Genomic DNA, 55067 nt, shown 5'->3' on the forward strand with positions numbered 1-55067 from the left:
CTCCAGGACCTCGATCCGGTACCGGCCGCCGCCGGCCGTCGCCAGGCGGGCGGCGGCCGCGAGGCCTGCGGGTCCGCCGCCGACCACGAGCACGTCCACCGCGCGGTTCACCGTCGCGACCACCGTGGCTCCGCCTCCTCGAACATCGCACGGACCGCGGCCCCGCAGAAGAACCCCTGGCAGCGGCCGCCCCGTGCGCGCGTCCGCCGGCGCAGCCCGTCGAGGGAGCCCGGCGGGACCGCCGAGGCGAGCGCGTCCCGGATCTCTCCCCGGGTCACCCGCTCGCAGTGACAGACGATCGCCCCGAACTCCGGGTCACGGGCGATCAGTTCGGCATCTCGGTACGGTCGGGGAAAGGCCTCGCCCAGGTTCGGCATCCGGACCGGGGCGAGCGGCCGCTCCGCCCCCAGGTCGAGCCCGCTGTCCGCGAGCAGCTCCACCACGTGCGCGGCGATCGCCAGGGAGGCGGTGAGTCCGGTGGAGCGGATGCCGCCCACCGTGACGTACCGCAGGGCCCGATGAGCGCCGATCCTGTAGTCGTCGAACTCGGTGGCGGCCCGCAGGCCGGCGTAGACCGCGGTCACCTCCTCGTCGAGCAGAGCGGGCAGGATCCGCCGCCCCTGGGCGCGCAGCGCCGCAAGGCCCTCCGCCGTCGATCCGGTGGCCGTCCTGTCGTCCAGGTCTTCGGCCGTCGGTCCGAGCATCACGTTCCCGTACACCGTCGGCGCGACCAGGACACCCTTGCCGAGCGAACTGGGGACGGGAAGGAGGATGTGGCGGACCAGTCCTCGCGCGAACTTGTCGAAGACGATCAGCTGACCGCGCCGCGGTGTCACCGTGAAGTCCTGCCGGTCGAACAGCGCGTCGAACGCGTCCGCGTACAGCCCACAGGCGTTGACGACGTACCGGGCGCGCAGCACCCCCCGCGGGGTGACCAGCCGGTGCGGCGAGCCGGGATTCGCCTTCTCGACCCGGCAGTTGAGGTGCAGGTCGACTCCGGAGGCGACGGCCTGGGTGGCGTACGCGAGCGTGGTCGTCCAGGGGCAGATGATCGACTCGCCGGGCACCTCGAGGGCGGCGAGCGCTCCCGGCCCCAGGTGCGGTTCGCGCGCCCGCAGCTCCTCGGGGCCCAGGATCCGGGTGGTGCGGCAACCGTTGCGCACCGCCTTGTCCGCGAGGCGGGGCAGGGCGGCCGCCTGTTCCTCGTCCCAGGCGACGAGAAGCGCACCGAGCGGCTCGACCGGGATCCCCGCCTCCCGCGCGTACGAGGCGAGCAGGCCCTGCCCCTCCCGTACGAGCCGGGACTCCAGCGATCCGGGAACGGCGTCGAAACCCGTATGCAGGATCGCGGTGTTGGCCTTGGACGTGCCGTCGCCGACATCGTTGGACGCCTCGACGAGCGCGACGCGCGGGGAGTGGCGGGCGAGCTCCCGGGCGATGGCGCAGCCGACCACCCCGGCGCCGACCACCACGACGTCATACTCCGCCCCCGCCGACGAGGCGCCCGGCGGTGCGGTGTCCGCCGAGGAGGTGCTTGGCGGTTCGGTGTCCGCCGAGGAGGTTCCCGGCGGTGAAGGGTCCGACGGCCAGGTGTCCGGCAGCGTCCCCGCCCGAGTGACGACCCCGGCCGCCCGCGGCCCGGCCCCCGCCCGGCCCTTCGTCATGCGCGCGACCCTCCCGGAGCGCCGCCGAGGAGCGCGTCCACGGCGCTACGGAACCGGTCCAGGCGCTCTCCCGCCTCCGCGCCGCCGATGGAGGGCTCGTACACGGCCGACGGCTTCCACTCCGGTACGGCCTCGTGCACGGCGAGCCCGGGATCGAGACCGAGCCGGGCCACCGCCCCCACCCCCAGCGCGGTCGCGTCGGGCAACGCCGATACCTCCACGGGGAGTTGGAGGAGGTCCGCCTGGGTCTGCATCAGCAGCGCGGAGCGGGTGAGGCCGCCGTCCACACGGAGCGAGGTCAGCGGTGTGCCGAGGTCACCGGCCGCCGCCTTCGCCAGCTCCACCACCTGCGCGGCGATCCCCTCGCACAGCGCGCGGACCAAGTGCCCGCCGGTCGTGTCCAGACCCAGACCGTGCAGGGAGCCGCGCACGTCGCCGCGCCACCACGGCGCGGCGAGCCCGGCCAGCGCCGGTACGAAGGTGACCCCGGCGGAGTCCGGTACGGTCCCGCCCACGGCGTCGAGGTCCTCGGCGCCCGAGAGCACGCCGAGATCGGTCAGCCAGCGCACGGCGGAAGCGGCCGTGTACACCTGGCCGTCGAGGCAGTAACTCGTCCGTCCCGCCAGCCGCCAGGCCACACAGCTCACCAGCCCCGAGTCGCTCCGGCGGGGGAGCGAGCCGGTCTGGGCGAGGAGGAAGGCCCCGGTCCCGTAGGTGCACTTGGCGCTGCCGGGCTCGGTGACGCTCTGTGCGAGGAGGGCCGCCTGCTGGTCCACGAGGAGCCCGGTGAGCGGAAGCCGGGGGCCGAAGGCGGTCGTGGTGCCCACCCGGGTGTCCGCGTCGACCACCTGGGGCAGGCGTTCGGCGCTCAGGCCGAAGACGTCGAGGGCGGCCGCGGACCAGGCGGCCGAGTCCAGGTCGAGGAGCCCGGTCCGGCCCGCGGTCGCGGTGTCCGTGACGAACGCGCCCGTGAGGCGGTGCACCAGCCAGGAGTCGCTGGTGGTGACGGTGCCGGCGCCCGTGAGGTGGCGACGGATCCAGGCCATCTTGGGGGCGGCGAAGTAGGGGTCGAGCGGCAGACCGGTCCACTGCTTCAATGCGTCGGCGTGGGCGGCGAGTTCGGTGCACAGGCCAGCCGCCCGCCGGTCCTGCCAGACGAGCGCGTCGGTGAGCGGCTCGCCGGTCGCGGGGTCCCAGGCGAGGACGGTCTCGCCCTGATTGGCGAGGCCGACGGCGACGACCGGGGTGTCCGCGGCGGCCAGGGCCGCCCGGCCGGCGGTGACGACGGACTCGTACAGCTCCGCCGGGTCGACCTCGACCAGGCCCCCCGGCAGGTAGCGGGGCCGTACGGGTGCGGAGCCGGTGCCGATGACACCCCGCTCCGGGCAGACGACGAGCGCCTTCGTGCCCGAAGTGCCCTGGTCGACGGCGAGTACCGGGCCCGTCATCGTCGTCGTACTCCCGTCCTCGAATCCTTGATCGCCGAAGCGCAAAGACTCGTGCACGCGCACGGCCGCGTCAAGCGGATCGCGACGCGGACTTCGGATCCACACGGCGAACCGACGAGTAATCACATTCGGTCTGTGGCCGGATAGTTACGGTCAGAAGCGAAAGTGGACCGCTGTCGTCCAGAGACCTCTATAGTGATCGCCGATCAACGGCCGGGACGCCCGCCGGGGGCTGACCACCCCCTTCCCCAACCGAGGACCCATGTCTCCCACCGCACCGCCCGCTCCGTGATGGCCGGTCACGGCTTCCGGCCCGTCTACCATCCGGCCGGCCATGACCATGCCCTGCGCCACGCCGTCCAGGATCTGCGGACCGGCCGCTGGGTGTCCATGGCCCAATTGCTCGACGAGACCTCCCACTGGGACGGCTGGACCCGGCGCACGCAGGTTCTCGCCGCCGTCGCCGCCGGCACCGACGTCGTCCAGGCCTGGCGGACCGAGCAGCCGGACAGCCTCGCCGCGACGGTGATGCACGCCCGGGTCGCCGTGGAACGGGCCGTACGCTCCCATCGAACGGGCCACTCCCGCAGCCGCGAACTATGGCGGGAAGCCTGGGCCACCTGCCGTGAGACCGCCGACCAGGCACCCGACGACCCGGTTCCCTGGGTCTGCATGCTCGCCCTCGCCGCGCTCGACGAGAACCAGCGCAGGGAGGAGCACCGACACCGGCCGCCGGCGCCCATGCTGCCGGCCGGTCCCTGGGGCCTTCTCGCGGAGGCCGAGAAGCGCGACCCGTACAACCGCGAGGCGCACCACCGGATGCTGCAGTTCTTCTCCACACGCGGCTCGGGCTCGCTCTCCGAAGCCGTCAACTACGCCCAGTGGGCCGCGGCCTCGGCCCCGTCCGGGTCCGCCCTGCACGCGCTTCCGCTCTACGTCCGTGTCGAGCGCTACCGCCGCGAGCGCGGTCACGAACGCGCTCTCGACCTGCACTGGGTCGCCGAGGACGCCGTCCGTGACGCCCAGCGCGCGCTGGACATCTGGTTCCTCTTCTGCGACACCGCCGAGGCGTCCCTGCTCGACCTCAACCATCTCGCGCACGCCCTCTTCGGCGCCCTGCGCTTCGACGACGCGGCCCGGGTCTTCGAGTCCCTCGGGCCGTACTACACGGTGTTCCCCTGGGCGTACCGCACGGCCCGGCCGGACGACCGGGCGCTCGCCGAAGAGGTCTTCCTGCGCGCCCGGAGCCGCTGTCTCGACCACTGATCCGCCGCCCCGACCCCCGGTCTCCCCCCAACCCGTGATCCGCCGCTCCGACCCCTGATCCGCACGTGCCCCACCTCTCCCCGCCATTCCCCACCGTCCCCACCGTCCCCACCTTCCCCACAAGAACCGACCCCGCTCGCTCCTTCCCCCGGAGGTACCGGCAATGTCCCGCACCGTCCCCGTCGACGAGATACCGAGGCCCGCGGCGGCCCAGGACGAGGAGGCCCGGCTCAGAGAGCTCGGATACCAGCCCGTTCTCGCCCGCCGTATGGGCGGCTTCGGCAACTTCGCCATCAGCTTCTCCGTGATCTCCATCCTGTCCGGCTGCATGACCCTCTACGGCTTCGGCCTGGGCACCGGCGGCCCCGCCGTCATGATGTGGGGCTGGGCGGGCGTCGGGCTCTTCGTGCTCTGCGTCGGCCTCGCGCTCGCCGAGGTCACCAGCGCCTATCCCACCTCCGGCGCGCTCTACTACATGGCCGACCGGCTCGGTGGCCGCCGCTGGGGCTGGTACACCGGCTGGCTGAATCTGCTCGGTCTCCTCGGCGCCATCGCCGGCATCGACTACGGCGCGGCCCTCTTCACCGGAGCCTTCCTCAACCTCCAGTGGGGCATCGTGCCCACGGCCGGCTCGACCTTCCTGATCTTCCTCGCCATCCTGCTGCTGCACGCCGTGCTCAACCTCTTCGGCGTGCGCCTGGTCAGCGTCCTCAACTCCGTCAGCGTCTGGTGGCACCTCGCCGGTGTGGCCGTGATCGTCGGCGCCCTCGCGATCGTCCCCGACCGCCACCAGTCCGTCGAGTTCGTCTTCACCGAGTTCGTCAACGACACCGGCTGGGCCAACCCCTTCTACGTCGCCGCCGTCGGCCTGCTCCTCGCCCAGTACACCTTCTCCGGCTACGACGCCTCCGCCCACCTCTCCGAGGAGACCTCCAACGCCTCGGTCAGCGCGGCCAAGGGGATCGTCCGGGCGATCTGGGTCTCCTGGATCGCCGGCTTCGCCCTGCTCGCCGGGCTGACCTTCGCGATCCAGGACTACGCCGGCACACAGAACAGCGCCACCGGCGTCCCGCCCGCGCAGATCCTGCTGGACGCGCTCGGCTCCGGCGGCGCCACCGCCCTGCTGCTCGTGGTGATCGTGGCCCAGCTCTTCTGCGGCAACGCCGAGGTGGCCGCGGCGAGCCGGATGGTCTTCGCCTTCAGCCGCGACAACGCCCTGCCCGGCTCGGCGCTCTGGCGCAAGGTCAGCAGCCGTACGCAGACCCCCGTGCCCGCGGTCTGGCTCGCGGTCGGTGTCGCCGCCCTCCTCGCCGTGCCGTCGCTGTACTCCGCCACCGCGTACGGCGCCGTCACCGCCATCAACGTCATCGGCATCACCCCCGCCTACGCCATCCCGATCTACCTCCGGCTCCGGGCGGGCGACCGGTTCACCCCGGGCCCGTGGAACCTGGGCCGCTGGAGCCGGCCGATCGGCTGGACCGCCGTGGTCTGGGTGGCGGTCGTGACGGTCCTCTTCTGCCTGCCGCAGAAGTCCCCGGTGACCATCGACTCCATGAACTACGCGGTCATCGCGCTCGCCGTCGTCCTCGTGCTCTCCAGTATCTGGTGGTACGTGGCACGCCGCTCGTACGGCACGCCCTCGGCGTACGGAACCGCGCGCGAGGAGGCGGAGATCGCGGAGGGCATCGTCTGACCCCGGATTCGGGCTTCCGGATTTCGGCTTCCGGATTTCCGAAGACCGGCCCCGGGTCGTGGCCTGTGGGCCGCGGCCCGGGACCTTGTCGGGTCTCGCGGCCGTGATCAGTCGAGCGCGGTGCCCGTCTCCTCGGCCAACGTCCGCAGGAGACGGTCCTGGAACGCCTCGTCGTGGACCGCGCGGTGCGGCTGCAGCCGCCGGCGGTGGTACCAGTACCCGCCGGTGGTCAGGGCCTGGGGTTCGTCGCTGGAGGCGAGCCACTCCTGTGTCCGATGGCCGAGCTCCAGATCGTCCGGTGCGCCCGGTCCGCCCATCCTGGTCGGCACCCAGCCCGGATCCACGGCGTTGCTCAGCACCCCGGGGCGCAGGCGGGCCACCGCCGCAGCGAGCGTCGTGACGAACAGCTTGCTGTCGGAGTACGAGCCCGCGCTCTCGCCCCGCCAGTCGACTCCGGTGAGCGAAGGGCGCCCACCGAAGTGCGAGCCGCTGCTCAGGTACACCAGTCGGCGCGGCCCGTGGAGCAGGGCCGTGAGCAGGTACGGTGCGACGATGTTGACCGGCATGACCGCCGGTCCCTTCCACACCCCGGCATTGTGGATGACCGCGTCGAGCGGCTTCGCGTCGTTCAGTTCCGCGGCTACGCGCCGTACGGCGTCGCGCTCCGAGAAGTCGCCCACGACGATGCCCGCCCCACGGTCGACCAGCGCGCGGAGGCCCGCTGCGCGCTCCTGGTTCCGGGCGTGCACCACGACATCGTGCCCCGCGGACAACAGCGCATCCGCGGCGGCACGCCCGAGGCCGTCCCGGGAACCGGTCACCAGAATCCGGCTCACGACGGCACCGCCCCTCGGACAGCGTGCCTGACTGCTCCTCGCATCGAGGTGTCTCCTTCCGCTCGTGGGCGCGGTGGCCGCTGAAGGGCTTCAGCGTGTCGTGGATCGGCGCGTGGGCGACGGAGCCTCCCGGGTGGCCCAGGCACAGTGGTCCACACCTCGACGGTACGACCTGCACGCCGCCGCAGGGACGCGCGAGAGCCGATCAAGGTCTCCGTGCCTGAGCTGCACCAGGTCGAAGAGACGCAACAGCGCCGGCGACGAGGACCCGCCTCCGTCAGCCGCTGAACTCGTAGGTCCAGGCCGCTCCCCGGGCCGCGAAGTCGATGTCCGTGATCTCCAGCGCGTGCCCGTGCTGGTCGCTCACCACCCGGTGGACGACCAGGCGGGCCGCGCCGTCCCCGACCGCCGTCTCCTGATCCGGTGGTACGCCGATCGACTCACGGCGGGTGAGCCGGAGCCCGGCCTGGTGCATCCAGTGGTAGAGCAGCCGCAGGTCGGGCTGGAGCGCGGGTCCCTTGCCGCGTCGGTAGCGGCCCAGCTGGGGGATCTCGGCGAGGGCGGGCCGGGAGAACCATGACACCGACCGTTGCAGGGCCGTCCCGCCGGGGGAGAGGACGACATGCCGGTGGACGAGCGTGGGTTCACCGGGGACGAGCGCGAGCCGTCCGGTCAGCGCGGCCGGCGGTGCCTCCCAGTCGAGCGAGGCGCGGACCAGCGCGTCGGCCGCCTCCGCGCCGCCGGGAAAGAACTGCCTGCGGGCCGTCAGAGCGGGCGTGCGCGCCCCGTGTTCGGAGCCCGCGGCGAAGGTCCCGCGGCGGTCGGTGACGACGAGCCGTTCCTCGCGCAGGAGTTGGAGCGCGCTGCGGACCGTCTGCCGGTTGACGTGGTAGCGGTGCGCGAGGGAGCGCTCGGACGGTAGCCGGCTTCCGGGGGCGAGGCGCCGGTCGGTGAGGTCGCTCCGCAGTGCGGCGGCGACCTTGAGGTAGAGCGGGACCACCGCCGCCTGCTCGGGTTCGGGCTCAGCCATGTTCCAACCCTCTCTTTGCTCAGCGTGACCGCGTGGGTCGCGTGGGTGATCAATTCCTATCATTGGTCTAAACCATTTAGGAAGAGGGGTGGGTCACGAGTGGCTGAAACCGCCACCGCCCGGGGTGCGGGCGACAGTCGCTGACCTTGTAATGAATCTCAACCGGTAACGGGTGGTGGAAGAGGCGGGTGAGGCCGGATGGCGACACCGTCGGAGCGGGCCGAGGTCGGCCGAGCGGCCCGCAAGATCGTCCCGCGGTCCTCGCACGGCCGCTGGATACCCTCCTCGCAGCGCCCCGACCCGCTGACCGTCCTGGAGGACCAGGCCGTCGACCGGGTGCCCGAACTGGTCCCCGTCCGGTACGGCAGGATGGTCGTCTCGCCCTTCGCCTTCCTCCGCGGCGCCGCCGCCGTCATGGCCGCCGATCTCGCCGCCCAGCGTCACACCGGGCTCACCGTCCAGCTCTGCGGAGACGCCCATCTGCTCAATTTCGGCGTCTACGCATCACCCGAACGGGCGCTTCTCCTCGACGTCAACGACTTCGACGAGACGCTGCCCGGCCCCTTCGAATGGGACGTCAAGCGGCTCGCCGCCAGCGTGGCCGTCGCCGCCCTGCAGAACGGCACCACCAAGGCCAAGGCCCACCGAGCCGCCCTGGGCGCCACCGCCTCGTACCGCACCACCATGCGTCGCCTCGCCGGACTCGGCGAGCTCGCCGTCTGGTACGAGCGCATCGACGCGGACGACCTGGCTTCCCTGGTGCGCCGGGAGCGGCGCTCCCGGTTCGAGAGCCGCCTCGCCCGAGCCCGTCGGCGCACGAACCTCCAGGCGCTCGCCGACCTCACCGAGGAGGACGAGAACGGCGGCCGGCGCCTCGTCGACGACCCGCCGCTTCTTCAGCGCACCACGGACCTCGACCGGATCGCCCTCGGTAAGATCTTCAGCGACTACCGCAGCTCCCTCTCCGAGGACCACCGGCTGCTCCTCGACCGGCACCGCTTCGTCGACGCGGCCCGCAAGATCGTCGGCGTCGGCGGTGTCGGCACCCGCTGCTACGTCCTCCTGCTCGAAGGCCGCGACGCCGCCGACCCGCTGTTCCTCCAGATCAGGGAAGCCGGCCGCTCGGCCCTGGAGCCCTATCTGCCCCCGACCGCCTACGCCCACCAAGGGCAGCGGGTCGTCTGCGGGCAGCGCCTCGTCCAGGCCGATGGCGACATCTTCCTCGGCTGGATGACAGGGCCCGAGAGGCGCCACTTCTACTGGCGTCGACTGCCCGACATGAAAAGCCCGGCGGAGGTGGAGACCATGTCCCCGGCGATGCTGCGCGACTACGCCGCGCTCTGCGGCCGAGCCCTCGCCCGCGCCCATGCCCGCTCCGGCGACCGGATCGCCATCGCCGCCTACCTCGGCTCCTCGGAGGTCTTCGACCGGGCCGTCGCCGACTTCGCGATCCGGTACGCGGCGCAGAACGCCGACGACCACGCGGTGCTCGGCGCGGCCATCGCGGCGGGCGTGATCGCGGCGGCGCCGGGCGTGTGAGGGCGTACGCGGAGAGTCTCCGCGTACGCCCGCCGGATCACGCCTCGCGCCGCATCGGAGGCTCGGCCGGAGTCTCCGGGACCGGGCCGAAGAGCACGGCGCGGGCCACCGCGGGGGCGAACAGCGCGGTCATCGGGGCCGAGAGCGTCAGGACCGACCGGAAGGCCGCGCCGATCAACGGGTCGCCGGCGTACCGCTGTTGCAGACGACGGAGATACCAGCCCACCGGCTTGTCCGTCGCCCGCGCGGCGATTCCGTTGCCGGTCGCGCCCGGCATCTTCTTGTCCGCGCCCGCCGAGATGTCCCACGCCTGCTGCGAGGCGTCGAGCAGCGCCTTCTGGACCCTCCCCGTGGTCGGCGTCCGCCGCGGGTCGGCCAGGGCCCGGCGCAGGGCGACGGCGCTCATCGCGGCGACCGCCATGCCCTGTCCGTAGACCGGGTTGAAGGCGCACAACGCGTCGCCCGTGGCGAGGAATCCGGCCGGGCGGCGCCCCGGACGGTCGTACCTCCGGCGCACGTTGGCGGTCTTGCGGAAGCCGAAGACCGAGGACTCGGGCTCCGCCCTCGCCAGCCACTCGCTCACCAGGGGGTGGGGGAGCCGCTTCGCGTACTCCTCGAACCCCGCCTCGTCCGTCGGGGGCAGGTCGTCGCGCAGCCCCGACAGCGTCACGAGATGCCGGCCGCCCCCGAGCGGCACCACGACCCCTCCGTACACCTGGTCGGGATTGGGCACGATGTTGAAGCCGAGGGCGTCCGATTCACCGTCCTCCGCGGCCCGGTAGACACGCGTGGAGTAGCCGAGGCCCGTGTCGATGACCTCTTCGTGCGGCGCCTCCGCGCCGATCGCGGCGAGCCAGTCGGGAGCGTGCGAGCCGCGGCCCGACGCGTCCACCACCAGGTCGGCCTCCAGGGTGCGGGTCTCCTTCGCGGAGTCCGTGCCACGCTCGCGCAGCAGGACGCCGCGGACCCGCGAGGAGTCACCGATCAGTCCGACGGTCTCGGTGCCCTCGACCGTCTGGATCCGCGGGTCGGCGAGCACCCGCGTACGCACCAGCCACTCGAGCTGCGCGCGCGCACCCGTGTGGATGACGGTGGTCGCGGCCGTACGCCGGAACCACTGGCCGTTCTGCCACTGGACCATGTCCGCGGGCATGCCCACCTGGGGCGAGCCGAGCGCCGTGAGTTCGTCCATGAAGCCCGGCAGCAGCTCGTCGAGCGCCTTCTGGCCTCCCTCGATGAGTACGTGGGTGTGTCGGCCCTGCGGAACCCCCGGCCGTGCGTCCGGCCCTTCCGGGAAGCGGTCGCGTTCGACGACCGTCACCCTCTCGGCGTGCTCGCTGAGCACCCGCGCGGCCAGCAGGCCCGCGAGACTTCCCCCGATGACCACCGCATGACGTGCTCCGCGGTGCCCCAAGTCGTCGGCCATCCCCGCCCTTTCGACGTCGTGGATCTACGACTTCCCAGTATCCACGCTCTCTTGGGGTGCGTCGCGGGTGCCGAGACGCAGGTGCTCGATGTGGTAGACGGCCTCGTCGAGGAGTTGGGCCACGTGGTTGTCGTAGAGGCTGTACTCGATCCGGCGCCCCTGCCGGACTCCGGTGACCAGGCCCAGCGCGCGCAGCAGGCGCAACTGGTGGGAGACGGCCGACTGCTCCATGTCGACGGAGTCGGCGAGCTCGGTCACGCCGCAGGGGCCCTGGCGCAGCTTGGTGAGGATCATCAGCCGCGAAGGGGTGGCCAGCGCCTGGAGTGTGGCGGCGATGGTGGCCGCGGACTCCGCGTCCAGGTGGGTGGCTCTCGTCGCTCCGCCGTTCACTCCGTGTCCCATGCGCTCATCGTAGCGGCGGCGCATAGGTACAGATGAAGACCTCTTCATGTGTTCCGCTATGGTGGTCCCCTCGTGTTCCTCGCTCCCCCGAGACCAGAGGTGTTCTTCTCCATGGCTTCCCCGGTGCTCGACACCCAGGCCGCCCCGCCGCGGACGGCGCCCGCGCCCTCCCGCGGAACCCGTCTGTCCGCCCTGCCCGAGGTCCGCTGGGCGGCACTGTCCGCCGTCGCCTTCCTCCTCGCCCTGCCCCTGGACCTGTCCGGCGCCCCCGCCTGGGCCTGGGGTCCGCTCTACGCCGTCTGCTACGCGGCCGGCGGCTGGGAACCCGGCTGGGCCGGGCTCCAGGCACTGCGGGAGAAGTCCCTCGACGTGGACCTGCTCATGGTGGTCGCCGCGATCGGCGCCGCGGCGATCGGCCAGTACCTCGACGGCGGACTGCTGATCGTCATCTTCGCCGTCTCCGGGGCGCTGGAGGCCCTCGCCACCCGGCGTACCGCCGACTCCGTCCGCGGACTGCTCGACCTGGCGCCGGCGAAGGCGGTACGCCTCCCCGACGCCGCGGACGCGGTGAACGGGACGGACGGGGCGGCCGTGGTCGAGGAGTCGGTGCACGTGGCGGACCTCAGGGTCGGCGACATCGTGCTCGTACGGCCCGGGGAGCGGCTGCCCGCGGACGGAACCGTGCTCCACGGCACGAGCGACGTCGACCAGGCCACGATCACCGGGGAGTCGCTCCCCGCCGCCAAGTCGCCCGGCGACGAGGTCTTCGCCGGCACCCTCAACGGCACCGGAGCGCTGCGCGTCCGCGTCGACAAGGACGCGGGTGACTCCGTCATCGCCCGGATCGTCGCCCTCGTCGAGGAGGCCAGTGCCACCAAGGCGCCCACCCAGCTCTTCATCGAGAAGGTCGAACAGCGCTACTCCGTCGGCGTCGTCGTCGCCACCCTCGCCCTCTTCGCCGTACCGCTCGCCCTCGGCGCCGACTTCACCGAGACGCTGCTCCGCGCCATGACCTTCATGATCGTGGCCTCGCCCTGCGCGGTCGTCCTCGCCACCATGCCGCCGCTCCTGTCGGCGATCGCCACCGCCGGACGCCATGGCGTCCTGGTCAAGTCCGCCGTGGTGATGGAGCGCCTCGGCATGGTCGACCGGGTCGCGCTCGACAAGACCGGCACCCTGACCGAGGGCGCGCCGCGCGTGACCGAGGTACAGGGCGACGAGGAGGCCCTCGCCCTCGCCGCCGCGGCCGAACTGCCCAGCGAACACCCCTTGGCGCGCGCTGTCGTCGCCGCGGCGCGCGCACGAGGGCTGAGCATCCCCGAGGCGAGCGACTTCTCCTCCGTCCCCGGTGAGGGCGTACGCGCGATCGTCGAAGGGCGCGAGGTGCGGGTGCGCCGCGCCGAGGGCGAGCACGCCGACACGGCGGTCGAGGTCGTCGTCGACGGCGCCCGCGTCGCGGTCCTGGCGCTCGCCGACCGGCTCCGCGACGGCGCCCCCGAGGCGGTCGCCGCCCTGACCCGGCTCACCGGCACCACCCCCACCCTGCTGACCGGCGACAACGCGGCCGCGGCGAGCCGGGTCGCCGACCGGACCGGTATCACCGACGTACGCCCCGGGTTGCTGCCGCAGGAGAAGGTCGCGGTGGTACGGGAGTGGGAGCGGGCCGGGGCACGGGTCCTGGTGGTCGGCGACGGCGTCAACGACGCCCCCGCCCTGGCCGCCGCCCACAGCGGCATCGCCATGGGCCGGGCCGGCTCGGACCTGGCACTGGAGACCGCCGACGCCGTCGTCGTACGGGACGAACTGGCCACGGTCCCGGCGGTCGTGGCGCTCTCCCGGCGCGCCCGCCGCCTGGTCGTCCAGAACCTGGTGATCGCCGGCGTCTGCATCGGCGCCCTGGTGGTGTGGGACCTGGTGGGCCACCTTCCACTGCCGCTGGGCGTGGCGGGTCACGAGGGCTCGACGGTCCTGGTGGGCCTGAATGGGCTGCGCCTGCTGCGCGACGCGGCATGGCGCAAGGCGGCGGCGGGGGAGTGAGCGGGTCGTCGGCCGGGGAGTGAGTCGGGCGTCGGGTGGCGTGACCGGAGGCCGACCGGGGTGACCGGCGTGACCGGAGGCCGACCGGGGTGGACGAGGCGCTGGTCGACGTGACCGGGGGCAGGCCGGGGTGGACCGGGCGCCGGGCGGGGTGACCAGGCGCCGGGCAGGGTGAAGAGGCGGCGGCCGGGGAGTGAGTCGGGCGCCGGGCGGGGTGACCGACCCCCGTCTCGACCGCCAGGTGACCGTATGGTGCGGGTCGGGGGCTACCGCTCCAGCTCGCTCAGCGCCTGGGTCAGCCACTCCACCCAGAACCGCTCCAGATCGATCCCGCCGCGCAGGACCAGGTGGCGCAGCCGGTCCGGCTCGCTCTCCCGGCGCTCCGGCGGGAAGTCCCGTACCTCGATCGCCCGGTACTCGTCCAACTGCCGCTGGTGCAGGCCGAGATGGTGCCGCAGTTCCTCCCGCATGCCCGGCGCGCCGACGACCGCCGCCGCCCGCATGCGCAGCAGCAGTGCCGAGCGCAGCGGTTTGGGGTCCTCGCTCCTCGCCACCCACTCGGTCAGCTCGGCGCGGCCCGCGGGCAGGACTTCGTACTCCTTCTTCTGCCCACGGGCCGGTGTCGGGGCGGGCAGGGCACGGATGTGCCCCGCCTGCTCCAGCTTGCCCAGCTCGCGATAGATCTGCTGATGCGTGGCCGACCAGAAGTAACCGATCGACCTGTCGAAACGGCGCGTCAGCTCAAGGCCCGATGAAGGCTTCTCGAGCAGCGCGGTCAGGATCGCGTGCGGGAGGGACATGCGCGCAATCCTAGATTCCGCCCGCGTGGCTCACAGAGCCGCCGCCAGACGGGTGCCCTGGTCGATGGCGCGCTTGGCGTCCAGCTCCGCGGCCACGTCGGCGCCGCCGATCAGGTGCGCGGTGCGACCCGCGGCGATCAGCTCCTCGTAGAGGCCGCGGCGCGGCTCCTGGCCGGTGCACAGGACGACCGTGTCGACCGGCACGATCTGCGGTTCGCCGTCGATCGTGATGTGCAGACCCTCGTCGTCGATCCGCTCGTACGAGGCGCCCGCGACCATGGTGACGCCACGGTGCTTCATCTCCGCGCGGTGGATCCAGCCCGTCGTCTTGCCGAGGCCGGCGCCGACCTTGGAGGTCTTGCGCTGGAGCAGGTGGACCTGGCGCGGCGGCCGGGGCCGCTCGGGGGCGCGCAGTCCGCCGCGCGTCTCGTAGGAGGTGTCGACACCCCACTGGCGGAAGTACGTCTCGGCGTCCTGGCTCGCGCCCTCGCCGCCGTCGGTGAGGTACTCGGCGACGTCGAAGCCGATGCCGCCCGCGCCGATGATCGCCACCCGCTCGCCGACCGGTGCGCCGTCACGCAGCACGTCGAGGTAGCTGACGACGCTGGGGTGGTCGATGCCCTCGATCTCCGGGGTGCGGGGGGTGACTCCGGTGGCGACGACGACCTCGTCGTACTCCGCGAGCAGTTCGCTGGTGGCCGTGGTGTTCAGCCGGACCTCGACACCGCGGGCGTCGAGCTGGGTACGGAAGTAGCGCAGCGTCTCGTTGAACTCCTCCTTGCCTGGCACCCGCTTGGCGATGTTCAGCTGGCCGCCGATCTCGGCCGCGGCGTCGAACAGGGTGACCGAGTGGCCGCGTTCGGCGGCGGAGACCGAGAAGGCGAGTCCGGCCGGGCCGGCTCCGACCACGGCGATCCGCTTGGTGAGCCGGGTGGGGGAGAGGACGAGTTCGGTCTCGTGGCAGGCGCGCGGGTTGACCAGGCAGGAGGTGATCTTCAGGCTGAAGGTGTGGTCCAGGCAGGCCTGGTTGCAGCCGATGCAGGTGTTGATGGTGTCGGCCCGGTCGGCGGCGGCCTTGGCGACGAAGTCCGGGTCGGCGAGGAAGGGGCGGGCCATGGAGACGATGTCCGCGCGGCCCTCGGCGAGGATCTGCTCGGCCACCTCGGGGGTGTTGATGCGGTTGCTGGTGACCAGTGGCACGGAGACAGCACCCATGAGCTTCTTGGTCACCCAGGTGTAGGCGCCGCGCGGCACGGAGGTCGCGATGGTGGGGATGCGGGCCTCGTGCCAGCCGATGCCGGTGTTGATGATGGTGGCGCCGGCCGCCTCGATCTCCTTGGCGAGCGCGACGACCTCCTCCAGGGTCGAGCCGCCGGGGACCAGGTCCAGCATGGAGAGGCGGTAGATGACGATGAAGTCCTCGCCGACGCGCTCGCGGATGCGGCGGACGATCTCCAGCGGGAAGCGGACCCGGTTCTCGTAGGTGCCGCCCCAGCGGTCGGTCCGGTGGTTGGTGGCGGCCGCGATGAACTCGTTGATCAGATAGCCCTCGGAGCCCATCACCTCCACGCCGTCGTATCCGGCGGCCTTGGCGAGCTCGGCGCAGCGGGCGTAGTCCTCGACGGTCTGCTCGACCTCGGCGTCGGTGAGCTCGTTGGGTACGAAGGGGCTGATCGGCGCCTGGATCGCGCTGGGCGCGACGAGCGCGGGGTGGTACGCGTACCGGCCGAAGTGCAGGATCTGCATCGCGATCCGACCGCCGGCCTCGTGTACGGCGTCGGTGATCAGGCGGTGCTCGGCCGCCTCCTCCTCGGTGGTCAGCTTCGCGCCGCCGTCCCACGGCCGGCCGGCCTCGTTGGGGGCGATTCCACCGGTGACGATGAGCCCGACGCCGCCGCGGGCACGCTCGGCGTAGAAGGCGGCCATGCGCTCGAAACCGTTCTCGGCCTCTTCGAGGCCGACATGCATCGAACCCATGAGCACCCGGTTGGGCAGGGTGGTGAACCCCAGGTCGAGCGGGCTCAGCAGGTGCGGGTACGCGGTCATGGGGGCGCCTCCTCGGGCAGGATCGTCACGTCTGTTGTAGACGACCGGACCGATGTGCTGCAACAAGTTGCATAACCGCGCCGGAGTGATCTGCGCTACGCCCGCACCTCTACAGCCGTCGACTACGTGGGACGCGCGGGTGGTGGTCTCGGAATTGCCCCACGAAGGTCGGCGTGTTGCAGAGCGAAACGGACAAATTCCGCCTAGCGTCCATACTCGCACGAATCGCTCGACGACGGATCACGTCGCTCTGACGGAAGTGGAGATGTAGTGCACAAGCTTCGCAAGGCTGCTCTCGTGGCTGCCATGGTCGGGACTGTCACCCTGTTCGGGGCCTCCGTTGCCTCTGCCACCAACGCCCACAACACCGGCGAAACCAACGGCGCCCCGTGCGATCAGCGGGTGGAGGTCACCAACGATTCATCCGGTCTCGTCAACCTCTCGAACATCAACATCACGCTCCTCGGCACCGGCCCGGCTCTGGCCCCGGCGGTGACGCAGGTCTGCGGCGAGGGCAACAACGCCGCCAGTGTCGCCAACGCCGACTCGTCGATGGATGGCGGGATCCTGAACGGGCTCCTCGGCAACGGCCTGATCTAAGCGCTGAGGCCGGCTCACTGGGCAGCTCCGGACGCAAGTCCGGGGCTGCCCTCCCGCGTTGCCGGGCCCGGCCCGGAGCGAGGTCCCTCACGCTTGGGCCCGCATGGTGCGCCGGCTGCAGGACAACGCCCCGGTGAGCGCCGCAGCGCTACGGCCTGCCGCCGCCGCTGAGGACATCGCGGCAGCAGAGCACGCGGGAAGCGTCCCGTTCCCGGCGGAACTCCGTACCTGGCTGACGATCAACAACGGTGTGCGGACCGCGGACAGCACCCTGGACCGGGCCCCGTACACGACCACGGATGCTTCCTTCCGGGCGGCCGACACCCCCTGTCCACGGCCCTGATCCCAAAGACGTACCAGCGGCCCGCAGTCGGGCTCGGCGTGGCCCGAAGAGTCCGTCACCACTTTCGGTGCACGGTTGCCTTACTGCCGTTCACCAAGCTGGCCGGCGGAACGTCATCGGCCACGACCGCGCCGGCGGCAACCACGGCGTCACGGCCGATGCTGACGCCGGGCAGGATCGTGGCACCGGCACCGATCCACACATTCTCCGCCACGTCGATGGGTGCGCCGGTGAGGTACAGCCGCCGCTCCTCGGGATCGACCGGGTGGCCGCTGGTGATGAACGTGACCTTCGGTCCGATCATCACGCGCTCGCCGAGCCGGATGCCGGCATAGTCCAGGAACGTGCAGTTCTGGTTGATGAAGACGCGCTCGGCGAGGGCGAGGTTCAGGCCATGGTCCGTGTAGAAGGGCGGATAGATCGTGACTCTCGGCGGCAGTGGCCTGCCAAGGATCTGTTCGAACAGTTCCGCCTTGCCCGCTTCGTCTTCGAAAGGCAGGACGTTCAGGCGGGAGGTGAGCTCGGTGACCCGCAGGACCCTCTCGGCCATGGCCTGGAACTCGGCGCTGTTGATGCGCATGAGACGGTCGCTGGACATGCCGCGATCCTTTCTGGGAACCGGTGACTGGACACGACTCACCGGACGATCAAAGTCAAGGGGTGCCGAGGAGACGAAAACGAGGGCGCCCAAGATCGTTTTGTGACGAACAACCTGGACAACCCTCGCGACGGCACTCTATGTGAAGACCGACGACCTGCTGAAGGCGTCTCCGCATCTGGCGCCGTGGCGTCCGGCCGTGGGGATCGCCCCGCAGCTCACCGACGCGGAACTCGTCACGCCGGCAATGGTGCAGGCCATGCTCGGCTTCACCTCCGAGGCCAGGTGGCTCCGTCACGCCCGCGTTCACCTGCGGCACCTCTTCGCGTACCTGCCCCAGCAGCCCGGCTACAACAAGCGCCTGCGCAAGGCCGCCGCGCTGCTGCGGCGGATCACCCCCAGCGACATGATCGGCCGGACACCCTAGGCGTTCCCCGGCACCCCCACCCACGCGTCGAGTTCCTCCGCCGTGCGCGGGCCCTCGGCGTCCGGCGCGAGCAGGCCGTGCGTGCGCAGCAGGCGGGTCACCGCCATGCCCCACGGCCGGCGCAGCCGTGCCGCGTCGAGGAGGGCGTCGTCGGCGAGGAGTTCCGCGATCGGCCCCGTCCGCAGGCCCGCAGGCGAGAGCACGGCGGCCTCGTCCGCCCAGCGCAGCGCCAGATCGACGTCATGGGTCGCCATCACCACCGTCGTGCCGGACTCCCGAAGCCGCCCGAGCGCATCGAGCAGCCGCTCCTGCCCGTGCGGATCGAGCCCCGCCGTCGGCTCGTCCATGATGAGCACCCGCGGCCGCATCGCCACGGCGCCGGCGATCGCGGCCCGCTTCCGCTGCCCGTACGAGAGCAGATGGGTCGGCCGGTCCTCCAGGGCCACGATGTCCAGCGCCTCCAGGGCGTCGCGCACCCGGAGCCGTACCTCCTCCTCCGGGAGCCCCAGGTTCATCGGGCCGAACGACACGTCCTGGCCGACCGAGGCCGCGAACAGCTGGTCGTCCGGGTCCTGGACGACCAGCTGTACGGTCGTCCGCAGCCGGGTGAGCCCCTTGCGGTCGTACGACACCTCCTCGCCGTCCAGACGGAGCGCGCCGCTGCCGCAGCGCAGGCCCCCGCTGAGCAGCCGCAGCAGCGTCGTCTTGCCGCTGCCGTTGCGGCCGAGCAGGGCCAGTGCCCGCCCCTCCGGCACGGCGAAATCGATCCCGTCCAGGACGGCGGGCCCGTCCTCGTAGGCGAATCCGGCCTTCACCAGCTCCACGACAGGCGACGCGATACTCACGGCAGGGACCTTTCCAGTACGAGGGTGAGGGCGACGAGACCGGTGAGGAGGCCGGCCGTCGCGGCGAGGAACCGGCCCGAGACCGCGGCCTCGGGCACCAGGACCCGCAGCGTCCCGTCGTAACCCCGCCCGGCGAGCCCCGTCTGCAGGCGCTGCGCACGGTCGAAGGCGCGCACGAAAGCCGTCGCGCCGAGACCGGCGAGCGAGCGCCAGGTCGCCGCCCGGGAGGTGAGCCCGAGCCGGGCCGCCTGCGCCTGCCGGATCTTGGACATCGCGTCCAGAAGAAGGAAACTGATCCGGTACATGACCAGGGCGACGTCCACGACCGGCGCCGGCACCCCCGCCCGTACCAGACGAGGCAGCACGTCCGAGACGGGCGTGGTGAAGGCGAACAGCAGCACGCCCAGCGAGGCGGCCGACGTCCGCAGCAGCAACTCGCCCGCGTGCACCGGCCCGTCCGGGGCGAGCGCGACCAGTCCGCGGGCCCCGCCCACCTCGAACAGCAGCGGTACGGCGCCCGTCACGCAGAACCCCAGCGGGATGCGGAACGCACGCCACAGCTGCCGCCCCGGCACCCCGGCCGGACCGAGCAGTACCGCGAGGGTGGCCGCGGCGACGAGCACGGCACCCGGCCACGGCGGCAGGCAGACCGCCGACAGGGTCAGACCGAAGCCGAGAACGGCTTTCTCGCACGGGTGACGGCGGCGCCAGCGACTGCTGTGCGCCGCCGCGTCGATCGGCAGCATCGGCGGTTACTCGCCATCCGAGGCGACAGGCGTCGCCTTCACCGTGGGCGCCCCGGCCGCCGCCGTGGTCGCGCCGGCCACCGTGGTCGCGTCGGCCACGTTCGGCGCGCCCGCCATCGCAGGCGCGTCGGCCGTTCTGGCCGCCGCGGCCGCCGCGCGCTCCTCGCCCTGCCGGCGTCCGCGCCGCAGCCCGAAGTAGTACGCCAGCACCCCGGCCCCCAGCGCCGCCTGCAGGGAGAACAGCGCCGACTCGATCTCGCCGGACGGCGGCTCGTACAACGGGCTGAACCACGGCTTGTAGTCGGGGTCGATCTCCGTGATGGCCGTCTCCGCCTCGGCGTCGGCGCCGGTGAACGGCTCTTCCTTGTGGTCACCCAGCCCCAGCAGCAGAGGCACCACCGCCAGCGCCGCGACGACGAGCAGCAGCAGAGCGTTGATCTTCGCGTTCCGGCTCATCGGGCGCTCGCCTCCGCCTGCTCGGCCTTCCGGGCGCCGGGGAGCAGAATCCCGAGCCGGGTCAGCTCTCCCTTGCTGGACTGCGTGAGCAGGCGCATGACGAGCACCGTCAGCAGGCCCTCGCTGACGGCGAGCGGCAGTTGCGTGACGGCGAAGATCCCGCCGAACTTGGCCAGCGCCCCCAGGACGCCGCTGCCCGGGTCCGGGAAAGCGAGCGCGAGCTGGACGCTGGTGACGCAGTACGTGGACAGATCGGCGACGAACGCGCCGAAGAACACGCTCACCATGAGCGGGACGCCGAAGCGGCGCAGCAGCCAGTACGTTCCGAAGCCCGCCCACGGTCCGACGATCGCCATCGAGAAGACGTTGGCGCCGAGCGTGGTCAGCCCGCCGTGGGCGAGCAGCAGCGCCTGGAAGAGCAGCGTGATCGTGCCCAGGACCGCCATCACGGGAGGCCGGAACAGGATCGCGCCCAGACCCGTGCCGGTGGGGTGGGAACAACTTCCCGTCACCGAGGGGATCTTGAGCGCGGACAGGACGAACGTGAACGCACCGGACGCGCCCAGCAGCAGGGTCGACTCGGGGTTGGACCTGACCTCACGGGTCAGGGCGCGGACGCCGTGGACGACGAACGGAGCGGACGCGACGCCCCAGGCGGCCGCGTGCACAGGGGGCAGATACCCCTCGGCTATATGCATGGTTGGGAGACCCTCTCCAGCACCTCGTGGATGGACAACGCACCTTGGCCGGTCTCCTGGCTGACGGGTCATGCCGCCGCGACTCCGCCTTCCCACACCACAACGGTCTCCCGCGGCGGTGCAGTGGCTTCCCCGGGGGGATGGAGCCGGACTTCCCGATCACAGTGGCGAGGGCCGCACCGGTACCGCACCGGTTTCCCGTACACCAAGGCCCTGCGACATTAGTGGGTTGACCAGCTACATCACAACACGGGTGGAGTCCGGTACGGCCTGTGACAAGCGCCTCGTGGTCTGTTCCGCTCACACCTTCCGGTACGTGTACGCCTCCGAGGCCGCCGCCACCACCGCGTCCAGATCCCCGCCGGCCGTGGCCGTGACGAGGGCGGCGACGGCGCCCTCCACGAAGGGGGCGTCCACGAGCCGTGATCCCTCGGGCAGCTCGTCCTCCTCGGCCAGGAGCGCTTTGACGGTCAGTACGGCGCTGCCCAGATCGACCAGCAGCGCCACACCGGCGCCTCGGTCGACCGCTTTCGCCGCCTCGACGATGAGCTCGGAACTGGTGCCGAGACTTCCGTCGGGGGTGCCGCCCGCGGGCGCGATCGGCGCGGTGGCGCCGGCGCCGGTCAGTCCCCGGGCGAGCTCGGCCACGGCCCTCGCGACGGCGGCACTGTGCGAGACGAGAACGATGCCCACCTGCTCGCTCATCCGGCCGCCACCTCCGCGAGGGCGGCGACCAGCAGCGCCGACGAGGTGGCCCCCGGATCCTGGTGTCCGATCGACCGCTCACCCAGATAGCTCGCCCTGCCCTTGCGCGCCTGGAGCGGTACGGTCCCGAGGGCGCCCCGCTCGGCTGCCTCCCGGGCCGCCTCGAAGGACTCGCCCAGCGCCTCGGCCGCCGGAACGAGCGCGTCCAGCATGGTCTTGTCGCCGACCTGCGCCCCGCCGAGCTGGGCGACGGCGCCGACCCCGGCGGTCAGCGCCGCCGCCAGCTGCTCCCTGGTGACGGTCGCGGAATCGCCGAGGGCCTTGCCGGTCCGCCGCAGCAGCGTCCCGTACAGCGGTCCGGAAGCACCGCCGACGGTGGAGATCAACTGTCGTCCAGCGGCGACGAGTACGGCTCCCGGGGTCTCCGGCGGTTCCTTGTCCAGTACGTCCCTCACGGCGGCGAATCCCCGCTTGAGGTTGGCGCCGTGGTCGGCGTCGCCGATCGCCGAGTCCAGCTCGGTCAGGCGGTCGGCCTCGCGATCGACGGCCGTCCCGGCGACGGTCAGCCAGCGGCGGAAGAAGGCGGCGTCGAGCCCGGTGATGTCAGTCATTTCCCCTGATTCCCTTCTTACCGGCCCCAGCGCAGGGCGGGCGTCTGTACGGGCGCGTCCCACAGGCGCAGCATCTCCTCGTCGGCCTCGCACAGCGTGACCGAGCAGCCCGCCATGTCGAGCGAGGTGACGTAGTTCCCCACCAGGGTCCGGGCGACCGGCACCCCGCGTTCGGTGAGCACCCGCTGCACCTCGGCGTTGAATCCGTACAGTTCGAGCAGTGGTGTGGCCCCCATCCCGTTCACCAGGGCGAGGACCGGTCCGGACGGCTGCAGATCCTCCAGTACGGCATCGACGGCGAAGTCCGCGATCTCACCCGACGTCATCATCGGCCGCCGCTCACGCCCCGGCTCGCCGTGGATACCGATGCCCAGCTCGAGTTCACCCTCAGGCAGGTCGAAGGTGGGGCTGCCCTTGGCGGGTGTGGTGCAGGCGCTCAGCGCCACGCCGAAGGACCGCGACCGCTCGTTCACCCGCCGCGCGATCGCCTCGACCCGCTCGAGCGGCGCGCCCTCCTCGGCCGCCGCCCCGGCGATCTTCTCCACGAACAAGGTGGCCCCGGTCCCGCGCCGCCCGGCCGTGAACAGACTGTCCGTGACCGCCACGTCGTCGTTCACCAGCACCTTGGCGACCTGGATGCCCTCGTCCTCGGCGAGTTCGGCGGCCATCTCGAAGTTGAGCACGTCGCCGGTGTAGTTCTTGACGACGAACAGCACCCCCGCCCCGGAGTCGACCGCGGCGGCGGCCCGCACCATCTGATCGGGCACGGGCGAGGTGAACACCTCCCCGGGGCACGCCGCCGCCAGCATCCCGGGCCCGACGAACCCTCCGTGCAACGGCTCGTGCCCGGACCCGCCCCCGGACACCAGCGCGACCTTCCCGGCGACGGGAGCGTCCCGCCGCAGGACCACACGATGCTCGACATCGACGGTCAGCTCGGGGTGCGCGGCGGCCATGCCCCGCAGCGCGTCGGCGACCACGGTCTCGGGGACGTTGATCAGCATCCTCATACGTGACTCCTGGCAACGCTGGTAGATGTGTCTTTGACCAGTGTCTTCCTGGTCAGGCTGGGTGAGCGTAGGTGGCGATCCCCATGCTGAGGTTCGTGACGGTGTGTCGGGCGGATGGAACAGTCGACCGGTTTGCGGGTGCCGGGCATGTCGTCTTCAGCAGTATCGACGGTTTGCACCGACGATCACAGACCGCGGCGATCAGTGTGTCCCCACGCGCCCAAGCGACCACGCACTCAGTGAGCCGCCGCGATTCGGCCCGCTGAGCTGTGCGCTCAGCGGGCCGAGACCTCTCTCGACGTCCTTCACTGGTGTCGGGCCCAGGGCCGGTACCTCTGTCCTACGGTCGGGTGACCGAGTCCTCGACCCCCGGAGTGGCGGTGTCGGTGTGCGCGTCCTTGCGGCCGGCGCCGGTCAGGTCGCGGAACACGGCGATGGCCAGGACGAGGCCGGCGGCCAGCAGCGACATGAGGACCTGTTCGCGTCCGGCCTCATCGGTCAGCATGTAGACGAGGACGAACGAGATCATCGCGATCGTGACCCAGGTCAGATACGGAAAGAGCCACATCCTGACGACCAGCTTCTCCGGCTGCTCGCGCAGGATGATGCCGCGCATCCGCAGCTGGGTGAAGCAGATCATCAGCCATACGAAGAGGGCCACCGCGCCCGATGAGTTGAGCAGGAAGTCGAAGACGGTGTCCTTCCACTGGTAGTTGAACCATACGGCGACGAAGCCGAACACGACGGAACCGAGGATCGCGGCCTGCGGCACACCGCGGGCGTTGGTGCGGGCGAAGGCTTTGGGGGCGTCTCCGCGCCGGCCGAGGGAGAAGGCCATGCGGGAGGCGGTGTAGAGACCGGAGTTGAGACAGGACAGGACGGCGGTCAGGACGATGACGTTCATGACCTGGCCGGCGTGCGGAATGCCGATGGAGTTCAGGGCGGCGACGTACGAACCGTCCTCGACGATCGACTTGTCGTTCCACGGGAGCAGTGTGACGACGACGAAGATCGAACCCAGGTAGAAGACGCCGATACGCCAGATGACGCTGTTGGTGGCCTTGGTGACGGCGCGCTGCGGGTCTTCCGACTCGCCGGCGGCCAGGGTGACGATCTCGCTCCCCATGAAGGAGAAGACGACCATCAGGACACCGGTGAGGATGGCGCCCGCGCCCTGGGGCATGAAGCCGCCCGCGTCGGTGAGGTGTGCGAATCCGGTGCCGGGGTTGTCGGAGCCGGGCAGCAGACCGAAGACGGCGAGCAGGCCGATGGCCACGAAACCGCCGATGGCGACGACCTTGATCCCGGCGAACCAGAACTCGAACTCTCCGTAGGAGCCGACCGAGACGAGGTTCGTGGCGGTGAGCACCACCATCACGATGAGTGCCCAGCCCCACTGCGGGATCGCGGGTATCCACCCGTTGAGGATGACGGCACCGGCGGTGGCCTCCACCGCGAGCACGACGACCCAGAAGAACCAGTACAGCCAGCCGATGGTGAAGCCGGCCCAGCGGCCGAGGGCCTGGTCGGCGTAGGTGGAGAAGGAGCCTGAGGTCGGCCGTGCGGCGGCCATCTCGCCGAGCATCCGCATGACCAGGACGACCATCGCGCCGACGAGGACGTAGGAGATGAGGATGGCGGGTCCGGCGGCGGCGATGCCGGAGCTGGAGCCGACGAACAGACCGGCACCGATGACACCGCCGATGGCGATCATGGACAGATGGCGGTTCTTCAGCCCGGCCTTGAGGCCGTCGGGGGAGGGGGCCTGCGCGGGGTCGCCAGGCTGTGCGGCCACCTTGGTGGTCGTCGGTTGGGCGCTCATGGATTCCTCGGCTGTCGAAGGAGTTCGGGGCGTGACTCAGCGCAGCTGGAGTGACGAAGCCAGGGCATTGAAGGGTGCCCATACGAGAGCTACGGCAGGCTGATCACGGTTCTGCTGCGTCTCCGGCCGGTGTGGATCGGCACGGTGGTGGGTGTCCTGGACGCAGGGACCGCTGTACGGCGCGGGTGCGGGCGAGGCGCACCGTCTGGCCCTGTGGGGCATGCGTGCAACGGATTCCGCACTGATTCCAGTGGGGTTGGGGTCAGCCGGCTCACAGGCTGACCCAGGGCCAAGACGGTAGGGCATGAATGCGGAATTGGAAACAGCCGCCCGCTCCGGCGTCCGGTCCGTGTCTGAGTGCGCTGGACCGCCCCCTCGGCTGCCGCAGCGACTTGAGCATGTGTATGAACCCGGTTCACCGGGAGTCTGGCATCTGTCCATGGTGTGGGGGTGGGGCCGCTTCTACGGTCGGTGTACGCGAGATGCCGCCGGGCGACCCCCGGCGCTCCTCATCGGCCAGGGTGGTCCTCCTCGAGGGCCGGCGAGTCCTGGCTCTCTTCCTGCTCCGGGCGTCCCACGCAAGCCGATCCGGTCGTTCGGGCGATTGCCATCGCGACGGAGCAGGCCCGCCGTCCCTATGCCCCTCCGGCTCTGTCGGGCGGATTGCGCGGGCCCCTTCTCCACGCGCCTTCACAGGTGCATCCGCATGTACACCCGCATGTACGCCCGCAGGCATACGGGGCTCGCCTCCGCCCGCGACCTCGCGCCTCGGCCGCTGGAGCTGCCTACGCGGCGTTCAATACGGCCCGACCACCATCCGAGGGAGTTGACCCATGTCTGCCGCATCCGGGCAGCCTGTCCCGCCTGCCGGCGTCATCCTCCGCCCACCGGCCGAGGGCGGCCGGTCCGCCGATCCGAGTGACCCCACGTGCCACTGCGGCCAACTGCTCGTCAGCTTCGGCGGCTGCCGGACCCTCCGTTGCCTCGACTGCGAGCCCTACCGTTCCGATGACTGCCTCTTCGACCTCTGAGCAACCCCGCAGCGACGTCCGCGCCGCGTACAGGACCGCAAGCCTGATCGGGTTACGGCCGCGCGGCGTGCTCGCACACGGGAGGCGGCTCCTTGTGGAGCGCGCGAACGGGACGTTGGTGCGGTGGCCCTATGTGGACCGGTGCGACCACCCACAGGACAGGCACGCCGATGGCCCACGGCGGGTCCGTGACATTTGAGCGGAGTGCCGCGGAGTCGCCGAGGCCGGGCTGTCATGCCAAGGAGCGCCGCTGCCGGGCCACCGCCCTGCCGGACTGAGCATCCGCTCCGTTACACCGCCGCCGCGTCCCCGGTGGGCTCCGGCCGCACGCTCCGGGCGGCCGGCTCAGGCTGCGCCGGCGGTCCGGCCTGAACGTGTTGGGCGGCTTCGGCGGCGGTGTAGGAGGAGGCGAAGGTGAACGCGCGTGGGGACGGCCCGTTCGCCCGCAGGTCCGCCAGCCGCTCCAGGGCTTCGCCGACGGTCGGGAGGTGACCGGCGGGGACCCACCAGAGCACCATGTACGCCTCGACGTGCCGCTCGAACCATTCGCGGCGCCGCCGCATCACCTCCAAGTGGCCGCTGCGGTAGGTGAAGTCCCACAGGGCCTCCTGGGTCTCCCACACCGACAGGTTGACGATGACGTTCTCGCCCGCCGGGCGCAGGCCGGTGGCGTCGGCCGCACCCTCCTCCGCGAGCCGCCACACGAAGCCGGGCGTGCCGTCGGCGGCGGCGTTGACCGGGTCGAGCATGTCGACGAACGGTGCCATGCGTGGGTCGTCGAGGGGGTGGCGGAGTGTGGCGACGTTGAGCTCGGCGAGGTGGGCGGCATGCGTGGATGCGGTCATGGTCACATACCAGCACGGCCCGGTTTTCTATGTCAATCCTGATTGTTTTTAGAAGGTTCGACCACCACGCAGCACTCTCCTGGTCGGGCGTCCATGCGGGCGCGGACGGGGCCGTCCGTGCCGAGCAGCCCCTCCAGCAGCGCGAGATTCATGCCGCAGACGAGCGGCGGGAACCGTTCGGCGACGGCGTGGAAGGGGCAGTTGCGCATACGGACGACCGGGGCGGCCGCCCCGGTCGTCCCCTCGGTGCCTTCCAGGTGCGGTTCGTAGCCGCGGGCGGCCAGCGTCTCCATGGCCTCTTCGAGGCCGGCGCAGGGCTCCGCGGAACCGCGCAGGGCCTCGCCCCGGCGGCGTGCGGCCGCGCAGAGCCCGGCGTCCAGCCCGGCGTGCTCGGCGGCCTCGGCCAGCAGCTCGGCGGCGGTGCGGTAGTCGCGGGCGGGCAGCGACACCGTCCGCTCGTCCCGCGTCCGCGTGTACACCTTGGCGGGGCGGCCCGCCCCCGGCCCCGAGCGGCCCGACAGGCGACGGCTCCCGCTCTCCAGTAGCCCGGCATCGGCCAGCTTGTCCAGATGGTGCGCGGCAAGCGTGCGCGTCACCCCGACCGCCTCGGCGGCCTCGTTGCGGCCGACCTCGCGGCCCTGTGCCGCCACGTACTCGTACAGGCGGCGCCGCACCGGATCCTGCAACGCCGCGATCGCGTCGATATCCTTCATTCGGCCATTCTAGGAACAACGCAGGTTGGAGATAGAAGGGCGTGACGCGGCCCCGGCCAGTGCCACGCCCCGGCCAGTGCCACGCCCCGGTCGGTGCCACCCCGAGGACCACCACCCCGGGCGCGCTCCGGCCCTCGCCGAAGACCGCGGCCGGCGGTTCCACGAATTCCGGTCGGCACGCGGACGGGCCCGGGCCGGTCGCGGCGACGGTGACCTCCGTCGTACGCGGTCGGGCCCCGCTGGACGCAGCCGTACACCTTCCTGCCTGCCACGCGGCTCAACCACCCCTTCCCCGAGCCCGGTTCGTCCGGCCGTCTTCAGCGACGGCGCAACCCCTGACCTGGGAACGGTCAGTGGTTGCTCCGTATGCGAGAACGTCACAGAAAAGCCTTCTCCCGGTTACACGGCCAGCCCCTCCTCCGTGCCACGCTCCCGGTTGCGAGAAGTCAACACGCGTAGAACGCGGCGCCGTTGAGCCGCACGTCGCGTTCCGCCGCGGCCGTTCCCAGGAAAGGGCATCCCCCCATGTCCGTTGCACAGATAGGCAGATGGAAGGCGCTGACGGCAGCCGTCGCCGCCGTCCTCCTCGGCCTCACTCTCCCCACCGTCGTCGCGACTCCCGCGAGCGCCACGACCACCGCGTACGACAGCACGTACTACAAGAACGCGATCGGCAAGACCGGCACGAGCCTGAAGTCCTCGCTGCACACGATCATCAGCAGCCAGAACAAGATCTCGTACGACGCGGTCTGGAACGCGCTGAAGGTCACCGACCAGGACCCGAACAACAGCAGCAACGTCATCCTGCTGTACAGCGGCACCTCACGCAGCAAGGCCCTCAACGGCGGTGACGTGGGCGACTGGAACCGCGAGCACGTGTGGGCCCAGTCCCACGGCAGCTTCGGCACCTCGGCCGGCCCCGGCACCGACCTGCACCACCTGCGCCCCGCGGACGTCCAGGTCAACAGCATCCGCGGCAACAAGGACTTCGACAACGGCGGCAGCGCGGTGAGCGGCGCGCCCGGCAGCTACACGGACTCCAACTCCTTCGAGCCGCGCAACGCGGACAAGGGAGACGTGGCCCGCATGATCCTCTACATGGCCGTCCGCTACGAGGGCGACGACGCCTGGGCCGACCTGGAGCCCAACGATTCGACCACCAACGGCAGCGTCCCCTTCCACGGCCGCCTCTCGATCCTGAAGCAGTGGAACGAGCAGGACCCGCCGAGCGCCTTCGAGGAACGCCGCAACGACGTCATCTACGGCACCTACCAGGGCAACCGCAACCCGTTCATCGACCACCCCGAGTGGGTCGAGGCGATCTGGTAGACGGAGCCCGGCATGCGCCGAGCTCTCCCCTCACGGGCGGGGAGCTCGGCCAAGCCCTCACCCGGCCGACCAGGGCCGCCGGAGTGACCCGGGGACCAGTCCCTGGCGCGGCAGCGCGTACGACCAGCGGTCAGACTCCGACGTCATCGGTGCGACGGATGAGGCGTCCGGCCGCTTCCCGGCGGGACAGCCGGCGGTGCTCCCGGGCAGCCCACTTCCGGACCCGCTCGGGTTCCAGAGGCGAGCCGTGTCCGACGTGGAGCCGGGTGGGACGCAGAGCGAGCATCTCCTGCAGGCTGGCGAGGTTGCCCAGCGGGTCGTCGTGGAAGGGCGGGTTGGCGGGCTTCCCCGGGATGAGACCCATGAAGGAACCGGCCACCAGGTCACCGGCGACCAAGTCCCCCTCGTCGGTGAGGACGGAGACCGAACCCGCCGTGTGTCCCGGGGTGGGCATGATGCGGGCCCCGATCCCGAAGTCGTCCAGATCCGTCTCTCCGCGAACGAGTACGTCGGGTTCCAGCGGGGCGACCTTGATGTGGAGGTTCTTGTTCCTGGCCATGAGGCGGCCCATGGGACCGGTGGGCAGGTACGGTTCGCGGACGCGACCGGTACGGAACGGAACCAGGTCCGCGACGTGGCCCGCCACCGGCGCCCCGGTCAGGCGATGCAGTTCCGCCGCGGAGCCGAAGTGGTCGATGTGGCCATGGGTGATCACGATCAGCGACACGTCGGTGGGATCCACGCCGTGGGCGGCGACCTGCTCGTAGATCTTGCGGCCGCTGCCGGGCGTTCCCGCATCGACGATGACGGGACGACGTCCCAGCAGCAGGTAGGCGTTGATGTTGTGACGGCCCATGACGGGGATGGGGATGACCTTGGTGGGGGACACGGTGTCTCCTCTCGGGTTCGCGGCGCGCCGATTTCGACGGGCACGCCGGTGTTCCGCCCCGCGGCGCTGCGCAAGGCGGTGGCTGGTCGGGACCGGCGCCGGGGTCAGCGGAAGCGGCGGCGGTATTCGGCGGGGGTGGTGCCCAGGCGCCGTCGGAAGGCTCGGTGCAGGCTCTCCACCGAGCCGAGGCCGCTGGCCGCGGCGACCTCGGCCAGAGGGCGGTCGCTCTCCTGGAGGAGTCGGCGGGCGGCCTCCAGGCGGGCGGCCTCCACATAAGCGGCGGGAGTGGTCTGCGTACGTCGGCGGAACAGCCGGTTGAAGTGGCGCACGCTCAGGTGGAGGCGGGCGGCCAGGGCTTCGGCGGAGAGGTCGCCGGTGAGGTGTTCACCGATCCACATGCGCAGTTCGTCGATGCGGTCGCCGGTGTCGCCGGCGTCGCCGGGCACCGCGAGCGGGACGCTGAACTGGCTCTGACCACCGGGCCGTTTGACGTACATGACCATCATCCGGGCGGTGGCCAGCGCGAGCTCCGGGCCGTGGTCCTCGGCGACCATCGCGAGGGCCATGTCCAAGCCCGACGTGATGCCGGCGCAGGTCCACACGCGGCCGGCCCGGATGAAGATCGGGTCCGGGTCCACAGTGACGCGCGGGTGGGCGGCGGCCAGCCGCGGGGCCGTGAGCCAGTGCGTCGTGGCGGACAGCCCGTCCAGCAGGCCCGCGGCGGCCAGCAGGTGCGCGCCCGCGCAGATCGAGCCGACCCGAGCGGCCCCGGGCGCCGCGTCACGCACCCAGGCGGTGACCTCTTCGTCGAGTACCGGCTCCACACCGTCGCTCCTCACGTCGACCGCGCCCGAGACCAGGAGGGTGTCCATCCGGTCGCGGGCCTCGTGCAGCTTGAGGTCGGCGATCAGCCTGACTCCACTGGACGTGGTCACCGGGCCGCCGTCGGCCGTCGCGATCCGCACGGTGTAATCGGGCCGGCGGCTGCCTCCGACGCGCGTGGCGACCGAGAACACCTCGGCCGGACCCGTGACGTCCAGCAGCTCGACGCCGGGGAAGGCCGTGATGACGACTCTGTGCGGTGGAAGCATGCCCTGATCTTTTCGCTCCGCCCCCATGTCCGCAATGACGAGGTTCTGTCAGATCAGGCCCTCGGCGCGGCAGCACCCCAGCCACCGTCACAGCCACAGCCACGCCCCCCGCCCCCGGGCACCCTTGTCGGGCATCCACTCGCCCGGACCGTAGCCCGTACGCCCTGGGCGTCGCCGCCTCGCCCAGCCGAAAACGGCTCGTCCGCACCAGACCCGGTTGGCATGATGAGCCGATGGATGATCACAAGCGGACCGAGCCTTCACGGGTGGCCGACGACCGAACCTCGTTGACCGGCTTTCTCCAGTACCAGCGCGAGACCCTGGCGTGGAAGTGCGCGGGGCTGTCGGCCGAACAGCTCAGGGAGCGAGCTGTCCCACCCTCGGCGCTGTCTCTGCTCGGACTGGTCCGGCACATGGCCGAGGTCGAGCGGAGCTGGTTCCGCATGGTGGTGAACGGTGAGGAAACCCGCGCGCACTGGCCCCGCCGGACGTCCGACCACTTCGCCGAGTTCGACGTGGACTCCGCCGATCCGGAGGAGGCGTTCAGGATCTGGGAAGAGGAGTGCGCGCGGTCCCGTGCCACGGTGGACGCGGCCGAGTCGCTCGACGTCACGGTGCAGTGGCGGGACGAGGTCTTCTCACTCCGCTACGTCATCACGCACATGATCGAGGAGTACTCGCGCCACAACGGTCACGCCGATCTGCTCCGCGAGTGCATCGACGGAACCACCGGGGAGTAGACGGGCGAGCAGGCCCCAGGGCGAGCCCGCCCACCGAGAGCTCCGATGGAGTGCCCGCCTGGCGGGCGATGTGATGTGTTCCGCCTCCGCCTCGGCCGGGAAGGCGATTTCGCCGATCAGAAGGGCGACGGTGAACCCGATCCCGGCGAGGGTGGCGAGTCCGAACATGTCGGCCCAGGCCAGGCCGGGGTTGAGCTGTGCTCGGGTGAAGCCACGACGGCCGCGAGCAGCAGGACCATGCCGCTGACCGTCTCCGTCCGCAGGTGAAGAAGGAGCCCTCGCCCGGTCCTCCGCCAGGGTGCTCCCGTGCGAGCCGGGCACGTCGGGAGACGGGTCGGGCCGTGGCCTTCACGGGCTCCGGCCCTGTTGACCGCCGGGGGTGCACACTGGCAGAGAAGGTACGCGCAGTGGATCTCCGCCTGGAGGGTGAGTCGGATGCCCGGTGACCGGTCACGCTCGCGCTATGTCCCGGATCGAGGACTCACCACGCGCATGGTGACGACGATGTTCCTGATCGGGTTGCTCTACGTCGTCTTCGTCGGCGTCCTGCTGGTCCTCCTCAAGGGCTCGTGGCCCGTCATCCTGCTGATCGCGGGCGGTCTGTTCGTCGCGCAGTTCTGGTTCAGCGACCGCATCGCGGCCCTGGGTATGGGCGCCCGTGAGGTCACCCCCGAGCAGGCGCCCGCGCTGCACGGCGCTGTCGATCGCATCTGCGCCCTCGCCGACATGCCCAAGCCGCGGGTGGCGATCGCCGACAGCGACGTACCGAACGCCTTCGCCACCGGCCGCAACGAGAAGACCGCCCTGGTCTGCGCCACCACCGGCCTGCTTCGGCGCCTGGAGCCCGAGGAGCTGGAAGGTGTCCTCGCGCACGAGCTGTCGCACGTCGCCCACCGCGACGTCGCGGTGATGACCATCGCCTCGTTCCTCGGCGTCCTCTCCGGAGTCATGGTCCGCGTCGCCCTCTACAGCGGACTGGGCAGGAACAGCCGCGACAGCAACGCCGCGATCGCCGTGATCCTGATTCCGGTGGTCAGCGCCGTCGTGTACGTCATCAGCTTCCTGCTCACCCGGCTGCTCTCCCGCTACCGCGAACTGTCCGCCGACCGTGCCGCCGCACTGCTCACCGGCCGCCCCTCCGCCCTCGCCGCCGCGCTCACCAAGGTGACCGGCGACTTGGCGAAGATCCCGACCCGGGACCTGCGGAAGGCCGAGCCGTTCAACGCCTTCTGGTTCGCACCCGCCTTCTCCTCCAAGGAGAGCCTGGGCCGGCTCCTCTCCTCCCACCCGACGCTCGAGCAGCGCCTCGACCAGCTCGGCCGGATCTCGGCACAGCTCGGCCGCCCGTAACCCGCCCCCGACCGGAGCGGAGGTGCTCAGGGTGGGACTCCTCGACTCGATCCTCGGCCGCAGCAAGCCGGTACGCCCCGACCTCGACCAGCTCTTCGCGCTGCCCTCCGCCGCGATCACCCTCCAGGCGGGAGGCGGGTTCATCCCCACGGGCAGCGGCTCGGTGTGTTTCGCCGGCGTCGAGGGCGGCACCTTCGCCACGCTCCGGGAGGAGGTACGGGAACTGCTGGACGCGGACACCGAGCGGGGAGGCACACCGGTCGAGTTCAGCAGGGACGCGTACGGCTACACCTGGCTCCTCGTCCGCCATCCCCCCGACGACACCGCCTCCCTCGTCAACGACCTGCACGCCGTCAACACCCTCCTTCAGGACGCCGGCTTCGGCCCGCAGCTGCTCTGCTCCCTGGTCGCCTTCCGTGAGGCGGCGGGAGAGCGCCTCCTGGCGCTCATCTACCTCTACAAGCGCGGCACCTTCTACCCCTTCGCACCGCTCCCCGGCGACACCGAGAAACGCGACAACGCACTCGAACTCCAGATCAAGGCCCTCCTCGCCGACGACCTGCGCATCGAGCCCGACCTCGCCCGCTGGTTCCCCGTCTGGGGCGCGCCGGGGCTCGGCGGCGCACTGTGACGACGCCCGGTGAAGGCGTCAGGCCTCATGCGCAGCGAGCGAAGGGCCCTCAGACGTGCGGCGACCGCGGGTCGATACGGAAGTCGAAGGCGAGCGTGCCGGGGTCGAGGGCGGTCGCGCCGCCGTCCGCGGTGAGTACGGCTCCGTTGACGAAGGAGGAGGCGGGCGAGAGCAGCCAGGCGATGGCCTCGGCGACCTCGCGAGGCTCACCCGGACGCCCGGTGGGCAGGACGCGGGTGACCTCCTCGTACGCCGCCTCGACACCGTCCTCCCCGAGCCCGGCCTCCTCGGCGAACCGGCTCATCCTGCGGTCCGCCATGTCGGTACGCACCCAGCTCGGGCACACCGTGTTGGCGCGCAGCCCGGCGCCCCCGTAGTCGACCGCGAGGGAGCGGCAGAGCTGGAGCAGCGCCGCCTTGGAGGTGGCGTAGGCGGCACTCCCCACGCCGTTGCGCAGCGCGGACACCGACGCGACCGCGACCACCGCGCCGCGGGCGTCGAGCAGATGGGGGAGTGCGGCGCGCAACAGATGGAACGGCCCGGTGAGGTTGGTCCGCATGACCTCGTCCCAGTCCTCGAGCCGCACCTCGCCCACGCTCCCGCCCCGCCCGATCCCGGCGTTGAGGACGAGTCCGTCGAGTCGGCCGTGCGCGGCGACGGCCGCCTCGACGAGTGCGCGTACGGCGTCGGGATCGCCGATGTCGGACGGGACGGCCAGGGCCCCCGTCTCCTCCGCGACGATCCTCAGCGGCTCGGGGCGGCGCCCGGAGATCACCACCTGGTGTCCCGCCGCACGCAGCAGCCGGGCGGTCGCGGCGCCGATGCCCGTCCCGCCACCGGTCACGAGGTACACGCGCTGGTCCGCCATGGGTCGTCGAGCCTCCGTCGTCGTCTGCCGTCACCTGCCGTCGTCGTGATCATATGCAGGCGAACGACGGCCGGTCCGGTCCGCTGCGCGGGGGCGGACCCGAGCTCCACGTCACGGCGGTCCTGATCTGCGTACCGGGCCGGGCAGTGCCGTGGCTGCGACCACTGCCCGGCCCGGAGCCCTCAGGCCCGGAGCACCGGCGCCGGGTGGTCGTGCTCCAGCCCGTGCTCGTGCTCGCAGGCGTCGTCGATGCCGAACGTCTCCCATGCCGGAAACGGGTCGCCCGGTGGCAGGGACTCGCCGTCGGCCATCAGGCAGTCGGTCAGGGCGGCCCGGAGTGCTTCGGTCCACAGCCCGGTACCGATGAAGACCAGTTCCTGCCCCTGGGGCGTCTCCGCGTCGCGGGCCCCGGAGGGCTCGAAGCGGGCGACGGCGCCTGCCTGCGACCACAGACCGGTGACGTGGGGACGGCTGGCCAGCCAGAAGAACCCCTTCGAGCGAAGGATCTGTCCGTAGGTGCCGCTGTCGAGGCCCTGGGTGACGAAGGTCCACAACCCGGTCGGGGTGGAAGGGAAGTTCGGAGCGGAAGACGGTGGACGAGATGCCGTACTCCTCGGTCTCCGGGACGTGGTCACCGTTGAGCTCCATGACCCAGCCCGGGGCCTGCTGGGCGCGTTCCAGGTCGAACAGCCCGGTGCCGAGGACCTCGCGAAGTGCGACGCGTCCGCGGGTCGCGGACACGATCCTGGCGACGGGGTTGAGACGGGTGAGGGCGGCCCGGAGCCGGTCGGCATCGGCCGCGCCGACCAGGTCGACCTTGTTCAGGACGATGACGTCGGCGAACTCGATCTGGTCCATCAGCAGCTCGCTGACGGTCCGCTCGTCGTCCTCGTACTGATCGAGCCCCCGCTCGACCAGCCCGTCACCGCCGTTGAGCTCCGGCAGGAAGTTCGCCGCGTCGACGACGGCGACCATGGTGTCCAGGCGGGCGAGATCGCCGAGGGTGGCGCCGTCGTCCCGGGGCAAGGCGAAGGTGGCGGCGACGGGCATCGGCTCGGAGATGCCGCTGGACTCGATGAGGAGGTGGTCGAACCGGCCCTCGCGGGCGAGGCGGTCGACCTCTTCGAGGAGATCGTCGCGCAGGGTGCAGCAGATGCACCCGTTGGTCATCTCGACCAACCGCTCCTCGGTGCGCGAGAGGGCGGCCTCGCCGCCGCGTACGAGGGCGGCGTCGATGTTGATCTCGCTCATGTCGTTGACGATGACCGCGACGCGCAGGCCCTCTCGGTTGCTCAGGACGTGGTTGAGCAGGGTGGTCTTGCCCGCGCCGAGGAAGCCGGACAGCACGGTCACCGGCAGCCGGCCGTCGGTCGTGCCGCTCACGCGCCTCAGCCCTCGGGCCGGAGCAGACCGCGCTCGTACGCCTTGGCGAGGCGCTGCGGGACGCGGTGGACGACGCCGTCGATCGTGACCGGTGTCAGCTGGGGCGTGGTGGCCTTCCACTGGGCGCGGCGGTGACGGGTGTTGGAGCGGGACAGCTTCCGCTTGGGAACGGCCATGGTGACTCTCCTGGGTGGATGGGGCGCGAGCGGCTCAAACGGTATATGAAAATGGTTTCCATTGTCTAAATGGCCCTGGAGCGAGATGCGCCCAACCGGTGACGGAAGTCTTACGTACGGGCGCGGAGCCTACGCGGCGCAGCACGGTGTCCGTAGCGTCCTCGGCATGCGAGTACTCGTCACCGGAGGCGCGGGCTTCATCGGCGCGCACATCGTCACGGCCCTGACCGAGCGCGGGCACGACGTCGTCGTCCTGGACGCGCTGCTGCCGAGCGCGCATCCGGGGCGGCGGCCGCCGCTGATGCCGGATGCCGAACTGCTCGTCGGGGACGTCCGCGACACGGACGTGGTACGCGCCGCCCTGCGCGGTGTGGACGCGGTCTGTCATCAGGCCGCGATGGTGGGGCTCGGCAAGGACTTCGCGGACGCTCCCGCCTACGTCGGCTGCAACGACCTGGGCACCGCGGTGCTGCTGGCGGCGATGGCCGAGGCCGGTGTGCGCCGGTGCGTCCTCGCGGGGTCGATGGTGGTCTACGGCGAAGGGCGCTACACCTGCCCTCGGGACGGGATCGTGCGGCCCGGCCCGCGCGAGGTCGCCGACCTGGAGGCGGGGCGCTTCGAACCGCACTGCCCGGTCTGCGGGGCGCCGTTGGTCCCCGGCCTGGTGGGCGAGGACGCCCCGGCCGATCCCCGCAACGTGTACGCGTCCACCAAGCTGGCCCAGGAGCACCTGACCGCCGCCTGGGCACGGTCCACCGGCGGACGGGCGGTGTCGCTGCGCTATCACAACGTGTACGGGCCGGGCATGCCCCGGGACACCCCCTACGCCGGAGTTGCGTCCTTCTTCCGGTCGGCGCTGGCCCGGGGCGAGGCGCCACGCGTCTTCGAGGACGGGGCGCAGCGCCGTGACTTCGTGCATGTACGGGACGTGGCCGCGGCCAACGCGGTGGTGCTGGAGGCCGTCGGCGACCGCCCGGGCGGGTCGTTCGTCGCCTACAACACCGGCAGCGGCGAACCGCACACCATCGGGGAGATGGCACGCGCGCTCGCCACGGCCCACGGCGGCCCCCGGCCCGTGGTCACCGGCGAGTACCGGCTCGGCGACGTTCGGCACATCACGGCGGATTCGGCGCGGCTGCGGTCCGAATGGGGATGGCGCACCCGGGTCGGTTTCGCCGAGGGCATGGCCGAGTTCGCGCGGGCGGAGCAACGCGCCTCGGCCGCTCTCCCGCAGCGCGCCTAGCCCGCACGCGCGCCGGACGGCGTTCACCGCCTCGGTGTCGAGTGCGGACGAAGGCCGGGTCGTGTCGCGCCCTCTGGTCCGGCTGGAGACGACCTGATCAGCGCGCCGGGCCGGGGTTCCGGGGCCGGGCCAGGGGACGGCTGTTCCGGGCACCTGGCCCGGCGCGCGGCTCACGGCGCCTCGACCGGCACGGGCAGCGTCACCTCGAAGCGGCAGCCGCCCGGCACATTGCGTACCTCCGTACGCCCGGCGTGGGCCTCGACGATGCCGCGCACGATCGCCAGGCCGAGGCCGGCACCCGCGGGCGGGGTCCGGGCGTCGCTGCCCCGCCAGCCGGTGTCGAAGACCCGTGGCAGATCCTCGTCGGGGATGCCGCCGCAGCCGTCGGTCACGGACAGCACCACCGCGTCGGCGCGGCGTTCGGCGGCGACGGCGACCGTCCCGTCGGCGGGCGTGTGGCGGATCGCGTTGACCAGAAGGTTCGCCAGGACCCTCGTCATCTCCTTGCCGTCCACCTGCACGGGCCCCCGGTCGACCTTCTCGCCGACCAGCCGCACCCCGTGCTCGTGGGCGAGCGGATGCGCCCCGGAGAGGGCGTCGCCGACCAAGTCGTACACCGAGATCCTCGCGGGGGAGAGAGCGAGAGCGCCCGCGTGGATGCGGGAGAGTTCGAAGAGGTCGCCGACCATGGAGTTGAGCCGATCGACCTCGATGCCGATCTGTCGGTGGTAGCGGGACGGGTCGGCGGCCAGCCCGTCCTCCAACGCCTCCGACATGGCCCGCAGCCCGGCCAGCGGAGTACGCAGATCGTGGGAGATCCAGGCGACCAGCTCGCGCCGCGAGCGCTCGAGGGCCCGCTCCCTCTCCCGTGAGGCCGCCAGCTTGGCGCTGGTGGCGGCCAGTTCCCCGGCCAACTCCGCCAGTTCGGCGGTGGCCGCGGCGGCCGGGGCCGCGAAGCTGCCGCCGTCGCCGAAGTGGCGTGCGGCGAGGGCCAGTTCACGGCTGCGGGCGACGACCCAGCGGCCCAGCAGCAGGGAGGTGGCCAGCGAGACGACCGCTGCCATGGCCACGACGAGGGTGACCACGGTGAGGTCGTGGGGGGAGAGGAACATCGCCCGGGCGACGGCGAGCGTGCCCGCCAGCATGGCGGTGACGGTGACGGCCGCCACGACCGTGAGGGAGACCGCGACCGAGCGCCGGCGCACCAGGCGCAGGGCGACAGCGCCGAGTATCCCCGCGCACGCGGCCCCGCCGAGGGCGAAGGCCGCGATGAGGAACAGGTCCTTCACCGCTCCTCCCCGCTCCCGGACGGAATATCGAAGCGGTACCCGACGCCCCACACGGTCTGGATCAGCTGCGGCCGGGCCGGGTCGTCCTCCACCTTGGCGCGCAGCCGCCGGACATGGACCGTGACCGTCGAGAGGTCTCCGAAGTCCCAGCCCCACACGTCCCGCATCAGCGCCTCGCGGCTGTGGGGTACGCCGGGGTGGCGCAGGAAGTGTGCCAGGAGATCGAACTCCCGGAGTGTGAGGGCGAGTTCCGTACCGTTCTTGGCGGCCCGGTGGCTGTCCGGGGCGAGAGTGAGCCCGGCGCCGCACAACGGCGGCTCCGGTGTGGCGCTCGCCGTCGCCGAGCTCCGGCCGTGGCTGCGACGCAGCACGGACTCCACCCGCAGGACGAGCTCGCGCGGGCTGAACGGCTTGGTGACGTAGTCGTCCGCACCCAGTTCGAGGCCCGCGATGCGGTCCTCCTCGTCGCCTCGCGCGGTGAGCATGACCACCGGTACGGGGCCGATGGCGCGGAGCCGGCGGCACACCTCCAGACCGTCGAGACCCGGCAGCATCAGGTCCAGGACCACCAGGTCCGGCCAGGTCCGCGTCGCGCTCGTGAGGGCGGCGGGACCGTCCGGGGCGTGTTCCACGCACAGTCCCGCGCGTTTCAGATATCCGGTGACGACCTCGGCGACCGTCGGATCGTCGTCGACCACCAGGACGCGAGCCGAAGGGGGTTCCATGCGCATGGCCCCAGCCTCGCATCACCTGGTCCGGGCAGGCAGGGGCGCAGGGGCCTGCGGGGAGTGACGTCCGCGTTTCGTAAGGAGTCGATGTCCGCTATGTCCGGCGCGGATTCATACGGTGAATCCCGTGACCGTAGACGTAGTACTTCCCTGTCTCAACGAGGCGGAGGCCCTGCCCTGGGTGCTCGCCCGCGTCCCCGCCGGCTGGCGGGCTCTCGTGGTCGACAACGGCTCCACCGACGGGTCCGCCGACATCGCCGCGGAGCTCGGTGCGACCGTGGTGCACGAGTCCCGCCGCGGCTTCGGCGCGGCCTGCCACGCCGGACTGCTCGTCGCCGAGTCGGACGTCGTCTGCTTCTGCGACTGCGACGCCTCGCTCGACCCCGGGCTCCTCGCACCCTTCGCGGCGACCGTGGCGGACGGCGCGGCCGACCTCGTACTCGGCCGGCGCAGACCGCACGGACGCGGCGCGTGGCCGGTCCACGCCCGCGCCGGCAACCTGGCCCTCTCCCGGATGGTGCGCCGACGCACCGGGTTGAACGTGCGCGACCTCGGTCCGATGCGGGCGGCACGCCGTGAGGCGCTGCTCGGGCTGGAACTGACCGACCGTCGCAGCGGCTATCCCCTCCAGATGGTGGTCCGCGCCGCCGACGCCGGATGGCGGGTACGGGAGGTGGACGTGCCCTACCTTCCGCGTGCCGGGAAGTCCAAGGTCACCGGCACCTGGCGAGGTACCTGGCACGCGGTGCGCGACATGCGCCGCGTACTGGCCGAACCCTCCGCGGGCCGGCCCCGGGCCGCGACGGGAGGCCGCGCGTGACCACGCTGCTGGTGATGGCGAAGGAGCCCCTGCCGGGCCGGGTGAAGACGCGTCTCACCCCGCCCTTCACCCCGGCGGAGGCGGCCGCCCTCGCCGAGGCCGCCTTGGCCGACACCCTGGCGGCGGTCGCGGCGACTCCGGCCCGACGACGCGTGCTCGTGCTCGACGGCCGCCCGGGGCCCTGGCTGCCACCAGGCTTCGAAGTGGTCCCCCAGTGCGAAGGAGGCCTCGACGAGCGGCTCGCCGCCGCCTTCGCCGCGTGCACCGGGCCGACGCTGCTGATCGGCATGGACACACCGCAGGTCACGCCGGCGCTGCTGCCTCCGGAGGACTGGAGGGGATACGACGCGTGGTTCGGGCCGGCCGTCGACGGGGGCTTCTGGGCCCTCGGACTCGCGGCGCCGGATCCCGCGCTGCTGCGGGGAATCCCGATGTCCGTTCCCGAGACGGGCGCCGCCCAGTACACGCGGCTTGTCGACGCCGGGCTGCGGGTCGGGCGCCTTCCCGTCCTGAGGGACGTGGACACCGCCGCGGACGCCCGGCTCGTGGCCGCGGAGACCGTCGACGGACGCTTCCACAGCGTCCACGCGCGTCTGACGGCGGCCGCGCCCGCCCCCGGCGAACGGCCGGTCCACGCATGAGGGTTCATGAGCCGCGGGCGGGCGCGGGTGCGGGTTCCGGCTCGGGCGTGGGTACGGGTTCGGGATCAGGCCTGGGTACGGCATCGGGCCTCGGTACGGGATCGGCGGCACGCGGCACCCGGACGAAACCGGCCGCCTGGTGTGAGGACCCGTACGACGACGCTCTGCGCGACGGGCGAGGCCCGCTCTTTCTGCGCCGCGAGGACGGGTGGCTGCTGCCCCTGGAGGTGGAACGCTGGTGCGCCGAGCCCGACCCGGCGGACCTGAGCGTGCTCGCCCGGTGTCGGGGCGCGGTCCTGGACATCGGATGCGGGCCCGGCCGACTGGTCGCCGCACTGGCCGCGCGGGGGCATCCCGCGCTGGGCCTCGACGTGAGCCGGGAGGCGGTGGCCCGTACCGAGCGGCTTGGCGGGCTCGCCCTCTGCCGGTCGGTCTTCGATCCGCTGCCGGGGCAGGGCCGTTGGGACACCGCCCTCCTCATCGACGGCAACATCGGTATCGGCGGTGACCCGGCGCGCCTGCTGCGCCGCCTGAGGGAGGTGACCGGCCCGGAGGCGATCGTCGTCGCCGAATGCCTGGCGGTGGAGGTGGACGAGTGCTGCGAGGTCCGGATCGACAACGGTCGCGGCGGGTACGGCGCCCCCTTCGCCTGGGCGCGGGTCGGCCCCCAGGCGTTGCACCGCCACGCCGAACACGCCGGGTGGGCCCGCCGTACACAGTGGTCGGTCGCCGGCCGGGTGTTCCTGGAACTGGCACCCCGGCCTCAGCCTTCAGCGCCGCCGTCCTGATCGCGCGGTCCCGGCTTCGCCCGCGGACCGTCTCCGGGCGGCCGGCGCGACCCCGCCCCCACCGCCGACGCGGGCCCGTCCGGGCCTCGTCGGCGCCGGCGCACCAGCACCACCGAGGCGGCCACCAAGGCCACGACCCCGAGCACCAGCAGCAGATTCCGCCCGTACGGCAGGGGAAGCGCGGACGGGTTGGGTGGTGGGCCGGGCCGTAGCAGCAGCGGCAGCGTGACCAGCACCAGCGAACCGGCGACGACCAGGGCGCCGCGCATCACCCCACGGGCCGGGCCGGCGGCGACCAGGAACCCGACGGCCAGCACCAGGGGCGCGAGCACCCCGTCGTGCAGGACGAGCGCCCCCACGAGCCAGACCCCGACGTCTTCGGGCCGGGGCAGCGACCACAACTGCCAGGCACCGATCCCCATCAGCAGCAGACCGAGGAACCCCAGCACATAACGGGCCGCACTCACCCGACCCGCTTCCACCGCCTCGCCCCTCACAGAACCTCCAGCCTGGTGACCCACTTCGTCTGCAGCACACCCGGCCGGTTCGGTGCGATGATCCGCGCCGGATAGCCGTGATCGGGGGAGAGGACCCGGCCGTTCAGGGTGAGCGCGAGCAGGGTCAGGGGATCCTCCGCGTACTCCCGCCCCATCTCCATCACCCGGTAGTCGCCCCGCACTTCCAGCGAGACGACCCGCACATCGGCCCCCGGCCGCCCGCCGGCCCGCTCCACCAGGTCGCGCACCCGTACGCCACCCCAGCGGGCCTCCACGCTCCACCCCTCCACACACGAGATCGGCAGCCGTGCCGACGTCTGGGTCAGCGACCGCAGTTGATCCAACGTCAGGGAGTACGGAGCCGGGCCGAGCACCTCCAGCCGCCAGTCGCGCAGGGCACGGGCCGTCACCCCGGCCGCGGCCACCGTACGGTTCACCGGCAGCCCCTGCGGGCCGTGGTCGGGATGGCGTGGCGCCAACAGGTCCAGCCGCTTCAACGGCGTGAAGGCCTGCCCGACCGTGGTCAGCGTCACCGCGCCGACCGCCGCCCCGACCCCCAGCATGAGCGAGCGCCGGTCCCGGGCGTCCTCGGCGGGCAGCGCCAGGGTACCGGCCGAACGGCGTCCCCAATGGGCCCTGATGTCGGGGGCCTTGACGGCGATGTGCAGCAGCAGCGAACCCGCCACCACCCACGCCACGGCGAAGTGCGTCTGCACGAACGGAAACGGCCACGGATACCACTCGACGATGTTCAGCAGCCCGGTGAACAGCTGGAAGACCGCCGTCGCCACCAGCACCGCGACCGAGAGCCGCTCCAGGCCGTGCCGTACCGACCGCACCGGCGGCCGGACGTAGAGACGCGGATAGACCGCCCAGAGCTTCGCGAGCAGCAGCACGATCGCCGCGAGCCCGGTGGCGACGTGCAGCCCCTGCGTGAGCCGGTAGCCCCAGACCGGCCGGCTCGGCAGACGGTCGGCCGACCAGGCCGGCGGGTGCTGCAGGTAGTGGCTGATCAGCCCGGTCACGAAGCACACGGCGACAGCGGCGCCCAGCCAGCGCCCGACGGCGGTCGCGGTACGGGCGTCGTGCAGCCGCCCGCGGAACAAGGGCGGCCTGACGGGCGGAAGGTGGGGGCGCCATCGGGTTCGCGGAGTCATGCCGTCCATCACACCGCCGTATGACGCCGTGCGGTGGATCCGACACCTTACGAAACGCGGACGACGGGCCCGGCCAGGCCGGTTCTCGCCCGCCCCGCTGCCACCCTGGCGCCATGAACAGGCCACGCATCGCCGGAACCGTCCCGACCGTGGACGCCCCGAACCCGGCCGCCCCGACCCCGACCGCCTTGGCCCTGGTCGCTCCGGTCGCCCTGACCGCTCTGACCGCCGTCCTCGTCCTCACCGTGCGCCACGAAGGCCAGGTCACGGACCCGTCGGGGCTGTCCTGGTGGTACGCGGCCTGCTGGCTGCTGTTCGCCGCGGCCACCTGGTCGCTTCGTCACGTCCCCGCACGCCGTGTGGTGCCGCTGGTCATGTGCGGAGCGGTCCTGGTCGCCGTCACCGGGCTCGTCGCGGCTCCCCGGACGAGCACGGACTCCTTCCGATACGCCTGGGACGGCCGGGTGCAGGCCGCGGGCCTCTCCCCGTACGACCGCACGCCGGCGGACCCCGCGCTCACCGGCCTGCGGGACGACTGGCTCTTCCCCCGGGGCGAGCGGGCGTGCGCCGGGCCCGACCGCGCCCCGGTCGGGCCCGGGACGTGCACGCGGATCAACCGCCCCCAGGTCCACACGATCTACCCGCCCGTCGCGGAGGGCTACTTCCTCCTCGTGCACGTCGTCTCACCGCCGGAGGCCCGCCACAAGGTTCTCCAGACCGGCGCGGCCCTCCTGGCCGTCGCCACGACCGCCGCCCTCCTGGTGATCCTGCGCCGCCGGGGCGATCCCCGTCACGCCGCCTACTGGGCCTGGTGTCCGGCCGTACCGATCGAGGCCGTGAACAACGCCCATGTCGACGTCCTCGCCGTCCTGCTGTCCGTCACCGCGCTCGGAGTGGTCGTACGGCACCGGGCGGCGGGCGGCGCGCTGCTCGGACTGGCGATCGCCGCCAAGATGCTGCCCGCCGTCCTGCTGCCGGGCGCCCTGTCCGGCGTACGTCGCCTCCGCGACACCGGGGCGGTCCTGCTCTCCGCCGCCGTCGTCGTCGGCCTGGTCTACCTGCCGTACGTGCTCGTCTCCCACGCCTCCGTCCTGGGCTACCTCGGCGGCTACGCCGAGGAGGAGGGCTACGGGGATTCATCGGCCCAGGCCCGCTATGCCCTGGTCCGCCTGGTGTTCCCCGACTCCTGGGCGCTGCCCCTGGTCGTGGTCGCGATGCTCCTCATGGTGGCGTACGTACTGCGCCGCGGCGATCCGGAACGTCCCTGGAGCGGGGCTCTGGTCGTGACGGGGACGGCCTTCCTGCTCATGACGCCGGGATACTCCTGGTACGCGCTCCTGCTGATCGCTCTGGTCGCACTCGACGGGCGCTGGGAATGGCTCACCATCGCCGTCGCCGGCGCGGCCTCCTACGTCACGGGCCGGGCCCTCGGCGAGGTGACGGTCACGGTCGCCTACGGGCTCGCCGCGGCGGCGATCCTCACGGGATGGCTCCTGCGCAGACGGCAGGGCCGGGGCGCCGTGCGGCACCTTTCGTACGACATCGCATGAAAATCGCCCGTCCGGCACGTTCAGGCGGCACACATCCGGGCAAGTGCGGGAGGCGAGCTCAGGACGAGCGTCACCCGCAGTGCGGTCGGAGCGGCGCCGTCCCTCACAGCGGTGGCTCCCGGTGTGCATCACCCCTCCCGCCCCGGGGGCCGCCTCCCGAGCAGCAGACCGCTACACGGCGACAGGAGAGCCAGATGACAGGCAACCCCTCACCCGACGTACCGGAGGACGCCCTCCCCGGGCGGCCCGGCGCCAAGCCCGCCTCCCTCCAGGAACCCACCGATCCCCATGGCCCGCCGGCGCCCAAGCCGGACCAGGGCGGTCCCGAAACGGTGAGCCCCACGGGCCAGGCCACGGGCGAGGACCCGGCACGCTCGGCACAGAGCGGCGCCTATCTCACCAACGCGCAGGGTGCCCGGCTGTACGAGAGCGACCACTCGCTCAAGGCCGGCGTCCGCGGCCCCGTGCTGCTCCAGGACCACCATCTGCGCGAGAAGATCACCCACTTCGACCACGAGCGCATCCCCGAACGGGTGGTGCACGCCCGGGGAGCCGCGGCGCACGGCGTCTTCCGGAGCTACGGCACCGCGAGCCGCATCACCAGGGCCGCCTTCCTCGCCGAGGACGTGGAGACGCCCGTCTTCGTCCGGTTCTCCACCGTGCTCGGATCGCGCGGCTCGGCCGACACCGTCCGTGACACGCGGGGCTTCGCGACCAAGTTCTACACCGAGGAGGGGACGTTCGACCTGGTCGGCAACAACATCCCGGTGTTCTTCATCCAGGACGCGGTGAAGTTCCCCGACATCATCCACGCCGGCAAGCCGCACCCCGACCGTGAGATACCGCAGGCGCAGAGCGCCCACGACACCTTCTGGGACTTCGTGACGCTGCACACCGAGGCCACCCACCACACCCTCTGGAACATGTCGGACCGGGGTATTCCCCGCTCGTTCCGGATGATGGAGGGCTTCGGCGTCCACACCTTCCGGCTCGTCGACGCCGAGGGCGGCACGGCACTGGTCAAGTTCCACTGGAAGCCCCGGCTCGGCGTGCACTCGCTGGTCTGGGAAGAGGCGCAGCTCATCAACGGCATGGACCCCGACTTCCATCGCAGGGACCTCTTCGACGCCATCGAGGCGGGCGCCTTTCCGCAGTGGGAGCTCGGCATCCAGACGTTCCCCGACATCCCGGAGCAGACCTTCGAGGGCATCGACCTGCTCGACCCGACGAAGATCGTGCCCGAGGAGCTCGCCCCGGTGCAGCCGATCGGCCTGCTGACCCTCAACGCCAACACCAAGAACTTCTTCGCGGAGACGGAGCAGGTGGCCTTCCACCCCGGCCATCTGGTGCCCGGTATCGACATCACCGACGACCCGCTGCTCGCCGGCCGTCTCTTCTCGTATCTGGACACCCAGATCAGCCGGCTCGGCGGCCCCAACTTCGCCCAGCTGCCGATCAACCGCCCGCACGCCCCCGTCAACGACATGCTGCGGGACGGGATGCACCAGACGGCCGTGCACACCGGCGTGGCGCCCTACCGGCCCAACTCCCTCGACGGCGGGTGCCCGTTCCTGGCCGGCGCCGATACCGGCGCGTACATCGAGACACCGGTCCCGATGCCGGCCTCGACCAAGCGGCGTGAGGCACCGGAGTCGTTCTCGGACCACTTCAGCCAGCCCCGGCTCTTCTGGCTGAGCATGACGCCCGCGGAGCGCGAGCACATCATCGCCGCCTACACCTTCGAGCTGAACAAGTGCTACGAACAGGCCGTCAAGGAAAGGGCATTGACGGTGCTGGCCAACATCGACCCGGTGTTGTGCGAAGGCGTCGCGGCCGGGCTCGGCCTGCCCGTTCCGCCGGCCACCGTGGAGCTCGCGGCGGTCGAACCCAGCCCCGCGCTCTCCCAGCTCGGACAGGCCTGGCCGCTCGACGGGCGCATCGTCGGAATCGTCACCGACGGGGGCCAGGACGGCGACGGGGAAGAGGGCGGGTCCATGGACGCCGTGCGGTCGGTCCGCGAAGCCGCCCTCGCCGCCGGAATGGTTCCCCTGGTCATCGCCCCCGCGGGTGGCACCCTCGGCGCCGACGGCGAGCGGATCGCCGTCCAGCGCACGTACGCCACCGCTCGGTCCACGGAGTTCGACGCTCTGTTCGTCGCGGGGGTTCCAGGGCCCGGGCTGGACGCGCAGGGGGTACGGGACGCGAAGGCGGGCCACATCGCGACCGACTCCGCCACCGTCGACCCCCGGGTGCTGCTGATGCTGGACGAGGCGTACCGCCACGGCAAGGCCATCGGCGGGACGGCGGCCGCCGCGACCGTCCTCGACGCCGCCCGTCTGCCCGCCGACGCACCGGGAATCGTCCTCGGTGACGGCGCTGACGAGGTCTTCACCCAGCTCACGGACCTGCTCGGGCGGCACCGGGTCTGGCAGCGCCATCCCGCGTCGATCTAGTGGATCTCCCGCGGACGTGGGTCCGACGGATCCCGCCGGCCGCTGAGGCGCGGAGGGGGTCGTCTCATCAAGGAAGGGTCCGAGTGACTCCGGGAAGGGTGTGAGTGACTCGGGGAAGGGTCTGAGTGACGCGCCACAGGCGGCGCGGGAGCGCGCCCTCCGCGAACGCGTGAACCTCGTCGAGCTGCCAGCCGTCGGCCAGCAGGTCGACGAGGTGACGCGGGAAGAAGTGCACCGCGAACCCGCCGTGCTCGTAGATGTCGTCGCCGTGCGCGACGCCGGCGCCGTAGTGGGCGTCCCCTGTGTGGCGCACGGTGTAGACGAAGGTTCCGCCGGGCCGCAGCACTCGGCGGACCTCCGCGACCGCCGAGCGGATCTCCTCCGTGGAGAGGGCCATGCACAGCAGCATGTGCGCGAAGACCGCGTCGACGGAAGCGTCGGGGAGGGGGAGCGGTGTGCGGACGTCATGGACCTGGGTGGTGATCCGCGCCGCGACGTCCTGCCGCCGCGCCGCCGTGCGGAGCTGCTCCAGGCCGGCGGCGCTGAAGTCGGTGGCCCGCACGGCGAAACCCTGGCGAGCGAAGTACAGGGCGTCCCGGCCGTGGCCTGCGCCCAGCTCCAGCACCTCGCCCGCTCCCGCCGCACGGAACACCTCGGCGGCATGGACGGCGGGCGCGGACGGCTCCGCGCCGTACATCTCCGGGTGCGCCCCATAGGTGCTCTGCCAGTGCTCCCGCTGCGCGTCGGCCAGGCGCTGGTCGTCGTCCGCCACGATCGTTCCGCCTTCCGGGTGCTCTACGAGGCCAGCCTACGGGGGCGCGATTGAAGTCCTCCCAGGTGGGCACGCGCGCCGTGGCCGGAAAGACCGGGAATCAGCCGACACAGCCGTCACAGCCGTCACAGCCGACACAAGGGTCCGGGGGCCCAGAGGTACGCCATGAATCTTCCTCTGCCCGACGATGTCACCGAGCTCAAGGAAGTGATCGGGCGCGAGATCTCGGCCCTGCGCGCCGACGTACGCCGTAAGACAGCGGTCAGCCGGCCCGCACCGATGACCACGGACCGGGCCTCACCCGTACAGAGCACGGCGACCCTCCCGCGCAGGCACGACGGCGCCCTGAGTTCCCCCTGTCTGTGCGGCACGGACGGAGACGCCCGCGATCCCTGGTCGTGCGTCTGCGCGGCCCTGCCCGCCATCCCCGTGTCGGCGGCGCTCCTCACACCGCTGCGGGACGACAACGGCGACGTCGTCGACTTCGTGATCCGGGCAGGCAACCAGATCCGCTCGGTGGAGTGGCTGGAAGCACCCGGCCACCAGGTGGGCCAGCGTTTCATGGAGGCGCGGCCCGGTGCGGCGGCAAGTGGCCTGCTCGGGGCGCTCGCCGACGTCCTGACGACCGGGCGGCCCATGGACGGCCTGGTCGTCGACTACACGGAGGAGCGGCTCGGCCGGCTCCACCGCGCCCAGCTGCTGTACTACGCCGCCTCCTGCGGCGGTGAGCTCGTCGCCACCTGGCGCCCCATTCGGAGCCAGGCGGAGATGCTGACCGTGGACGCCCAGCATCTCGCGTCCATGGGCTGGGGGCACTGGGACCTGCTGTCGGGAAAGGTGACCTGGTCGGAGGGGCTGAGCCGGATCTTCCGTACGGAACTGAACATGCCGTGGTCGCTGCAGGAGCTGTGCGACGCGCTGGAGCCCGCCGACACGACGGCGTTCGCCGAGTTCATCACGGCCGTGCTGGCCGGGGAGGAACCGGCCTGGACCAGGATCCGTTTCCTGGTGCTCGGTGAGGTGCGGACGCTCGACCTGCTCGGGCGGCCGGTCGCCGGCACCGACGGCCGGCCCTGGGCCGTGCACCTCATCGCCCGCGACCTCACGCCCCAGATGCGCAGCCGACGCCGGCTCGTGGAGACGGAACGCGAGACGGAGCGGCTGCGGCAGCAGGCGGAGGCGGAACGCCACGTCGCCGCCTCGCTCCGCGAAGCGCTGCTGCCGACGCACTCGCAGGAGCTGGCCGCCAAGGGGCTGACTGTGGCGGCCGCGTACCTGGCGTCCGAACCTGACTCGGCGGTCGGGGGTGACTGGTACAAGTGCCGTCTGCTGCCGGACGGGCGGGTGCTCGTGGCGATGGGCGACGCCTGCGGCCACGGGCTCGACGCGGTGGCCCGGATGGCTCAGCAGCGTCACGCGCTGGCGGGTCTGGCCCAGACCGGAGCCTCGGCCGGGGAGATCATGACCTGGCTGAACGAACTCGTGTGCAGCGACCCCTCGGGCGAGACGGCCACCGTGATCGCCGGCCACATCGACGACGACCGGGTTCTCCACTGGGCCGACGCCGGGCACCCCGCGCCCGTGCTGCGGCGCGAGGGACGGGCCTTCGCGCTGACCGCGGAGCAGCGCGGACCGTTGCTCGGGGCGTTGGCGGGATACGCGTACGAGACCTCCGCGTTCCAGCTCCTCAGGGGCGACCTGCTGGTGCTGTACACCGACGGCATGGTGGAGCGGCGAGGTGAGGACATCAGTCAGGGCATCGAACGCTTCGCGGCAGCGGTGGGCGCGGCGGCCGGGCTGACTCCGCAGCAGACGATCGACCGGCTGGTGGCGGACCACATCCGGTCGGGGCACGAGGACGACGCCTGCCTGCTGGCGATCCGGTTCGACTGACGCCGGCCGTTGCGGCTGACGCGGACCGTTTCGACGCTCGCGGACCGGGCGACATGAACGGGTCGTCGGCGATGTGTGGCTACGCCAGTACCTTGCGGTGCATGACAGTACGTGACTATCATGCACCGCATGACAAAGGAGCTGTCGGGCGTCGGTGACCAACGGCGCAGTCAGCTGCTGCGCGGAGTGCTCGACCTCTGCCTGCTGGCTCTGATCGCCGAACGCCCTCGCTACGGCTACGAGTTCGTCGAGGCGCTCAGGGAGAGCGGACTGGAGCTGGTGAGCGAGGGCAGCATCTACCCGCTCCTCGCCCGGATGGAGCGGGCGGGGCTCGTCGAGTCGTACCGCGCTCCCTCGTCCAGCGGTGGGGCGCCGCGCAAGTACTACCGGCTGACCGGGGCGGGCCAGGCCGAACTGTCCCGGGGAAGGGCGGTATGGCGGGAATTCGCCACCCAGGCCGGCCGGATCCTCGACCGCACCGGCCGACCCATCGAACCCACGGGGGGAACGACACCATGACCATCGAGCGCGTACTCGCTGTCTGCCGCAGCAACTGGGAGTACCGGGGCATCGACGACACCTCCGTCCGGGAGATGCTCGACGAGCTCACGGCCCACCTGGAGGACGCCGCGGCAGCCGGGCGTTCGCCCAAGGACGTCGTCGGCGAGGATGTCACGGCCTTCGCGGCGTCTTGGGCCAGGGCGAGGATGCCGCTGCACCGGCGCGTGCTGAGGATGACCGCCATGGTCTCCTTCATGGCGGGCGTGCTGCTGCTCTTCTCACACCTCACCCGGTGGACGACCGGCGTGGAGGTCACCCCGGGACGGCTGGCCTTCTGGCTCGGCATCGCGGTCGCCACGGTCGTCCTCGAACTGCGCCGCGGCTCCCTGGGGCTCGGCAAGGGCTGGCTGGTGGCGCTGGTCGTCGGCCTGCCGGTCGCACTGCTCACCGAGACCCTGCTCGGCGACGAACCGCTGTTCCGCGTGCCGCTGTGGGCCACGGTGCTGCTCACGCTGCCAGGACTGGCGTACGCCGTCGCCGAACGCAGGGGCGTGGCGGCGGACTTGCGGGGCGGAGCCGCCTCCGATGACGCGCCGCACCTCAGGTAGGCGACTGGTCGGCGCCCGGGTCGGCAGCCGACGGCGGTACCTCGACGACGAAGAACAGGAAGGTGGTTTTGGTCGAAAGGTCATGGAAGCCGTCGGGGAAGAGTTCACGGGCGGCCGGGTCGGGCTGCGGCTCGCTGATGCTGGAAAGGCGGAAGCCGGCGGTGGTGAAGGCATCGGTCATCGCGTGCAACGGCTTGCGCCAGAACCTCATCGGGACGGACCGCCCGTTGAAGGTCCAGTCGAAGCTATAGCTGGTGGTCGCAAAGTAGTCGGGCCGAGGATCCGGGATCGTGTACGCCACGAACGGGTGGTCCACCGACGCGATCAGCCGGCCGCCGGGCCTGAGCACTCGCCGCAACTCGGCCAGCGTCGGCCCCCAGTCCTCCACATAGTGCAGGACCAGTGACGCGACCACGTCGTCGAACGCACCGTCACCGAACGGCAGCGGGTCGCTCAGGTCGACGACGTGCAGGTCCGCGTCGTCACCGAGCCGCCGCCCGGCCAGCGCCAGCATCCCGGCGCTGGAGTCGATGCCGGTGACGACGGCACCGCGGTCGCGCAGTTCGGCGGAGAGAGGGCCTGAGCCGCAGCCGGCGTCCAGGATCCGGCGGCCGGTCACGTCTCCGGCGAGGGCCAGCATCGCGGGCCGCTCGTAGTACGCGTTCACGAGGCTGTTCTCGTTCTCCGCCGCGTACGCCTCGGCGAAACTGTCGTAGTCGTTCACCCGGTCCCGATCTGCAGACGGGGCGAAGCTCTCGGGCACGTCGCTTGCGCGTTCCATCGTCGCAGCCTAGTAGTCGCATGATCCGTCGGGCGGGCCGTAGCTTCCTCTCCGGCCCGGCCCGGCCCGCCCCGGCCCGTCCCGTCGCGAGTGCAGCGGCAGCGTCAGGAGCCGAAGCCGCTGATCACCGTCCTCATGTCGTAGCTGTACATCTCGCGCTTGCACGCCGAGCACTCGCTCGGGGCGTGCTCGCTCAGGGACCACAGCTGCGGTGCGAAGCCGTCGCCGCGCCCGTGCGCCAGATACAGGTCCTCCGGCCCGAAGGAGGACCGCAGCACCTTCGTATTGCCGACGAGCCGGCTCGTACCGTCGACGGTCCCCACGGTGGCCTGGAGAAGACGGCCGTAGTCGTGGCCGTTACTGCGGTGGAAGTACCACGTGCCCTCGTACCGCGTGGCCCCTTGGATCTTGTGCCACAGCTTCTCGTCGCCGAAGGCCGCGCCGGTCGGCAGGCCGTAGGCGAGATCGGCGCGGGCGACCGTGCCCGTCGCACCCGCGATGGCGGCCGTCAGCGCCGTCATCGGGTACGTGGCGACCCGGCCCGGGCTGGTGCCGCCGTTGACGGTGTTGCAGTACTCGCCGAGGATCAGGTGGTCCGTGCCGGTCCGGTCCAGCGAGATGTACGAGGCCTTCGGGCGGCCGGTGGCGTAGCACTGGTTCTCGCTGGTGTCGCCGCTGTTCTTCGCCGCGGTGAACTTCAACGTCGCGACCTGGGGCATGACGTACCGGTAGCCGTAGCTGTACCAGACGTTGTTCTGGCGGCCGATCCGCTTCTTGACCAGGACGTTGCTGACCAGGCCGTCGGGCGTCCGGTCGTTCGTGGTGGCGTCGTCGTCCGGGTCGAGGTCCAGGATCGTGCGGAGGTCGAAGACCCGCATACCGTTGGCGGTGTCGGCGACGTACAGGTGATTGCCGTACCAGACCATGCCGCCGGCGTGGATGCCGCCCTGCGCCTTGCAGCTCGCCGTCACCGCGGTGGTGCACGTGCCCTCGCGGGCGTGCAGGGCGTCGAACGAGATGTGGCCCTTGGAGTTCAGGTACGGCCACACCAGGAGCACGTGGCGGTACTTCCGGGTGGCCTGGTTGAAGAAGCTGACCCGGACGCCCTTCTCGTTGCACGCGTCGGAGGCGGTCGCCTTGACGCAGTTGTCGCGGTCGGCGATGTAGTCGCTGCGGCCCGGGTTCTCCGCGTCGTAGGCGCCCACGGCGATCGGCTCGGCGTCGGACGAGCCCCAGTCCTCGTCCTCCTGCGCGTCGGAGACGCCGGTGATGGACTGGGGGACCCACTCCGACGACGTGGCGTCGTCGCTCTCCCAGCAGATGCGATGGCTCGGCGGGAGGTCAGGCCCGTAGATGCCGGTCGCACCACAGGCACCCTCCCAGCCGGCCTCCCGGTTCGCCTGCTCCATCAGCTCGCTGAGGCCCTGTGAGGGCAGCGAGGCTTCGAGCCCGAGGACGAGGCCGGTGAGAGGAGAGCCCGATTCCAGCTCGAAGTCCCCGGCGCGACCGGGTACCGGATCCGCTGCCGCCAGGGTCTCGGTGGACGACGGCGTCGGCTTGCGAAACCCGTCGTCGGACGCGGACGCGGACGCGGGCGCGGAGGCGGTCGAAGGCACGCCCTCGGTCCCCGCGAAGTCGTCCTGCTCGCCGCCGGATTCGTCGACATATCCGTCGTCCGGCATCCCCTCCACCGGGTCGACGGCAGCCGCGGCCGCGACGGTCGAGGTCGTCGGCCCCGGGGCGGCGGATGCGCCGGAGGCAGGGAACAGCCCGGACAGCATCGCCGCGGTGAGTACGGTTCCGGCGGCGCGACGCCTGAGGCGGGACCGTCGTCTCATGTGAGGGCCTTTCTGGGAGACAGGCAGATCGCGGCACAGCTGATGACGTATCAGCTGTGCCGGCCCTCACGCTAACAAGGCAATTCGGTCCTTTCTCGGACCATCTGATCGACGGTCATCGGACCTCCGCCGAACGACGGAGCGGGTCGGGCGCCGTCTCCTTGGCTTCGCCGCCGTCCTCGGATGTGGTCGTGGACGCTTCGTACCGACCGTCCGCGAGACGTCGGAGATGGTGTCGGCGGGGATCGAGGGCGGGGTGGGATACCCGGTGGGCCCGGTCGCCGGCGCGAGGGGGACGCGAGGGGCACGCGAGGGGGAGGGCGGTCACGGGGCCAGAGGGGCCGCGCGGCGTGCGCCGATCGCCACGGGCTCGGCGGCGGGTACGACGACGTCGAATGGCGCTCCGGGCCCGCTGCCGTCGCCTCGCATTCCCGCGCGCGGGGAGGGATCCTGGTAGGAAGAGGGAGGCGCGTCGGTGCCGCGCGCCCCCGGCAGCGCGAGGAGGCAGACCATGACACGGACCCTTGAGTGGACGGTCGGCCTGGAACTGGTCGAGGAGGACGGCAGGACCAGGGCCGAGGCGCATCTGGACACCGGCACGTCGACCCTCACCGGCCGCGGCAGCGCGCGGTGCAATCCGGCGGACGTGGACGTCCCGGCGATCGGCGACGAGCTCGCCGCCGGCCGGGCCATGAAGGACCTGGCCGGCCAGTTGATGAGGGAGGCCAACCGGGAGATGGAGGCGGTGGGCGCGGGGACAGTGCCCCAGCACACCGGTCCCGGATACGGCTGGCCGGAGGCGGTCTCCTAGCCGGACCGCCTCACGGAACGGACCACGGCCCGTCGGCTCCCCGCCGACGGGCCCTGGTCCGCTCGCCCTCCGTCACGGCAGGGGCGGGATCCCGCTGTCGCTGTCGCTGTCGCTGTCGCGGTCCTGGGCCGGGGCCTGGGCCCGGTCCCGCTCCTCGTCCTCGCCCCGGCCCTCGTTCTCGCCCCGGCCCTCGTTCTCGTCCTCGTACGCGAGGCGGTCCACGACCTCCACGACGCCGTCCACGCTCTCGCAGAGCCGTACGAAGACGGGTGCGAGGCTCTTGCGCTCCAGCGTGCCGGTGAGTGTCACCCGGCCTTCTTCGACATCGATGTGCAGCGAGGCGGGGGAGAGGCCGAGGATGCGGGTGACCACGTCCTCCAGGATCTCCTCCTGGATGGCGCGATCACGCCGGAGGAACAGCTGCAGCAGATCGCTCCGGCTGAGCACGCCGATGAGCTGCCCGCTCGTGTCCACCACCGGCAGCCGCTTCACCCGGTGCCGTTCCATGAGCCGGGCCGCCTCGACCGCCGTCCACGACGGACGGGCCACCACGACGGGGCTGGACATCATGGCCTCGGCGGTGCTGGGGCCGTCCTTGGCGGT

51 protein-coding genes, 3 pseudogenes and 1 riboswitch (1 of these 55 running past the window's edge) are annotated in these 55067 nt (G+C 71.8%); of the genes and pseudogenes, 21 read left to right on the forward strand and 33 right to left on the reverse strand.

Translation table 11 applies throughout. The features are described from left to right. Positions 1-107 precede the first annotated feature (107 nt). Both J7E93_RS17940 and J7E93_RS17945 read right to left on the reverse strand, forming a co-directional pair. Positions 108-1664, reverse strand: a complete 1557-nt coding sequence (locus tag J7E93_RS17940) for an FAD-dependent oxidoreductase (protein WP_251066705.1) — start codon at positions 1662-1664, stop codon at positions 108-110. Further along, the gene (locus J7E93_RS17945) at positions 1661-3112 is read right to left on the reverse strand and encodes an FGGY family carbohydrate kinase (RefSeq protein ID WP_215070608.1); all 1452 of its coding nucleotides are present in this window, start codon (positions 3110-3112) and stop codon (positions 1661-1663) included. The genes J7E93_RS17940 and J7E93_RS17945 overlap by 4 nt, the downstream gene beginning before the upstream one ends. A 291-nt stretch (positions 3113-3403) precedes the next feature. Between J7E93_RS17945 and J7E93_RS17950 the strand changes: the two genes are divergently transcribed. Next, entirely contained in the window at positions 3404-4378 is a 975-nt protein-coding gene (locus J7E93_RS17950; protein ID WP_215070706.1) for a hypothetical protein, read from the forward strand. A gap of 163 nt (positions 4379-4541) precedes the next feature. Further along, positions 4542-6071, forward strand: a complete 1530-nt coding sequence (locus tag J7E93_RS17955; protein ID WP_215070610.1) for an amino acid permease — start codon at positions 4542-4544, stop codon at positions 6069-6071. Positions 6072-6178: 107 nt separating this feature from the next. Here the strand turns inward: J7E93_RS17955 and J7E93_RS17960 are convergent, their stop codons facing one another. After that, the gene (locus J7E93_RS17960; RefSeq protein ID WP_215070612.1) at positions 6179-6907 is read right to left on the reverse strand and encodes an SDR family NAD(P)-dependent oxidoreductase; all 729 of its coding nucleotides are present in this window, start codon (positions 6905-6907) and stop codon (positions 6179-6181) included. Between the two features lie 277 nt (positions 6908-7184). Beyond that, positions 7185-7937 (reverse strand): GntR family transcriptional regulator, encoded by a 753-nt coding sequence (locus J7E93_RS17965; protein ID WP_215070614.1) that lies wholly within the window; start codon positions 7935-7937, stop codon positions 7185-7187. A gap of 198 nt (positions 7938-8135) precedes the next feature. Between J7E93_RS17965 and J7E93_RS17970 the strand changes: the two genes are divergently transcribed. Beyond that, positions 8136-9476: a DUF2252 domain-containing protein gene (locus tag J7E93_RS17970; RefSeq protein ID WP_215070616.1), complete on the forward strand. Its 1341-nt coding sequence runs from the start codon at positions 8136-8138 to the stop codon at positions 9474-9476. Between the two features lie 37 nt (positions 9477-9513). Here the strand turns inward: J7E93_RS17970 and J7E93_RS17975 are convergent, their stop codons facing one another. Both J7E93_RS17975 and J7E93_RS17980 read right to left on the reverse strand, forming a co-directional pair. Then, a complete protein-coding gene (locus J7E93_RS17975) occupies positions 9514-10902 on the reverse strand; it encodes an NAD(P)/FAD-dependent oxidoreductase (RefSeq protein ID WP_215070618.1) in 1389 nt (462 codons plus the stop codon). A gap of 24 nt (positions 10903-10926) precedes the next feature. Beyond that, positions 10927-11304, reverse strand: a complete 378-nt coding sequence (locus J7E93_RS17980) for a metalloregulator ArsR/SmtB family transcription factor (protein ID WP_215070620.1) — start codon at positions 11302-11304, stop codon at positions 10927-10929. 111 nt (positions 11305-11415) lie between these two features. Between J7E93_RS17980 and J7E93_RS17985 the strand changes: the two genes are divergently transcribed. After that, positions 11416-13341 carry a heavy metal translocating P-type ATPase gene (locus J7E93_RS17985; protein ID WP_215070622.1) on the forward strand — a complete coding sequence of 642 codons (1926 nt, stop codon included), beginning with the start codon at positions 11416-11418 and terminating at the stop codon, positions 13339-13341. Between the two features lie 266 nt (positions 13342-13607). On the opposite strand, the gene J7E93_RS17990 is transcribed toward J7E93_RS17985, so the two are convergent. Both J7E93_RS17990 and J7E93_RS17995 read right to left on the reverse strand, forming a co-directional pair. Continuing rightward, on the reverse strand, positions 13608-14141 hold the full coding sequence (locus J7E93_RS17990) for a PadR family transcriptional regulator (protein WP_215070624.1): 534 nt from the start codon (positions 14139-14141) through the stop codon (positions 13608-13610). Between the two features lie 30 nt (positions 14142-14171). Beyond that, on the reverse strand, positions 14172-16187 hold the full coding sequence (locus tag J7E93_RS17995) for an NADPH-dependent 2,4-dienoyl-CoA reductase (protein ID WP_215070626.1): 2016 nt from the start codon (positions 16185-16187) through the stop codon (positions 14172-14174). Positions 16188-16493: 306 nt separating this feature from the next. On the opposite strand from J7E93_RS17995, the gene J7E93_RS18000 reads away from it, so the two are divergent. Both J7E93_RS18000 and J7E93_RS18005 read left to right on the forward strand, forming a co-directional pair. Continuing rightward, entirely contained in the window at positions 16494-16787 is a 294-nt protein-coding gene (locus J7E93_RS18000) for a hypothetical protein (RefSeq protein ID WP_215070629.1), read from the forward strand. Positions 16788-16890: 103 nt separating this feature from the next. Next, positions 16891-17130 (forward strand): hypothetical protein, encoded by a 240-nt coding sequence (locus J7E93_RS18005; protein ID WP_215070631.1) that lies wholly within the window; start codon positions 16891-16893, stop codon positions 17128-17130. Positions 17131-17185: 55 nt separating this feature from the next. Here J7E93_RS18005 and J7E93_RS18010 read toward each other — a convergent pair whose 3' ends face one another. Beyond that, positions 17186-17728 (reverse strand): DapH/DapD/GlmU-related protein, encoded by a 543-nt coding sequence (locus J7E93_RS18010; protein WP_215070633.1) that lies wholly within the window; start codon positions 17726-17728, stop codon positions 17186-17188. A gap of 102 nt (positions 17729-17830) precedes the next feature. Between J7E93_RS18010 and J7E93_RS18015 the strand changes: the two are divergent. Further along, a pseudogene (locus tag J7E93_RS18015) lies at positions 17831-18122 on the forward strand (IS982 family transposase); the annotation flags it as partial. 29 nt (positions 18123-18151) lie between these two features. On the opposite strand, the gene J7E93_RS18020 reads toward J7E93_RS18015, so the two are convergent. The 10 genes from J7E93_RS18020 to J7E93_RS18065 all read right to left on the reverse strand — a co-directional run bounded on the left by J7E93_RS18020 (position 18152) and on the right by J7E93_RS18065 (position 27637). Beyond that, entirely contained in the window at positions 18152-18994 is an 843-nt protein-coding gene (locus J7E93_RS18020) for an ATP-binding cassette domain-containing protein (protein ID WP_215070707.1), read from the reverse strand. Positions 18995-18996: 2 nt separating this feature from the next. Then, a complete protein-coding gene (gene cbiQ, locus J7E93_RS18025) occupies positions 18997-19746 on the reverse strand; it encodes a cobalt ECF transporter T component CbiQ (RefSeq protein ID WP_215070635.1) in 750 nt (249 codons plus the stop codon). Between the two features lie 6 nt (positions 19747-19752). Then, the gene (locus tag J7E93_RS18030) at positions 19753-20202 is read right to left on the reverse strand and encodes an energy-coupling factor ABC transporter substrate-binding protein (protein WP_251066706.1); all 450 of its coding nucleotides are present in this window, start codon (positions 20200-20202) and stop codon (positions 19753-19755) included. After that, the gene (locus J7E93_RS18035) at positions 20199-20900 is read right to left on the reverse strand and encodes an energy-coupling factor ABC transporter permease (protein WP_215070637.1); all 702 of its coding nucleotides are present in this window, start codon (positions 20898-20900) and stop codon (positions 20199-20201) included. Before J7E93_RS18035 ends, J7E93_RS18030 begins: the two co-directional genes overlap by 4 nt. Before the next feature lie 28 nt (positions 20901-20928). Further along, positions 20929-21125: riboswitch (cobalamin riboswitch) on the reverse strand. A 75-nt stretch (positions 21126-21200) separates the two neighbouring features. Continuing rightward, positions 21201-21605 carry a dihydroxyacetone kinase phosphoryl donor subunit DhaM gene (gene dhaM / locus J7E93_RS18040; RefSeq protein ID WP_215070639.1) on the reverse strand — a complete coding sequence of 135 codons (405 nt, stop codon included), beginning with the start codon at positions 21603-21605 and terminating at the stop codon, positions 21201-21203. Beyond that, complete coding sequence (gene dhaL / locus J7E93_RS18045; RefSeq protein WP_215070641.1) at positions 21602-22216, reverse strand: dihydroxyacetone kinase subunit DhaL; 615 nt, start codon at positions 22214-22216, stop codon at positions 21602-21604. Before dhaL ends, dhaM begins: the two co-directional genes overlap by 4 nt. A gap of 17 nt (positions 22217-22233) precedes the next feature. Then, complete coding sequence (gene dhaK, locus J7E93_RS18050; protein WP_215070643.1) at positions 22234-23226, reverse strand: dihydroxyacetone kinase subunit DhaK; 993 nt, start codon at positions 23224-23226, stop codon at positions 22234-22236. Positions 23227-23566: 340 nt separating this feature from the next. Beyond that, positions 23567-25048: an amino acid permease gene (locus J7E93_RS18055; RefSeq protein ID WP_215070645.1), complete on the reverse strand. Its 1482-nt coding sequence runs from the start codon at positions 25046-25048 to the stop codon at positions 23567-23569. Positions 25049-26369: 1321 nt separating this feature from the next. After that, positions 26370-26924 (reverse strand): DUF3291 domain-containing protein, encoded by a 555-nt coding sequence (locus J7E93_RS18060; RefSeq protein WP_215070646.1) that lies wholly within the window; start codon positions 26922-26924, stop codon positions 26370-26372. A gap of 32 nt (positions 26925-26956) precedes the next feature. After that, on the reverse strand, positions 26957-27637 hold the full coding sequence (locus J7E93_RS18065) for a metalloregulator ArsR/SmtB family transcription factor (RefSeq protein ID WP_215070648.1): 681 nt from the start codon (positions 27635-27637) through the stop codon (positions 26957-26959). A gap of 525 nt (positions 27638-28162) precedes the next feature. Between J7E93_RS18065 and J7E93_RS18070 the strand changes: the two genes are divergently transcribed. Then, a complete protein-coding gene (locus tag J7E93_RS18070; RefSeq protein WP_215070650.1) occupies positions 28163-28966 on the forward strand; it encodes an endonuclease I family protein in 804 nt (267 codons plus the stop codon). A gap of 130 nt (positions 28967-29096) precedes the next feature. Here J7E93_RS18070 and J7E93_RS18075 read toward each other — a convergent pair whose 3' ends face one another. Further along, a complete protein-coding gene (locus J7E93_RS18075; RefSeq protein ID WP_215070652.1) occupies positions 29097-29855 on the reverse strand; it encodes an MBL fold metallo-hydrolase in 759 nt (252 codons plus the stop codon). A gap of 104 nt (positions 29856-29959) precedes the next feature. Beyond that, complete coding sequence (locus tag J7E93_RS18080; protein ID WP_215070653.1) at positions 29960-30946, reverse strand: GlxA family transcriptional regulator; 987 nt, start codon at positions 30944-30946, stop codon at positions 29960-29962. Positions 30947-31179: 233 nt separating this feature from the next. Here J7E93_RS18080 and J7E93_RS18085 point away from each other — a divergent pair, with 233 nt between their 5' ends. Beyond that, positions 31180-31686, forward strand: a complete 507-nt coding sequence (locus J7E93_RS18085; protein ID WP_215070655.1) for a DinB family protein — start codon at positions 31180-31182, stop codon at positions 31684-31686. 72 nt (positions 31687-31758) lie between these two features. On the opposite strand, the pseudogene J7E93_RS37180 reads toward J7E93_RS18085, so the two are convergent. After that, positions 31759-31896 (reverse strand): annotated as a pseudogene (locus J7E93_RS37180) (Na+/H+ antiporter NhaA); the annotation flags it as partial. 225 nt (positions 31897-32121) lie between these two features. Here J7E93_RS37180 and htpX point away from each other — a divergent pair. Both htpX and J7E93_RS18100 read left to right on the forward strand, forming a co-directional pair. Then, positions 32122-33036 carry a zinc metalloprotease HtpX gene (gene htpX / locus J7E93_RS18095; protein WP_215070657.1) on the forward strand — a complete coding sequence of 305 codons (915 nt, stop codon included), beginning with the start codon at positions 32122-32124 and terminating at the stop codon, positions 33034-33036. A gap of 31 nt (positions 33037-33067) precedes the next feature. Beyond that, complete coding sequence (locus J7E93_RS18100; protein ID WP_215070659.1) at positions 33068-33667, forward strand: hypothetical protein; 600 nt, start codon at positions 33068-33070, stop codon at positions 33665-33667. Between the two features lie 49 nt (positions 33668-33716). Here J7E93_RS18100 and J7E93_RS18105 read toward each other — a convergent pair whose 3' ends face one another. The 3 genes and pseudogenes from J7E93_RS18105 to rpmF form a co-directional block, all read right to left on the reverse strand. Then, complete coding sequence (locus J7E93_RS18105) at positions 33717-34535, reverse strand: SDR family NAD(P)-dependent oxidoreductase (protein ID WP_215070660.1); 819 nt, start codon at positions 34533-34535, stop codon at positions 33717-33719. A 182-nt stretch (positions 34536-34717) separates the two neighbouring features. After that, positions 34718-35918 (reverse strand): annotated as a pseudogene (locus tag J7E93_RS18110) (GTP-binding protein). Positions 35919-35923: 5 nt separating this feature from the next. Continuing rightward, a complete protein-coding gene (rpmF, locus tag J7E93_RS18115; protein WP_215070662.1) occupies positions 35924-36094 on the reverse strand; it encodes a 50S ribosomal protein L32 in 171 nt (56 codons plus the stop codon). Between the two features lie 166 nt (positions 36095-36260). On the opposite strand from rpmF, the gene J7E93_RS18120 reads away from it, so the two are divergent. Continuing rightward, on the forward strand, positions 36261-37337 hold the full coding sequence (locus J7E93_RS18120; RefSeq protein ID WP_215070663.1) for an NAD-dependent epimerase/dehydratase family protein: 1077 nt from the start codon (positions 36261-36263) through the stop codon (positions 37335-37337). Positions 37338-37507: 170 nt separating this feature from the next. On the opposite strand, the gene J7E93_RS18125 is transcribed toward J7E93_RS18120, so the two are convergent. Together J7E93_RS18125 and J7E93_RS18130 are read right to left on the reverse strand one after the other, a co-directional pair. Continuing rightward, positions 37508-38626 (reverse strand): sensor histidine kinase KdpD, encoded by a 1119-nt coding sequence (locus J7E93_RS18125; RefSeq protein WP_215070665.1) that lies wholly within the window; start codon positions 38624-38626, stop codon positions 37508-37510. After that, entirely contained in the window at positions 38623-39357 is a 735-nt protein-coding gene (locus tag J7E93_RS18130; protein ID WP_215070667.1) for a response regulator transcription factor, read from the reverse strand. Before J7E93_RS18130 ends, J7E93_RS18125 begins: the two co-directional genes overlap by 4 nt. 115 nt (positions 39358-39472) lie before the next feature. Between J7E93_RS18130 and J7E93_RS18135 the strand changes: the two genes are divergently transcribed. The 3 genes from J7E93_RS18135 to J7E93_RS18145 are packed head-to-tail and all read left to right on the forward strand — an operon-like array spanning position 39473 to position 41603. Then, positions 39473-40174 (forward strand): glycosyltransferase family 2 protein, encoded by a 702-nt coding sequence (locus J7E93_RS18135; protein ID WP_374105397.1) that lies wholly within the window; start codon positions 39473-39475, stop codon positions 40172-40174. After that, positions 40171-40815, forward strand: a complete 645-nt coding sequence (locus J7E93_RS18140; protein WP_308368706.1) for a DUF2064 domain-containing protein — start codon at positions 40171-40173, stop codon at positions 40813-40815. The genes J7E93_RS18135 and J7E93_RS18140 overlap by 4 nt, the downstream gene beginning before the upstream one ends. Next, positions 40812-41603: a bifunctional 2-polyprenyl-6-hydroxyphenol methylase/3-demethylubiquinol 3-O-methyltransferase UbiG gene (locus J7E93_RS18145; RefSeq protein ID WP_215070669.1), complete on the forward strand. Its 792-nt coding sequence runs from the start codon at positions 40812-40814 to the stop codon at positions 41601-41603. The genes J7E93_RS18140 and J7E93_RS18145 overlap by 4 nt, the downstream gene beginning before the upstream one ends. Here the strand turns inward: J7E93_RS18145 and J7E93_RS18150 are convergent. Both J7E93_RS18150 and J7E93_RS18155 read right to left on the reverse strand, forming a co-directional pair. Beyond that, positions 41579-42070, reverse strand: a complete 492-nt coding sequence (locus tag J7E93_RS18150; protein WP_308368707.1) for a hypothetical protein — start codon at positions 42068-42070, stop codon at positions 41579-41581. The genes J7E93_RS18145 and J7E93_RS18150 overlap by 25 nt on opposite strands. Before the next feature lie 26 nt (positions 42071-42096). Further along, entirely contained in the window at positions 42097-43257 is a 1161-nt protein-coding gene (locus tag J7E93_RS18155) for a molybdopterin-dependent oxidoreductase (RefSeq protein WP_374105398.1), read from the reverse strand. A 113-nt stretch (positions 43258-43370) separates the two neighbouring features. Between J7E93_RS18155 and J7E93_RS18160 the strand changes: the two genes are divergently transcribed. After that, a complete protein-coding gene (locus tag J7E93_RS18160; protein WP_215070673.1) occupies positions 43371-44807 on the forward strand; it encodes a glycosyltransferase 87 family protein in 1437 nt (478 codons plus the stop codon). A 194-nt stretch (positions 44808-45001) separates the two neighbouring features. Continuing rightward, positions 45002-47260 carry a catalase gene (locus tag J7E93_RS18165; RefSeq protein ID WP_215070675.1) on the forward strand — a complete coding sequence of 753 codons (2259 nt, stop codon included), beginning with the start codon at positions 45002-45004 and terminating at the stop codon, positions 47258-47260. Positions 47261-47327: 67 nt separating this feature from the next. Here the strand turns inward: J7E93_RS18165 and J7E93_RS18170 are convergent, their stop codons facing one another. Then, the gene (locus J7E93_RS18170; RefSeq protein ID WP_215070677.1) at positions 47328-48032 is read right to left on the reverse strand and encodes a class I SAM-dependent methyltransferase; all 705 of its coding nucleotides are present in this window, start codon (positions 48030-48032) and stop codon (positions 47328-47330) included. A gap of 165 nt (positions 48033-48197) precedes the next feature. Here J7E93_RS18170 and J7E93_RS18175 point away from each other — a divergent pair, with 165 nt between their 5' ends. The 3 genes from J7E93_RS18175 to J7E93_RS18185 all read left to right on the forward strand — a co-directional run bounded on the left by J7E93_RS18175 (position 48198) and on the right by J7E93_RS18185 (position 51034). Further along, positions 48198-49925: a PP2C family protein-serine/threonine phosphatase gene (locus J7E93_RS18175; protein ID WP_215070679.1), complete on the forward strand. Its 1728-nt coding sequence runs from the start codon at positions 48198-48200 to the stop codon at positions 49923-49925. 129 nt (positions 49926-50054) lie between these two features. Then, the gene (locus J7E93_RS18180) at positions 50055-50444 is read left to right on the forward strand and encodes a PadR family transcriptional regulator (RefSeq protein WP_251066707.1); all 390 of its coding nucleotides are present in this window, start codon (positions 50055-50057) and stop codon (positions 50442-50444) included. Continuing rightward, complete coding sequence (locus J7E93_RS18185) at positions 50441-51034, forward strand: DUF1048 domain-containing protein (protein ID WP_215070683.1); 594 nt, start codon at positions 50441-50443, stop codon at positions 51032-51034. The genes J7E93_RS18180 and J7E93_RS18185 overlap by 4 nt, the downstream gene beginning before the upstream one ends. On the opposite strand, the gene J7E93_RS18190 is transcribed toward J7E93_RS18185, so the two are convergent. After that, positions 51027-51815, reverse strand: coding sequence for a class I SAM-dependent methyltransferase (locus J7E93_RS18190; protein ID WP_215070685.1), 789 nt, complete (start codon positions 51813-51815; stop codon positions 51027-51029). The two genes, J7E93_RS18185 and J7E93_RS18190, sit on opposite strands and share 8 nt — an antisense overlap. Before the next feature lie 104 nt (positions 51816-51919). After that, on the reverse strand, positions 51920-53653 hold the full coding sequence (locus tag J7E93_RS37185) for a hypothetical protein (protein ID WP_251066708.1): 1734 nt from the start codon (positions 53651-53653) through the stop codon (positions 51920-51922). A 511-nt stretch (positions 53654-54164) separates the two neighbouring features. Between J7E93_RS37185 and J7E93_RS18200 the strand changes: the two genes are divergently transcribed. Next, positions 54165-54464, forward strand: a complete 300-nt coding sequence (locus J7E93_RS18200; RefSeq protein ID WP_215070687.1) for a DUF1876 domain-containing protein — start codon at positions 54165-54167, stop codon at positions 54462-54464. 72 nt (positions 54465-54536) lie between these two features. Here J7E93_RS18200 and J7E93_RS18205 read toward each other — a convergent pair whose 3' ends face one another. Beyond that, positions 54537-55067, reverse strand: the 3' portion of a protein-coding gene (locus J7E93_RS18205; protein ID WP_215070689.1) for a CBS domain-containing protein. Its footprint extends 180 nt past the window's final position; only the last 531 of its 711 coding nucleotides appear in the window; the start codon falls outside the window, past its right edge — the gene reads right to left on this strand; it ends in the stop codon at positions 54537-54539.

Source organism: Streptomyces sp. ISL-36 (assembly GCF_018614205.1).
Lineage (GTDB): Bacteria > Actinomycetota > Actinomycetes > Streptomycetales > Streptomycetaceae > Streptomyces.

What these genes read in the sequence shown, in the direction of transcription:
- J7E93_RS18155 (WP_374105398.1), bottom strand. Translation starts at nt 43,257, where the DNA reads ATGACTCCGCGAACCCGATGGCGCCCCCACCTTCCGCCCGTCAGGCCG.
- J7E93_RS17990 (WP_215070624.1), bottom strand. Translation starts at nt 14,141, where the DNA reads ATGTCCCTCCCGCACGCGATCCTGACCGCGCTGCTCGAGAAGCCTTCA.
- J7E93_RS18070 (WP_215070650.1), top strand. Translation starts at nt 28,163, where the DNA reads ATGTCCGTTGCACAGATAGGCAGATGGAAGGCGCTGACGGCAGCCGTC.
- J7E93_RS18060 (WP_215070646.1), bottom strand. Translation starts at nt 26,924, where the DNA reads ATGACCGCATCCACGCATGCCGCCCACCTCGCCGAGCTCAACGTCGCC.
- J7E93_RS18145 (WP_215070669.1), top strand. Translation starts at nt 40,812, where the DNA reads ATGAGGGTTCATGAGCCGCGGGCGGGCGCGGGTGCGGGTTCCGGCTCG.
- J7E93_RS18080 (WP_215070653.1), bottom strand. Translation starts at nt 30,946, where the DNA reads ATGCTTCCACCGCACAGAGTCGTCATCACGGCCTTCCCCGGCGTCGAG.
- J7E93_RS17970 (WP_215070616.1), top strand. Translation starts at nt 8,136, where the DNA reads ATGGCGACACCGTCGGAGCGGGCCGAGGTCGGCCGAGCGGCCCGCAAG.
- J7E93_RS18085 (WP_215070655.1), top strand. Translation starts at nt 31,180, where the DNA reads ATGGATGATCACAAGCGGACCGAGCCTTCACGGGTGGCCGACGACCGA.
- J7E93_RS18160 (WP_215070673.1), top strand. Translation starts at nt 43,371, where the DNA reads ATGAACAGGCCACGCATCGCCGGAACCGTCCCGACCGTGGACGCCCCG.
- J7E93_RS17940 (WP_251066705.1), bottom strand. Translation starts at nt 1,664, where the DNA reads ATGACGAAGGGCCGGGCGGGGGCCGGGCCGCGGGCGGCCGGGGTCGTC.
- J7E93_RS18175 (WP_215070679.1), top strand. Translation starts at nt 48,198, where the DNA reads ATGAATCTTCCTCTGCCCGACGATGTCACCGAGCTCAAGGAAGTGATC.
- J7E93_RS17985 (WP_215070622.1), top strand. Translation starts at nt 11,416, where the DNA reads ATGGCTTCCCCGGTGCTCGACACCCAGGCCGCCCCGCCGCGGACGGCG.
- J7E93_RS18030 (WP_251066706.1), bottom strand. Translation starts at nt 20,202, where the DNA reads ATGAGCCGGAACGCGAAGATCAACGCTCTGCTGCTGCTCGTCGTCGCG.
- rpmF (WP_215070662.1), bottom strand. Translation starts at nt 36,094, where the DNA reads ATGGCCGTTCCCAAGCGGAAGCTGTCCCGCTCCAACACCCGTCACCGC.
- J7E93_RS17945 (WP_215070608.1), bottom strand. Translation starts at nt 3,112, where the DNA reads ATGACGGGCCCGGTACTCGCCGTCGACCAGGGCACTTCGGGCACGAAG.
- dhaM (WP_215070639.1), bottom strand. Translation starts at nt 21,605, where the DNA reads ATGAGCGAGCAGGTGGGCATCGTTCTCGTCTCGCACAGTGCCGCCGTC.
- htpX (WP_215070657.1), top strand. Translation starts at nt 32,122, where the DNA reads ATGCCCGGTGACCGGTCACGCTCGCGCTATGTCCCGGATCGAGGACTC.
- J7E93_RS18055 (WP_215070645.1), bottom strand. Translation starts at nt 25,048, where the DNA reads ATGAGCGCCCAACCGACGACCACCAAGGTGGCCGCACAGCCTGGCGAC.
- J7E93_RS17955 (WP_215070610.1), top strand. Translation starts at nt 4,542, where the DNA reads ATGTCCCGCACCGTCCCCGTCGACGAGATACCGAGGCCCGCGGCGGCC.
- J7E93_RS18005 (WP_215070631.1), top strand. Translation starts at nt 16,891, where the DNA reads ATGGTGCGCCGGCTGCAGGACAACGCCCCGGTGAGCGCCGCAGCGCTA.
- J7E93_RS18065 (WP_215070648.1), bottom strand. Translation starts at nt 27,637, where the DNA reads ATGAAGGATATCGACGCGATCGCGGCGTTGCAGGATCCGGTGCGGCGC.
- J7E93_RS18000 (WP_215070629.1), top strand. Translation starts at nt 16,494, where the DNA reads ATGGTCGGGACTGTCACCCTGTTCGGGGCCTCCGTTGCCTCTGCCACC.
- dhaL (WP_215070641.1), bottom strand. Translation starts at nt 22,216, where the DNA reads ATGACTGACATCACCGGGCTCGACGCCGCCTTCTTCCGCCGCTGGCTG.
- cbiQ (WP_215070635.1), bottom strand. Translation starts at nt 19,746, where the DNA reads ATGCTGCCGATCGACGCGGCGGCGCACAGCAGTCGCTGGCGCCGCCGT.
- J7E93_RS17950 (WP_215070706.1), top strand. Translation starts at nt 3,404, where the DNA reads ATGGCCGGTCACGGCTTCCGGCCCGTCTACCATCCGGCCGGCCATGAC.
- J7E93_RS18130 (WP_215070667.1), bottom strand. Translation starts at nt 39,357, where the DNA reads ATGCGCATGGAACCCCCTTCGGCTCGCGTCCTGGTGGTCGACGACGAT.
- J7E93_RS18120 (WP_215070663.1), top strand. Translation starts at nt 36,261, where the DNA reads ATGCGAGTACTCGTCACCGGAGGCGCGGGCTTCATCGGCGCGCACATC.
- J7E93_RS18185 (WP_215070683.1), top strand. Translation starts at nt 50,441, where the DNA reads ATGACCATCGAGCGCGTACTCGCTGTCTGCCGCAGCAACTGGGAGTAC.
- J7E93_RS37185 (WP_251066708.1), bottom strand. Translation starts at nt 53,653, where the DNA reads ATGAGACGACGGTCCCGCCTCAGGCGTCGCGCCGCCGGAACCGTACTC.
- J7E93_RS18165 (WP_215070675.1), top strand. Translation starts at nt 45,002, where the DNA reads ATGACAGGCAACCCCTCACCCGACGTACCGGAGGACGCCCTCCCCGGG.
- J7E93_RS18035 (WP_215070637.1), bottom strand. Translation starts at nt 20,900, where the DNA reads ATGCATATAGCCGAGGGGTATCTGCCCCCTGTGCACGCGGCCGCCTGG.
- J7E93_RS17995 (WP_215070626.1), bottom strand. Translation starts at nt 16,187, where the DNA reads ATGACCGCGTACCCGCACCTGCTGAGCCCGCTCGACCTGGGGTTCACC.
- J7E93_RS17980 (WP_215070620.1), bottom strand. Translation starts at nt 11,304, where the DNA reads ATGGGACACGGAGTGAACGGCGGAGCGACGAGAGCCACCCACCTGGAC.
- dhaK (WP_215070643.1), bottom strand. Translation starts at nt 23,226, where the DNA reads ATGAGGATGCTGATCAACGTCCCCGAGACCGTGGTCGCCGACGCGCTG.
- J7E93_RS18180 (WP_251066707.1), top strand. Translation starts at nt 50,055, where the DNA reads ATGACAAAGGAGCTGTCGGGCGTCGGTGACCAACGGCGCAGTCAGCTG.
- J7E93_RS17965 (WP_215070614.1), bottom strand. Translation starts at nt 7,937, where the DNA reads ATGGCTGAGCCCGAACCCGAGCAGGCGGCGGTGGTCCCGCTCTACCTC.
- J7E93_RS18200 (WP_215070687.1), top strand. Translation starts at nt 54,165, where the DNA reads ATGACACGGACCCTTGAGTGGACGGTCGGCCTGGAACTGGTCGAGGAG.
- J7E93_RS17975 (WP_215070618.1), bottom strand. Translation starts at nt 10,902, where the DNA reads ATGGCCGACGACTTGGGGCACCGCGGAGCACGTCATGCGGTGGTCATC.
- J7E93_RS18190 (WP_215070685.1), bottom strand. Translation starts at nt 51,815, where the DNA reads ATGGAACGCGCAAGCGACGTGCCCGAGAGCTTCGCCCCGTCTGCAGAT.
- J7E93_RS18010 (WP_215070633.1), bottom strand. Translation starts at nt 17,728, where the DNA reads ATGTCCAGCGACCGTCTCATGCGCATCAACAGCGCCGAGTTCCAGGCC.
- J7E93_RS18105 (WP_215070660.1), bottom strand. Translation starts at nt 34,535, where the DNA reads ATGGCGGACCAGCGCGTGTACCTCGTGACCGGTGGCGGGACGGGCATC.